General features: G+C 33.7%; 47 protein-coding genes (1 of these 47 running past the window's edge). 18 read left to right on the top strand and 29 right to left on the bottom strand.

Annotated features, from left to right (window positions below):
• The 15 genes from O4O04_RS08095 to O4O04_RS08025 form a co-directional block, all read right to left on the bottom strand.
• Positions 1 to 2,360 carry the 5' portion of an ATP-dependent DNA helicase gene (locus tag O4O04_RS08095; RefSeq protein ID WP_272535320.1) on the bottom strand. It extends 1,237 nt beyond the left edge of the window, so only the first 2,360 of its 3,597 coding nucleotides appear in the window; the start codon lies at positions 2,358 to 2,360; its stop codon lies beyond the left edge, outside the window.
• The gene (locus tag O4O04_RS08090; RefSeq protein ID WP_272535319.1) at positions 2,360 to 2,818 is read right to left on the bottom strand and encodes a hypothetical protein; all 459 of its coding nucleotides are present in this window, start codon (positions 2,816 to 2,818) and stop codon (positions 2,360 to 2,362) included. The genes O4O04_RS08095 and O4O04_RS08090 overlap by 1 nt, the downstream gene beginning before the upstream one ends.
• 789 nt (positions 2,819 to 3,607) lie before the next feature.
• Positions 3,608 to 4,456 (bottom strand): viperin family antiviral radical SAM protein, encoded by an 849-nt coding sequence (locus tag O4O04_RS08085; RefSeq protein WP_272535317.1) that lies wholly within the window; start codon positions 4,454 to 4,456, stop codon positions 3,608 to 3,610.
• 91 nt (positions 4,457 to 4,547) lie between these two features.
• Positions 4,548 to 5,360, bottom strand: a complete 813-nt coding sequence (locus O4O04_RS08080; RefSeq protein WP_272535316.1) for a hypothetical protein — start codon at positions 5,358 to 5,360, stop codon at positions 4,548 to 4,550.
• 85 nt (positions 5,361 to 5,445) lie between these two features.
• The gene (locus tag O4O04_RS08075; protein WP_272535315.1) at positions 5,446 to 6,435 is read right to left on the bottom strand and encodes a hypothetical protein; all 990 of its coding nucleotides are present in this window, start codon (positions 6,433 to 6,435) and stop codon (positions 5,446 to 5,448) included.
• 4 nt (positions 6,436 to 6,439) lie between these two features.
• A complete protein-coding gene (locus O4O04_RS08070; protein WP_272535314.1) occupies positions 6,440 to 8,515 on the bottom strand; it encodes a UvrD-helicase domain-containing protein in 2,076 nt (691 codons plus the stop codon).
• A 2-nt stretch (positions 8,516 to 8,517) separates the two neighbouring features.
• Positions 8,518 to 8,961, bottom strand: coding sequence for a hypothetical protein (locus O4O04_RS08065; RefSeq protein ID WP_272535313.1), 444 nt, complete (start codon positions 8,959 to 8,961; stop codon positions 8,518 to 8,520).
• Positions 8,954 to 9,445 (bottom strand): hypothetical protein, encoded by a 492-nt coding sequence (locus O4O04_RS08060; protein WP_272535311.1) that lies wholly within the window; start codon positions 9,443 to 9,445, stop codon positions 8,954 to 8,956. Before O4O04_RS08060 ends, O4O04_RS08065 begins: the two co-directional genes overlap by 8 nt.
• Positions 9,424 to 10,191 (bottom strand): TIGR04255 family protein, encoded by a 768-nt coding sequence (locus tag O4O04_RS08055; protein ID WP_272535310.1) that lies wholly within the window; start codon positions 10,189 to 10,191, stop codon positions 9,424 to 9,426. Before O4O04_RS08055 ends, O4O04_RS08060 begins: the two co-directional genes overlap by 22 nt.
• Positions 10,188 to 13,058, bottom strand: coding sequence for a site-specific DNA-methyltransferase (locus O4O04_RS08050; RefSeq protein WP_272535308.1), 2,871 nt, complete (start codon positions 13,056 to 13,058; stop codon positions 10,188 to 10,190). The genes O4O04_RS08055 and O4O04_RS08050 overlap by 4 nt, the downstream gene beginning before the upstream one ends.
• 15 nt (positions 13,059 to 13,073) lie before the next feature.
• Positions 13,074 to 16,145, bottom strand: coding sequence for a BPTD_3080 family restriction endonuclease (locus O4O04_RS08045; protein WP_272535307.1), 3,072 nt, complete (start codon positions 16,143 to 16,145; stop codon positions 13,074 to 13,076).
• Between the two features lie 353 nt (positions 16,146 to 16,498).
• Positions 16,499 to 16,858 (bottom strand): hypothetical protein, encoded by a 360-nt coding sequence (locus tag O4O04_RS08040; protein WP_272535305.1) that lies wholly within the window; start codon positions 16,856 to 16,858, stop codon positions 16,499 to 16,501.
• A 373-nt stretch (positions 16,859 to 17,231) separates the two neighbouring features.
• On the bottom strand, positions 17,232 to 18,203 hold the full coding sequence (locus O4O04_RS08035) for a hypothetical protein (RefSeq protein WP_272535304.1): 972 nt from the start codon (positions 18,201 to 18,203) through the stop codon (positions 17,232 to 17,234).
• A 324-nt stretch (positions 18,204 to 18,527) separates the two neighbouring features.
• Positions 18,528 to 19,409: a hypothetical protein gene (locus O4O04_RS08030; RefSeq protein WP_272535303.1), complete on the bottom strand. Its 882-nt coding sequence runs from the start codon at positions 19,407 to 19,409 to the stop codon at positions 18,528 to 18,530.
• A 106-nt stretch (positions 19,410 to 19,515) separates the two neighbouring features.
• Positions 19,516 to 21,393: a DNA/RNA helicase domain-containing protein gene (locus O4O04_RS08025; RefSeq protein WP_272535302.1), complete on the bottom strand. Its 1,878-nt coding sequence runs from the start codon at positions 21,391 to 21,393 to the stop codon at positions 19,516 to 19,518.
• 173 nt (positions 21,394 to 21,566) lie between these two features.
• Here O4O04_RS08025 and O4O04_RS08020 point away from each other — a divergent pair, with 173 nt between their 5' ends.
• Complete coding sequence (locus O4O04_RS08020; RefSeq protein ID WP_272535301.1) at positions 21,567 to 23,540, top strand: tetratricopeptide repeat protein; 1,974 nt, start codon at positions 21,567 to 21,569, stop codon at positions 23,538 to 23,540.
• 89 nt (positions 23,541 to 23,629) lie between these two features.
• On the opposite strand, the gene O4O04_RS08015 is transcribed toward O4O04_RS08020, so the two are convergent.
• Positions 23,630 to 25,192, bottom strand: a complete 1,563-nt coding sequence (locus O4O04_RS08015; protein WP_272535300.1) for a hypothetical protein — start codon at positions 25,190 to 25,192, stop codon at positions 23,630 to 23,632.
• Positions 25,193 to 25,659: 467 nt separating this feature from the next.
• Here O4O04_RS08015 and O4O04_RS08010 point away from each other — a divergent pair, with 467 nt between their 5' ends.
• The 5 genes from O4O04_RS08010 to O4O04_RS07990 all read left to right on the top strand — a co-directional run bounded on the left by O4O04_RS08010 (position 25,660) and on the right by O4O04_RS07990 (position 29,392).
• Entirely contained in the window at positions 25,660 to 26,157 is a 498-nt protein-coding gene (locus O4O04_RS08010) for a hypothetical protein (protein WP_272535298.1), read from the top strand.
• 6 nt (positions 26,158 to 26,163) lie between these two features.
• Positions 26,164 to 27,012, top strand: coding sequence for a hypothetical protein (locus O4O04_RS08005; protein WP_272535296.1), 849 nt, complete (start codon positions 26,164 to 26,166; stop codon positions 27,010 to 27,012).
• Positions 27,013 to 27,146: 134 nt separating this feature from the next.
• Positions 27,147 to 27,851: a ParA family protein gene (locus tag O4O04_RS08000; protein ID WP_272535294.1), complete on the top strand. Its 705-nt coding sequence runs from the start codon at positions 27,147 to 27,149 to the stop codon at positions 27,849 to 27,851.
• Positions 27,848 to 28,369 carry a DUF3102 domain-containing protein gene (locus O4O04_RS07995; RefSeq protein WP_272535293.1) on the top strand — a complete coding sequence of 174 codons (522 nt, stop codon included), beginning with the start codon at positions 27,848 to 27,850 and terminating at the stop codon, positions 28,367 to 28,369. Before O4O04_RS08000 ends, O4O04_RS07995 begins: the two co-directional genes overlap by 4 nt.
• 435 nt (positions 28,370 to 28,804) lie before the next feature.
• A complete protein-coding gene (locus O4O04_RS07990; RefSeq protein ID WP_272535292.1) occupies positions 28,805 to 29,392 on the top strand; it encodes a helix-turn-helix domain-containing protein in 588 nt (195 codons plus the stop codon).
• Positions 29,393 to 29,421: 29 nt separating this feature from the next.
• Here the strand turns inward: O4O04_RS07990 and O4O04_RS07985 are convergent, their stop codons facing one another.
• From O4O04_RS07985 to O4O04_RS07975, 3 genes are all read right to left on the bottom strand, one after another.
• A complete protein-coding gene (locus O4O04_RS07985) occupies positions 29,422 to 32,964 on the bottom strand; it encodes a vWA domain-containing protein (RefSeq protein ID WP_272535291.1) in 3,543 nt (1,180 codons plus the stop codon).
• Entirely contained in the window at positions 32,954 to 34,201 is a 1,248-nt protein-coding gene (locus O4O04_RS07980) for an AAA family ATPase (RefSeq protein WP_272535290.1), read from the bottom strand. The genes O4O04_RS07985 and O4O04_RS07980 overlap by 11 nt, the downstream gene beginning before the upstream one ends.
• Before the next feature lie 209 nt (positions 34,202 to 34,410).
• Entirely contained in the window at positions 34,411 to 35,103 is a 693-nt protein-coding gene (locus tag O4O04_RS07975; RefSeq protein WP_272535289.1) for a hypothetical protein, read from the bottom strand.
• 120 nt (positions 35,104 to 35,223) lie between these two features.
• On the opposite strand from O4O04_RS07975, the gene O4O04_RS07970 reads away from it, so the two are divergent.
• The 3 genes from O4O04_RS07970 (at position 35,224) to O4O04_RS07960 (ending at position 39,118) form a co-directional block, all read left to right on the top strand.
• Positions 35,224 to 37,485, top strand: coding sequence for an AAA family ATPase (locus O4O04_RS07970; protein ID WP_272535288.1), 2,262 nt, complete (start codon positions 35,224 to 35,226; stop codon positions 37,483 to 37,485).
• A gap of 201 nt (positions 37,486 to 37,686) precedes the next feature.
• Positions 37,687 to 38,385: a uracil-DNA glycosylase family protein gene (locus tag O4O04_RS07965; protein ID WP_272535287.1), complete on the top strand. Its 699-nt coding sequence runs from the start codon at positions 37,687 to 37,689 to the stop codon at positions 38,383 to 38,385.
• A gap of 4 nt (positions 38,386 to 38,389) precedes the next feature.
• On the top strand, positions 38,390 to 39,118 hold the full coding sequence (locus O4O04_RS07960; protein WP_272535286.1) for a hypothetical protein: 729 nt from the start codon (positions 38,390 to 38,392) through the stop codon (positions 39,116 to 39,118).
• Positions 39,119 to 39,564: 446 nt separating this feature from the next.
• Here the strand turns inward: O4O04_RS07960 and O4O04_RS07955 are convergent, their stop codons facing one another.
• Positions 39,565 to 40,002 (bottom strand): hypothetical protein, encoded by a 438-nt coding sequence (locus O4O04_RS07955; protein WP_272535285.1) that lies wholly within the window; start codon positions 40,000 to 40,002, stop codon positions 39,565 to 39,567.
• Positions 40,003 to 40,100: 98 nt separating this feature from the next.
• Here O4O04_RS07955 and O4O04_RS07950 point away from each other — a divergent pair, with 98 nt between their 5' ends.
• On the top strand, positions 40,101 to 40,544 hold the full coding sequence (locus O4O04_RS07950) for an SF0329 family protein (RefSeq protein WP_272535284.1): 444 nt from the start codon (positions 40,101 to 40,103) through the stop codon (positions 40,542 to 40,544).
• A gap of 196 nt (positions 40,545 to 40,740) precedes the next feature.
• Here O4O04_RS07950 and O4O04_RS07945 read toward each other — a convergent pair whose 3' ends face one another.
• Entirely contained in the window at positions 40,741 to 43,467 is a 2,727-nt protein-coding gene (locus tag O4O04_RS07945) for a hypothetical protein (RefSeq protein WP_272535283.1), read from the bottom strand.
• Between the two features lie 93 nt (positions 43,468 to 43,560).
• Here O4O04_RS07945 and O4O04_RS07940 point away from each other — a divergent pair, with 93 nt between their 5' ends.
• The 3 genes from O4O04_RS07940 to O4O04_RS07930 all read left to right on the top strand — a co-directional run bounded on the left by O4O04_RS07940 (position 43,561) and on the right by O4O04_RS07930 (position 47,232).
• Positions 43,561 to 45,525, top strand: coding sequence for a DUF2779 domain-containing protein (locus O4O04_RS07940; RefSeq protein WP_272535282.1), 1,965 nt, complete (start codon positions 43,561 to 43,563; stop codon positions 45,523 to 45,525).
• A 115-nt stretch (positions 45,526 to 45,640) separates the two neighbouring features.
• Positions 45,641 to 46,693 carry a WYL domain-containing protein gene (locus tag O4O04_RS07935; RefSeq protein ID WP_272535281.1) on the top strand — a complete coding sequence of 351 codons (1,053 nt, stop codon included), beginning with the start codon at positions 45,641 to 45,643 and terminating at the stop codon, positions 46,691 to 46,693.
• A gap of 74 nt (positions 46,694 to 46,767) precedes the next feature.
• Positions 46,768 to 47,232, top strand: coding sequence for a 5' nucleotidase, NT5C type (locus O4O04_RS07930; RefSeq protein ID WP_272535280.1), 465 nt, complete (start codon positions 46,768 to 46,770; stop codon positions 47,230 to 47,232).
• Positions 47,233 to 47,266: 34 nt separating this feature from the next.
• Here O4O04_RS07930 and O4O04_RS07925 read toward each other — a convergent pair whose 3' ends face one another.
• Positions 47,267 to 47,785: a hypothetical protein gene (locus O4O04_RS07925; RefSeq protein WP_272535279.1), complete on the bottom strand. Its 519-nt coding sequence runs from the start codon at positions 47,783 to 47,785 to the stop codon at positions 47,267 to 47,269.
• Positions 47,786 to 47,972: 187 nt separating this feature from the next.
• On the opposite strand from O4O04_RS07925, the gene O4O04_RS07920 reads away from it, so the two are divergent.
• From O4O04_RS07920 to O4O04_RS07905, 4 genes are all read left to right on the top strand, one after another.
• Positions 47,973 to 48,692, top strand: coding sequence for a hypothetical protein (locus O4O04_RS07920; RefSeq protein WP_272535278.1), 720 nt, complete (start codon positions 47,973 to 47,975; stop codon positions 48,690 to 48,692).
• A complete protein-coding gene (locus O4O04_RS07915) occupies positions 48,685 to 49,200 on the top strand; it encodes a hypothetical protein (protein ID WP_272535277.1) in 516 nt (171 codons plus the stop codon). The genes O4O04_RS07920 and O4O04_RS07915 overlap by 8 nt, the downstream gene beginning before the upstream one ends.
• Positions 49,201 to 49,466: 266 nt before the next feature.
• Positions 49,467 to 49,727 carry a ribbon-helix-helix protein, CopG family gene (locus tag O4O04_RS07910; RefSeq protein ID WP_272535276.1) on the top strand — a complete coding sequence of 87 codons (261 nt, stop codon included), beginning with the start codon at positions 49,467 to 49,469 and terminating at the stop codon, positions 49,725 to 49,727.
• Entirely contained in the window at positions 49,705 to 50,121 is a 417-nt protein-coding gene (locus tag O4O04_RS07905) for a type II toxin-antitoxin system VapC family toxin (RefSeq protein ID WP_272535275.1), read from the top strand. The genes O4O04_RS07910 and O4O04_RS07905 overlap by 23 nt, the downstream gene beginning before the upstream one ends.
• 197 nt (positions 50,122 to 50,318) lie before the next feature.
• Here O4O04_RS07905 and O4O04_RS07900 read toward each other — a convergent pair whose 3' ends face one another.
• The 7 genes from O4O04_RS07900 to O4O04_RS07870 form a co-directional block, all read right to left on the bottom strand.
• A complete protein-coding gene (locus O4O04_RS07900) occupies positions 50,319 to 51,026 on the bottom strand; it encodes a helix-turn-helix domain-containing protein (protein WP_272535274.1) in 708 nt (235 codons plus the stop codon).
• Between the two features lie 417 nt (positions 51,027 to 51,443).
• Entirely contained in the window at positions 51,444 to 52,037 is a 594-nt protein-coding gene (locus O4O04_RS07895) for a S41 family peptidase (protein ID WP_272535273.1), read from the bottom strand.
• A complete protein-coding gene (locus O4O04_RS07890) occupies positions 52,009 to 52,266 on the bottom strand; it encodes a hypothetical protein (RefSeq protein ID WP_272535272.1) in 258 nt (85 codons plus the stop codon). Before O4O04_RS07890 ends, O4O04_RS07895 begins: the two co-directional genes overlap by 29 nt.
• A complete protein-coding gene (locus O4O04_RS20455) occupies positions 52,259 to 52,690 on the bottom strand; it encodes a hypothetical protein (protein ID WP_442915952.1) in 432 nt (143 codons plus the stop codon). The genes O4O04_RS07890 and O4O04_RS20455 overlap by 8 nt, the downstream gene beginning before the upstream one ends.
• Before the next feature lie 881 nt (positions 52,691 to 53,571).
• Positions 53,572 to 53,868, bottom strand: coding sequence for a hypothetical protein (locus tag O4O04_RS07880; protein ID WP_272535270.1), 297 nt, complete (start codon positions 53,866 to 53,868; stop codon positions 53,572 to 53,574).
• 1,101 nt (positions 53,869 to 54,969) lie between these two features.
• Positions 54,970 to 55,497, bottom strand: coding sequence for a hypothetical protein (locus O4O04_RS07875; RefSeq protein ID WP_272535269.1), 528 nt, complete (start codon positions 55,495 to 55,497; stop codon positions 54,970 to 54,972).
• Positions 55,498 to 55,501: 4 nt separating this feature from the next.
• Positions 55,502 to 55,768: a hypothetical protein gene (locus O4O04_RS07870; RefSeq protein ID WP_272535268.1), complete on the bottom strand. Its 267-nt coding sequence runs from the start codon at positions 55,766 to 55,768 to the stop codon at positions 55,502 to 55,504.
• Between the two features lie 1,003 nt (positions 55,769 to 56,771).
• Here O4O04_RS07870 and O4O04_RS07865 point away from each other — a divergent pair.
• On the top strand, positions 56,772 to 57,521 hold the full coding sequence (locus O4O04_RS07865; protein ID WP_272535267.1) for a YcxB family protein: 750 nt from the start codon (positions 56,772 to 56,774) through the stop codon (positions 57,519 to 57,521).
• Positions 57,522 to 57,671 lie beyond the last annotated feature (150 nt).

The raw sequence follows: 57,671 nt of genomic DNA, 5'->3' as shown, positions 1-57,671 counted from the left end.
TTAATATATGATACATTTTCTTGCTTTTCTTGAATGTATATCTCCGCAAGGTTTAGTATTCCAGTTCCTTTATCAGAAACTAGATTTTCCATTTGCCGTAAATTCACCTCTAAGTTTCCTAATGAATCAGGATTTTCATTCAGTAAATATCCGATTACGTCTGAAAATACTTTGCCCTTCCCGATAGGAGGTAATTGATTTGGATCCCCAACTAATATTAGTCTTTGAACATGATTCCAGTCAATAGATCGAAACAAACACGCCATCATACCTAAATCTATCATAGAGCTCTCGTCTATAATAATAGTAGAATATTCTTTTACTTCTATTCCACCTGATTTCTTAAAAGTAAAGTTAGGATTTAACCAACCTTTTGATGCGAGAAAAGAATGAATCGTACTTGCATTTTTAGTAGTTTTCTCTCGAATTCGTTGTGTAGCTTTACCTGTTGGAGCTAATAATAAAAATGCGGTTCCTTCTCCGTGCGCCTTTTCAACAGCTTTCAGAATACTAGCTATGATAGTTGTTTTACCTGTTCCTGCGGCTCCAGAAACTACACACAAAGGCTTATTAAATAATTGAATGCAAATATCTGCTTGCTGCGTTATAGCAGTTTTATATTCCTTATCATCCTTTTTTGCAATCGGACTATCTGAATTATAAAGCAGCTGTTCGAAATACGCCTTTAAAATCGGAGTCTTTAAGGAAATACTTGGTCGGAGACTTAAATCTTTTATTACTTTTTCAATTAATCTTTCTTCTTCCCAAGTTTCCTTTAAATATATAAATTTACCTGTTTCAAATTCTCTAATGGTTAACGCTAAATTTAAAAAATCAAAATCTGCTTGGAAATATTTTTTTGTAAAAATGGTCGTCTTCCATTCTGGCAGATATTCAATGCGTTTATTGACTGAATTTATAAGCAAAGTATCGGATAAAAAGGAATGCTCTGTAGTTCTCTTTAAAGCATCTACGCATAGAACTCTAAATCGCTCAGGAGAATTCCCTTCGAAAATAGCTTCTATTCCTAAATCTGGAGAAGGAAGGATTCCATGATCTATTTTATAAAAACTAATTACATCGTCGTAATCATCTCCGATATATTGTTCTGCGAGTAAATATGGATTTTCGGTAATTTCACTAAGTGAAGAAGTGATCCCATTTTTTTGTCGATCTTCGCTCAGAATATTAGTAATCTGAGTTTTGCTTAAGTCGAATCGAATAAGAATTCCTAAAAGTAAAGTCTTTTCCGACTGTTCCTTTAAAATCCACTCTCTTTGAATATTCGTTTTTCTCTTAGCATCAATTGTAATTTTTCCAAGAGAGGAAGATTTCCCTTCCAAGAATAATCCAATTGCTGATAAAGCTCCTCTCTGATCTTCCTCGCTAGAAATTGATTTAAAATATTCGATCCCTTCGGAAAAACCCAAATAATCCATTACCTTTAGTGTTCCAGGGAAAGCTCCTCTCGCCTTCCAAAGTTCAGCCGTTAGTGAATACAACCATTTTAGTCTTTCTTGCCAGTTTTCGGAAATATCTTTTATTTCGATTAAGAATTTTACTACTTCAGTAAATTTTTCAACAATAGAAAGAGCATCATCATCTGATAGAATTCCAGTCGCATACTTAAATCCACCAGTTACGTCTGGAAATATAGCAAGTCGTTCCATTATCGCAGGGTTATCTTTGTAAATATGAAAAGGCAATCTCATACCTTCTTCTGGATAATTAGAAGTTAATGGTAGCTGCCAGACAAAACCACCTGCGTATTTCTTTTTGTTCTCCTCAGAAACATTATCATAATAGTGAATTTTGCCTTTAGTTTTTAGTCTTCCAATTCCTATTAGTGCATAACGATTTGATTCCTCATCGCTAAAAGGATTACTATAATTTGAATAGTAGAATAACAGAGATTTACTCTCTTCGATCTGATCAAAATATTGTTTCGCATTATTTAGTCTTGACTCATAATCAAATTTTTGAGCACTGCCTGCATCTCTAACGACATCGTCACTATACATTCCTCTATAAGGCCATATGCAAACTGTCGAAGGAGGTAAATCCATGTAAATATCCCGGGTACCATCTTTAAACCAAACAGGAGGTTTTGCGATAGCTTTAACTGACTCAGTTCCGAATGCATTAATACTATAAGCACAAGGAGGGATTCTATCCAATTTGGAACAATGTTTTCCTTTTACATCAGCCCTATTTTCCCATTCAATATCCCTTTCTTGAGAAATTAAATCACCTGGATAAGAGTATCTTCCACAACAATATGTATTTGCTTTTGGATCTTTGCAAACATGTCCATTCCATCCATCCGTATGCCAAGCCATTCTAACAGTTATATGATTCATCACATCATTTCCTTAATTACTTTCATGCTTATAGTATCAATATTTATTAATTTTTGAATTGTCATTGTTGTAGTAATATTTTGCCAATCTTTAGGATTTGTTATAAAATCCGAATAATATTTGGTAAATTTCTTTTCTACTCTCACAAAGTGATTAAACCAAATGCCTAATTCAGGAACGGGTTTCTTTATATAATTATAACCTTCAGTTACCTTTACTAAAGCATAGGGAAAATGATGAGACATTATGAGAATAAAATCTCCTGGCTCGATATCTGTTATTGCCCAGTAGGTATTTTCATTAATGCTTAAAATAGTATCCTGTGGTTTTATTTTAGTTAGATCCCCCGGATCTGTAACAAAACCTAGTCCAACAAATCCAGCAGATATACTCTCTGAAGCATATCGACTGGATTGCTTAGAATCATCAGGATGTAATTGCATTCGATAGTAGTTCATTGGGGCCCCTCTTTATTGTATTTTTTAGGTATAAATAGTATTAACGGGATCGAATTTTTCATTTTGACTTGATTTGTGGCCTTAAGGTATTATATATTGAGCTTATGTTTGTTAATTCCAAATCTATTAATTCAATACCCTGAAAAAGTTTCCAATCCTCCCTTTTTCCTCATATATCTTTTTCAGAAAGCTATCATGAACTGTATACTCCTCACCATAATCCAGCCCGTATACATAAAAGACAGGATCAAAAATCTCTACCTCCATTTATTGGTCCAAAGCTAAGGTTAGAAAATTCCTCATAAGTTAATTACCATACTTCTCTCTAAACTCTGTAAGAGTCAAATATTTTAAACTTGAATGAAGTCACTAATCTTTAAAATCCTTTTTGAATTTTAAAAGTTCGTTTCTAAGTTTATTCGGTCTGTCTAAAATATTTTCCTACAACATTCTTAATCGCCTGAATTTCAAGTGCCATATTGGCTTCTATCTTCTTTAATTCTGAATTCTCTAGTTCCAACTCTTTCAGCTACTTGATGTCACTTAATTCAAGTTTAATGTATTTATTTCTCCAGAATACAATTTAATTCGTTAGAATAAGAAAGTTTTTTCCAGAAATCACTGTAAGGTTATTATTTTTCATGTTCGTGCGATTTTCTAATATAGGAATTATTAATTTAACCCATTTTTTTCATTCATAATATATACTTTTTTGATTAGATGCTTAAATGATCTGAATGTTAAGTTAACAATAGAATCTGCCTAGTGGCTTCTAGGCAGATTCGCATATTAGATTGTATAAATACCCTCTCTCAGGATGAACTTATCTTGCGAAAAGTTGATTTGTCGGAGAGCTTTCTCAATCCCAACTGCGTGTATAGGATCGCTCTGTTGGTAATGCCCATTGGTGTTGCAGTAAAAACGTCCATCGGGGTTGACCATTAGGTAGGAATCGGTCATTGCGGAATTATCCTCCGGCACGACTCGAACTCCATCATATTTCAGTTCAAAATGTCTGTTATAGAAATCTGAGAATTGGTTCTCAGAGATTTCAAAATCAGGAAAGGTTTTGTCATTTTCCCCTTCAATACGTAGGACCTGAAATATTTTCCAACGATCAATATTCAATGACCGAACAAAGCCTCTCATATCCTCATCCCAGTTATATCTAGTGATGACAGAATTCAGCTTTTTATAGATGGGTTTAGCTGAACTCTGGTTATAATTCTCTATCCAGGAGAAAACTTGCTTTGTGTGTTTAGCACTATTTCCGTTTCCTCTTCCCATCTGCCTTAAACTGTCTGGATTAGCACTATCGCAACTGATTCCAATGATATCTAAATAGGGAGCATTTTCATCTACCCATTCTTCAGTTATCCTAGAACCATTCGTGATAATGGATGTTCTTAAGCCCAATACCCGAGCTTGCCGCAACAAAGATGCAAATTCCCGATGGAGGAGCGGTTCACCCCCAGCGAAATTGATCTTTCCAAATCCACCCCGGTGGATCTCCTGCACGACGGCCATGGAATCCTCCCGGCTTAACCAACGTGCATTCTCAAAATGGGCATAGCAAAAGCCACATTTGAAATTACAGTTCTTAATTAGGTGAAAGTTCACCGTTAAATCTGATCTCATAAATTATCTCCATTCGCTCACATGCTCTTAAGTGAGCACATAACGTGAGAATAGAAGAAATTTACATCAGATAGATTTTTAGACCTACTTATTAACTGAATGGATCCCTTTTTTTAGTCCTTTCCATATTTTTTTTTACTAATATAATATCAAATAGTTTAGTAATGGTTAGATCTCCTTCATAGAGTTGGTATTTGTGTTGAAGTTTATTTTCTAAAAATGGATCTAATTGTTTTGCTTTGTGATACCAAAACCCAAAGTCGAATGGATTTGGATTTTTTGCCTTCATAACTATTTCGAAATTTTCTTTTGAAAGTTCAGAAAATGAATCCTCAATTAAATGTGCTTCATTATTCAATATTGTTTCCAATTCAAAAATGGAAGCTTTGGGATATTTATCAAAAAGCAGGTACTCATCAAATAAAAAACTATTTGACACTATCAAGAATTTGAAAGTAAATCCGGTATCATTCCATTTTGTCTGATCGAATAAATCTTTTCGTCCTTTTGGTGTCTTAAGATACTCCTCTAAATTATTCAATTGGAAGCCAGCTTTCTGCAAGGACTTATAATAATAGCTTAACGCATTTCCTGTTCTCTTCAAGTAAACGGAACTCTTAACTTCTATAATTAGAATCTCATTCCCTTTTTTAACCAGCACATCCACTTGCATTTGAGGGAAATTGAAATTTTTTTCTCCGTTTACATTCAGGTTAAGATCATTTTTTTTTTCAAATAATGAATCTGGAAATAACTTAAATACTTGGGCTTCTATATTCTTTGCGTATCGATTCTGTGTTTTATCATTAACATTAAATATTGAAGCAATTTCATGATCATAAAATGTGATTAAACTTATAGGGTTTTCCATAACACTGGGAATGAAAAAATAAAAGTCACTCATAGGATATATTATCTTACAAGAATTCTCTTCACTATATTCCAAAGATTTTGCTACATACTTAGTCTTTAAGTGTTCGGGTAGATCCTCAAGCAGATCCCTTGGGATAAATGTAAAATGTCCTATTCTCTCTTATGAGGTCTTCTTTAATTGTATCGTCATCCGATAATAGAAACCTATCGAATAAGTTGTTTACAAAGCAAAATTGATCCAATTCTCCATCTATAAACCTTGGAATGGGATTTTTCTTGTAGTAATTCTTGAACACTACAACCATCTTTAGTTTCGATTGATAGGTTGTTGAATTATACATAGTCGGATTTAAATAGGCATCTGGCGATTCATTAAATAACCAAGATTCAATTAAATAACCAGTGCTTCTGGGAAAATTAATTTCATCTTGAATATTAATAAACATTTTATAAAGCTCATTCAAAGTTTCATATTTATCAGAATATGTAAAATTCAAATCTTCTAGTGATTCATAACTAACATTTAATTTTTTAATATTAAAATATTTTTCGCTCAATAGGTATCTCAACCTTTCAAAAATCTCTTCATGCATAATCGGGTAGAGCATATTTTCATTATAAGCATCCATTGAAACAGAACATAATTTAAACATCTCATTAAATGATAAATTCCCAAATAAATCTATTAAATGCAGTGCATTGGAATATAGTAAAATTTCAGGAAATAAGCTTGCTTTATAATTTTTATCCCTTACAAAAACTCGAAACTTCCTTAGACGCTCAAAATTCTGTTTTTTTTTCGATTCTGCTTGATCAAGAAATTCCTTATCCCAATTTTCTGAATGAAAAATATAGTTGGCTAGAATAATTTCGAGATAGATCGAATTAATGACATCATTGGATATTTTCGATAATAAACTACTCTTGAAAAAATTGATTATTTTCTGGTTTTCTGGTTTATCCTCAAAAAAATTAGAATCCTCCGCCATAATCTTTGCCAAGTAAAAGAGAACCAATTTGGGAGATTGGTTATAGAATTTCATAAAATCATCTTTATTTATGGGATCTTTTTCAAGGATTTCTTCTAGACTTTTCTTTTTTCCCATTCCCCTACCTAAAATCACTAAGAAATTCTGATCCGGGTTTGGTTCCTGTTATACGAAGAATATCGCGGGCACGAGTAGAAGCGACATACAATAAATGTCTTTCTGTCTCATAGATTTCCTCAAGTTCTGCTTCTTCACTAGCCTCTTTGATTCGAGAAGATTGTGGAATAACATGAGAATCGCATGCAATTATAAGAACTACTCTAAATTCCAAACCTTTAGCTTCGTTCATTGTGCAGGTTGCGATTTCATGTGGATTTTTCTTAGTTGAATCAATAGAGGTAAACGGAATCTTGATTGCCTGAGAGAGTGATAGTGCTCTGGGGTATTCGTTCTCAGATCGTATAATGATTAGTATTTCCTGGGAGGATATGCCAGAATCTAATATTTCTTGTAGCCATTTTGCATTAGCTGAAGTTTCTTCTTCCGGTGTCGGATACAATTTCGTTTCAGGCGCAGGTCCTTGAAAAAGTGAAATGGTATCTGTCCTTTTTTCCACATTGCCATCAAAATCTCGAATCTCTTTCTCTAGTAATTTATCAGCTGCTAAACGTATCTGCTGGGAAGTCCGATAATTCACTCTAAGTGTAAAGGATCGCCCTCTAATATCCATTCCAAATGAGTTCCAAGAAAATGGGATCTGGAATATTCTCTGTCCTAAATCACCAGTAAAGAAAAATTTACTAGAGTCTTTAGATAAAGATGATATAAATTTCATCATGGAAGGAGTAATATCTTGAGCTTCATCTAAGACTACTGTATTAAATACGGAGTGGTCTTCTCCTTCCATCTGTAAGGCGAGATTATAATACATCTGTGAATGGGTAAGTTGATTCTTGGATTTTATCTGGGTCCGAACTTGGATTGCATAGTCCCAGACTTCTTGTCTTTGTTTATCACTTAGTCTTGCCCTTCGTCCAATTCGTTTGAATTCTTTGTATGTATTCCAATCCTCAATATTCCATGCGTCTATAACTTGGAGGAATTCGCCTAGAATTATACTCTTAGGTATAGCGAATGTTTGTTTTATGAGAATGGATTGAGCTAAATTACGTAGTTCATTAGGTTCAATTATATTCGGTTCACTAAAACGCGATTTATAAAGGCGTATTGCTAACTTTTCTAGAGTAGAAACTTCCACTCTTTCTGCGATTTGTGGAGAACTAATAATAAGTCGGTGAAAATTTTGTCGTAGATTATCTACGAGCAGTTCAGAGAAACTAGTCAGGAGTATTCTATCTTCTGGATAATACTTTGCTAGATAATAGGCTCTATGCAGAGCAACAATAGATTTACCTGTTCCTGCAGATCCAGAGATACGAACCGGTCCATTGTAATTTTTCTCCACCAAATTTCTTTGTAATGGATGGAGGTAGATTGTCCATTTTGCCCAGGAAGCTTGTAGTGCTTCTTCTAGATCTGATTGTCCTGTAATAAGATGAAACCTTCTCTTTGAATCGGGGTGTTGGAAAGGATTCTTACCTTCTCCCTCTTTGGAGTCCTTTAATGGTTCTGACAATTGAGTCGGTTTTTTGCCAGACAAAATATTCAGAAGTGCTTCCCCGGCTTCTGCTGGTAGAACTTCCAAGATATCAAAAATAGAATCTTCGTCTGCTTCTTGAATGCGAGTTACCCAGCCCTCTGGAACTCCACAGTTTAATATTTTTTCTTCAGAAAACTTGCGAAAGGGTTTTCTCTTAGATGTTATAGACTGAACTGTTTCTGTTGATGATGGATGAATAGGAAATTCTATCTCAGGAACTACTACAATTTGAACAGCCCCTGTAGATGGATGGACTTCGATTTTTCTTTTCTCTGCCCAAGCGTATGCCTTATCGTGGTGGTCGATATAGCAAACGAGGATGGCATCTTCTTTTTTATGCAAGACGCATCTTAGATCGCTATTGATACGAATTGACCAGAAATTAGGATCTTTGGATTTATCAATGCGGTGGAACTTAAGACTTGGGTGGGCAGGATCTGTCTGAAGATCGAAAACAGAAGTTTTCGCTTGCTTCTGCTCAGCATTGGATAATCTTTTTAAACTAGCAGTGAAACTTTCGGCGATATAAAAATTCATAGTTATGCCGAATAAAGTATGCGCTCCGCATTGCTCGCAAGTTTTTGGGCGATTTGCTTATGTATAGCCTTTTGAAGCGTTAAGTCTGAATCAATTGGCCATTGAATTATATTGGCATGTGCCGGTGGAGTATCATCTGCATCTAATTCTAAATCAAACATCCGAATACTCCTAACACTGATTCTAGCAAAACCATGCAATTGAGAGTTACTTAAAATTTCTTTATTTCGCTGTTTCCAATATTCTATATCTTCGGATTGATCCCGAAAGACAGAGACTTCCAAATGCTGCGTGTGGTGATTGGGTCGTGGGAGAAAAGCTTGGGCTTTAACAAACCTAGAGTTATAGGAATTACTATCTTTGAAAAAACGAATTACTCTTTCGTGATCGGATACTTTTTTAGATAGTCCTGAATCAGAAAAAACATCTTCTTCAACATCATTCATAGGTTTTGATAATATTTCTCAACTGAATTGGAAATGATGTCTTATTCCAAATGATGGATCCATATGTCTTTTCGCTGTCGCCATATACAGAATATGCGATTTCTCCAGAAGGCATAATGGTAGCAATCAGATTGGTTCCATCGGAAAAATCCCAGTCCATGCCGATGCTTCCATCCGGATCGGGATATAAACTCGGCATCATAAGATCATGAGGATAGTAAGACAAAAAGATTTTGGCGAACTCTAAAGATGATCGATTCACCGGGATTCCACCCTCATCATCCCAATTGAAAACTGAGGCTTGCTTCGCGACATTTGCAAGGCTTTCTAATAGAACTTTTTTTGTATAATTGATCTGCGAGTTTTCAAAATTTGGAAAAAGCTTATTCATAGCAGGCAATTCTATATTCACAGAATGAGTCAACGCAGAGAACCTTTCCAAATAATCTAGTGGTTGTGGACTTACTGAAACATCTGCAAACATTTTTCTGTAACTGCTCCAAAGAAAGATTTATTTTTTAACTCTCTCAATTCATTGAGGATTGCTTCGACCCTATCCCAATCTGAATCCGCTGAATTCAGATTCAATTGAGCTATTTCTGTATCTAGCATAATACTTGCTTCTTTATTGGGAACCAAATTTTCTAAAAAAAGAACACGAAGTATTCCCTGGTGTTTCTCTAGATTCTGCCAGACAGATTGATTGGAATTCACGTAGGACTTGAATCCTTCGGGAATTGACTTCGAATCATTGCCTACTGTAAAATATTCATCCCATTCTAAATATTCTGCTTCTATTGGAATATGAATTCGATTGATGTAACGAAGACGAATCTCTTGTAGCTCGAATCCGGGAACTAACTTTTGGTATCTCTCCCATTCCTTTTTCATGAGGGGAATCTCATTTTCAAAGGTGGTATAAGGGGGAAGCATATTGAATGAGAATCCATTTCGTCTGTATTGAATAAGACGAGTTCTGTCTTTATTCCAAAATTGGTGTGCGAAAAGAGTTATGGGTTGCGTATTGGTTATCTGTGGTTCGGCATTCGGAGTGAATTGAACATTTGTCTCTTGAATCGTCTTACCATGGTAATGAGGGAATTCCTCTTTCAAGGATTCTGTGATGGTATCTTTGTGAGACTCAAGACTCCAATCATCCGGAATCTTCCCATTCCAATCTACTACAGCCTCCACTATCGGAGGATGATTTAGCTTAGGATACTTCTTCATACCTTAAACACTTTCATCACTTCGTCACCTAGGTGGTTGATTACTTTGACTGCGATTCTCTTACTCTTGGGTTTGGCAAAGGGTCGTGATATATCACTGTTCAATGATTCCCAAGCTTCCGGATCAATCTCTGCCTTGAGAGATGTCTTGAGTGATTTGTAAGGATCTCCCGATCCCAGAAAGTAAGCATGTCTTACGAAAAAACTTTCTTCATTGTAATCGGTATCTACGAACCAACAAGCAATGCCCTCGGGTCCATCACTGCGAACCTGTCCCGTATTGGGATCGAATACATCGACTCCGAGGATCTTCACTCGGATATCCGAACCTTCTGTGATGATTTCAATATCCGGTTCCCCGAATACAACAAAGAGATTGCCTTTTCCATTGTTTCGAAGGTCTTCTGCCATGTGGAGGTCTGCGTTCATCCGAGCTTTGAGAACGGGAACCCTTCCCAATTTGTCGAATTCTGTTGTCTGGGCTTCAAAGTTGAAGGCACAGGCTATGAGGACTTGGAAGCCTGCATCACTGGCTTCCCGAGCCGCTTCCACAAGATCGGGTCTTGTAACAGTTCCGTATTCGGGACCCACAAAGATTCCGGCACGGATCTCCTTGCCTTCGGTGGAAGTGTATTTTCCCTCCGCACAGACCAAGTCTCCCGGCCAAGGGACGAGGCTCTCGAAGGCAATCTTGTCTTCCTTGTGTGCATGTTGTACTCCCGCCGAACGCAGATTATCCAAGATAACTTTTAGAAAGTCATCCTGCTCTCGGCTCTTGGAAGTATCCCCCTCTTCTTCTGCCATCCGATGAGGTGTTAGGCTCTCTACAGTAAAGGGACCGGCAACACGGACAACGGACTTGTTCTCATAGGGCTTGTCGTAAAGGTATTCGGTATCTGCCTTGGAGGCAATGGATGCGTCCATTTCTTTCTGTCTTTCGATTCTTGCCTTCCAGTATTCGGCGAGTGGCTTCTCCACTGCCTTCGGCCAATCTTCCGGTTTCTCTCGGGGGACTTCCCAGTCAAAGAATTCATAAACCAGTGCCTTATCACCGGAGGGAAGAGTGATGGACTCGCCTTCTTTAGCATCGAAACGAATCTCTTTGCCTTCTCTGCCTCCCGTGGGGGATTTGTAAGCCTTTTTGTGACCACGTAGAGCTGTATTGATTCCTTGGAGTGACTTGGATACTTTCGGTTCCCATTTATCCCAGATCACATCAATCTCCGTATTGTTTGCGATCGACTTGAGTGTGATATGCGGAACTCTTTCATAGACGAAGCCATGCTTGATATTGCCATAAGTTGGAGCCGTGGATACCGCATTTCTCGTGACCTCGGCTTCCTTCTCTTTTCCTTCGGGAGAATCAGCTAGGTAATAGTAAGGATACCTCGCTCCCATAATCCTTGCCCGAGTCAGTGCCAGTGCAACCCGTGATGTATCGATGGTGATCCAACGCCTACCCCATTGTTCGGCAACAGTAGGCGTAGTTCCAGACCCACATGTAGGATCTAGAACCAGATCCCCCGGATCAGTGGACATTAGGATACAGCGTTCGATAACTTTAGTATTTGTCTGAACAACATATATCTTATTTTCAGTAAATGATCCTGTTATTGTATCGGTCCAAATTTCATTAATTCTATTAATTGAAAAATCTGACAATCTTCTATTATATGCAAGACCTTTTCCCGAAATCGAGACTCTTTCACTTTTAATCAGTTTTTTCATTCCCAACTCATGAGTTTTCCATATTAAATTATTCTTTAAGGAAAAATTTTTACCGAAATACTGCACATCAAAAGAGTTACTACCTTGAGAAGTAATATTATCTAATCTATAAATCTCTGAATTTAAAGGAATTAAAGCTTGATTAATTTTTTCTTCATCTGTAATTTTCCTTACTTTTCCATCTTCTAATCGCAACATTTTATAAACTGAAATATTGTCATTTGCAATGTCTTTTTCAAAATAGAGTTGGTTATATTTTAATGATTTAATGCTTTTTCCATACCATAAAATAAAATCTGATGTTTTAGATAAAAAATTAGTTTTAAAACCACTTGTAGTTTTGAAATTGATAATCCTAACAAAATTCTCTTCCCCAAATACCTCATCCATAATGGCACGGACTCGGTGGGCGTTTTCATCACCTATTTGAACAAAGATGGAACCTGAGTCTGTAAGGAGATCCCTTGCTACAATCAATCGGTCACGTAAGTAAGTAAGATAGCTGTGGATTCCCTCTTTCCAGGTGTCTCGGAATGCCTTCACTTGTTCCGGCTCTCGGGTGATATGGTTCGCCTTGCCGTCTTTTACATCGCGGCTGGTAGTGGACCACTGAAAATTGCTATTGAACTTGATTCCGTAAGGTGGGTCGAAGTAGATGCATTGGACTTTTCCTCGGAGGGATTCTCTCTCGGCTAAGCTTGCCATAACTTGGAGGGAGTCTCCTAAGATCATACGATTCGTCCAGTTCTGGTCGTGTTGGTAGAATTCTGTCTTGTCGGCATCCTTGGGTATTCCATTGAAGTCACCAAAGAGATCGGGTTGTGCATCCTTGGATTTCTTGGTATCTTCCGACTTCTGAAGTAGGTCTTGGATGAGGATTCGAGGGTGGATCTTTTCTTGGATATAGAGAGGTGGAACTTGGACAACCAAGTCAGGATCTTCTGCCGGGTCTTTTCCCTTCCATATGAGTTGGGGGTCTAGATCCGGATTTCTTCTTTGATAGGCAATTGTAATGGGTGTTTTCAAATTCTCATGGATGAAGGATCTATGTTCTACAGTAGGAATGTTCTTGCGTTTTTCCTCTTCGTGTGTGATGGTTTCTACTGATTTTTGTTTGGTGGTTTTCTTCTTCGCTGCCATTATAAGTCCTTGTATCTATTTCTTGGTCTTGGATTTGAGTGCCGATTGGATCTTTTCTTGGAACTTGGGATCCATCTCATGGACGGCATCTAACTCGAGAAAGTCCCATCGTCCCATGTTCCCTAATCGGTTTACACCGGGAACCCAGTAGGTTTCCATGGTTCCCTTCTTCTCGCGGGCATCTTCGCCTTTGAATCCCTTCACTTCCACTACGAGCTTGAGCGGATCTTGCATACCTGAGCCTTGGTCAATAAGAACGATGAAGTCAGGTCGGTATTTCTTACTGACTGTTCCCATTCGATAAGGAACTTCGAATCCAAGCCCATGATTCTTCACATAACAGAGAACTTCTGGAGTCGCTTCCAAAACACGCGTGAACTCTGCTTCCCAAGTACTATCATAGATTACATAATTGATCTGCGATTTCCTGGGATCGGTTCGATACCTGTTCTGACTGGTTGTGATAAAACGAACATGAGTGGTCGAACTTTTAGGATTATATGGATCTAGCACTACCTTTATGGGTTGCTTGTCTAGGTTTTTCTTGGTGATAGCTCGAGATATTTTCTCAGCCGCCATATCTGCCAACTCTAGATACATCAATTGCCCAGGACTTGTTCCATTCTTACATTCCAGATAACCATCAATCCAATCTCGCACTATATCCTTGATCTGATTGAATAGATGGAATTTAGGATCTTCATTCCCATCTTTATAATACTTTTGAATGAGATGAAGAGTAATGTTGTAAATAACAGTGGAAGGTCTAGTATCCAAATGGGCATCTTCTAGACGAAGATTAGCTGTCTCGCCAATGATACCTGAATTCTGTGTGATGGTAGCACCGACTAACTCAGGGCTAAGTATCATCTTGGATTCGGTATCAAACTCTGCCTCAATTTCTTCTCTTGGAAGATCCGTACGGTATCCTTCTACCTTAGGAAATTGGATCTCGAGTTTATCTCTTTCTGGACGAACTGCACATACGGTAACTGGATCTACTGGTTTCTTAGGCTTAGAGATTACTGGCTTCGCTGTAAAATCAAATGGTATTCCGAATATGTCAGCATATTCTGGTTCCATCAATCCTTCTTCATTTAACATGTAGGATTGTCTTCTAAGAGCACGACCTACGACTTGTTCGCAGAGAAGCTGAGTTCCAAATGCACGAATTCCCAGAATATGCGTTACATTATTGGCATCCCATCCTTCGGTAAGCATAGAAACTGAAACCACACAGCGAACCTGACCACCTAAGGTGTTAGGCTTACCTACTGTGTTCATTACTTCCCGAAGAAGCTCTTCATCTTTTAGATTCTCTCCTGCCTGTGCATTGCCCGATCTTTCTACGAGTTCTCTTCGGAATCTCTCAATCTCATCCGATGCATACTCCCGAAAATTCTTATCTATGGATTCTCCACTTTCTAAAGCTTCACTATCTATAAGAATTGTATTAGGACGAGGGAATGGATTCCCGCTATCATCAAAGTTTCGAAATAATTTCAACTTGCCGTTTTGAAAATTCTCCAAACCCGACGTAGTTTTATATCTAAATCCAGAAACATAGTCATAAACTAACTTTGATATAGAAGTATTCTGACAAACTACAATAAAACAAGGTGGAACCTGGGTATTCTCTTCTACCCATAGCTTAAATACCTGTTCATAGTGTCCGTATAGAGATTCTATCGCAGTCTGAAGACGAGTTGGCAATTGGTTCGGATCCAAATCTTCCGCCTTGGCACGACCTTTCTTTGGCATATCTTTACGGATATTCTCCCAAAGATTGCGATAAATGGGCATATCATTTTCAGGTATATTGTCATCTATAGGAACCCGAGGAAGCTTTACAATTCCACATTCGATGGCATCCATCAATGAGAAATCACTGACAGTCCAAGGAAATAATGTTCCTTCTACATACCCAGAACCTCTAAGGAAAAATGGTGTAGCAGACAAATCATAGACTGCAGTCACCTTAATCTTGCGATTTAATGCTTCCAATCCAGATATCCAGAGCCTTGCCGCCTCATTATTTTTCTTCGCTTCGTCTCGAAGGTCTGCCTTTGCCTCCGTATCCAAGTCATCCATATCCTCATCGCTCTCGGGCTTTTCTCGGTAGCAATGGTGGGCTTCATCATTCAATACAATTACAGATTTCATTCCCATGAGTTCAGGAAGCACGCGTTGCAGCATCTGTCCTTCGGTCTCAAGTGTTTCCATTGATTCATGTGGTCCTTGAAGGAAAGATCTACCTGCCTTGGAAATATCCATTGTCTCTCTTCGTTTGAAAGCATGGTAGTTGGTGATTACAATTCTTGCCTTCTTGATCTCGTCCAACATATCCGTGGGAACTATATCTCGTGTTAGAAAGTAGCTGCTTGGATCATGGGGTTGGAGAACCCGCAAACGATCCTTAATAGTTAATCCAGGACTCACAACGAGAAAACCTCTCGTATATCTCTTGCTATTCGGCATTCGAACAGAATTCACAGTCTGCCAAGCAATCATCATTGCCATAACTGTTGTCTTTCCAGAACCTGTAGCTAGTTTCAAAGCAATCCGAAATAAATCTGGATTGGCATTTTCATTTGCCGCTGATAGATGGCGAAGAATTCGTATACTAGCATTATTCTTCAAGCTCGGTGCGACCTCATGAAGCCAAATTGCCACTTCCATTGCTTCGACCTGACAAAAGAAAGGTCGAATATTATCCCATTCTTCCTTTCTCCAATGTTCTAATAATCTAGCTGTCTCAGGAGTTACTCCCCATTGGGACTTGGACAACTGTCTCCAGGCATCAACTTGATTTCGAACTTCTCCAATGATGTCGGCAATATCGTATTTTTGTTTCTCTTCGGATAACTCATCCTTGTCAGTGAAACCTAAATCAACTTGTTGTCCTTGGGATTTCTTTTTGTTCGTATTCCGCTTGGGCTTGGGTATAGGTGTGACAAATTTTACAATTCTTCTCCGATTCTCAAGGCTCCCCGTAGGCTGACCTGCATCATCCAATTCCCAGTGCTTGTCGGGAATTCGGTAAGGTGAATTGATTATTGGTTTTTCAAAAAAATCGTGTTCTGCCATAGTCTCGTTAAAGAATCCTGTAAATTAAGTCTAAATCCCATAATCCTCTTTGATTTAAAAGTTGTTTATGGTTAAAAAAATAAAACATAAAGAAAGTTGTAAAAACACTATTCAGGGTGAGCATTTTGAGCAAGCGTATTTTAATCTAACAATTCGATCTGATAGCTCATTCCATTGATGACCGCATTTACATTTCCAGTTGAGCTTAATTTTAATATGATATTCTTTGCTAGTGCATTTTATACCTCGGATAGCAATAGCTTCATTTATTTCGCAATTTCACTAATATCAGAAGTTTTCGTTTTTCCTCATTTACTAATTGTTTGCATAACGTTACTGATCTTAAAAATTAATTAACTCTTCTTAACGCGCTTTTTCTGTTTTCTCATTTTTTCGCAAATTGGACATAGAGGATTTAATTTTAGTTTACTAAAGCTTCTATCGAAATTATGTCCTTTCGAGCAAATCCAAGTAGTATTTACTTTTGCATATTCATATTTGTCTCGATCAAAAAGAGCAAATCCTAAAGACTTAGCATGATTAATTACATCATCTAATTTAATTTTTTTAGAATCATTGGCTCTTTTTCGACCACATTTCGGGCAACCTCTACCACTACTAATATTATTATAATCGGATTCCCATTGATGTTTACAAACAAGGCATTCCAGATCTAGGGGGGTTGTAGTATTTTTAAAATCTTTTGATTTCAACTTAATACTTCTATCCTTTAACTTTTTCCGAACTTCCTTAATTGAAAGTCTTCTATTAGGCGCACACTTTGGGCACCATCGTTTACTGACTAGATAATCAGCGCATGTGTCGAACTGATGTTTCTGAGAACAAATTACTTTTAATTTACTTTCACCTGAGATATATTTTTTCGTTACTAGTTTTCCACCTTTATCCTCTACAATTTTTTTAATTCTTTCGTATTTTTCAAATTGTCTAGCTGCAAATAATTCTATCTCTTCAATCTTTATGTCTTTATATTCCTCATATCCATATTCTTGAAGTATTTGATTTAATTTTTTTTATTAGCCTCTATTCCATCTTCTGGTTTTAATTGAGGAATAAATATTAATTTTATATTATTTTTTTACAACCTTTTTCCTTTATTTTATCATTAATGAAAATTTGATTATTATTTTGACTAATTTTATTAAAATTATGATTTGAATCATAATGTTGATGTCCTTGATGTTCGAAGGCTAGTTTCAATTTCTCATTGTAACCATCCAATTCTAAAGGTAGATTTTTCTCCCCTAGTAGCCAACTAGGACGAATTTTATCAAAGTTGCATTCAAAATATTTCTCTAAATACAAACGAGTAAATTTCTCCCCATAGCTTTCTTTACACTTTGGGCACCAGTGACCCTTCTTACTCATTACATCATGAGCACTCATACTAAATTTATGCTGGTAAGAACATATCCATTCAAGTTTAACAAATTGATTCTCGTATTCCGTAGAAAGTAACTCGCCACCTCTTAGTTTTGCTTTATTTATTAGGTCATTTATGTTTATTTTTCGACAGATTGGGCACCAACTACCTTGCTGCACGGAGGATGGAGAAGCTTTGAAAGGATGACTATTTTCGCAAATCCAATTTAATTTAGTAGTATTGTTTATGTATTCTGTCGACACACATCTTGCACCTCTTTCCTCAGCAATTTTTATCATTTTATCAATGCCTACTTTTAAACAATGTGGACACCAGCTTCCGTCATTTTTTATTTTTGTTGCTTTAGCTTTCCATGTATGATCATTTTCACATTTAAATTCATGTATTTCATTACTACCTAAATACTTTTCTGTTAGTAAAATCCCATTTTTAGATTTTACAACTCTCAATAAATCTTCATAAAATTTAATATTTTTACAAATTTGACACCACGCTCCTTTTTTAATTGAAGCATACTTAGCCTTCCATGTATGTTTATTTGAACATTCCCATAAATATAAATCTTTATTAGTTTTATATCTCTTAGATAGACATCTACCGTTATTTTTCTTTGCTAAATCATTTAAATTTTTTATTCCTAATTTAATACTCACTAAATAAAACTTCTCCTATTCTCATGAACATGCCTTAGTTGATACAATCTTAACATCCATATCTTTCAGGATTAATGGAATATTTTAGAATTATGAATTAATTTTCAATTACAAAATTATTAGATTTAAGAAAAAACATGAAACGGTTTAATTTCAAGGAGAATATTACACAAAGCTTTCTCTTCAAATTATAAAAAGTTTTACTTACTGAACCGTTCCAAAATTTTCTTTTTCGAGCATTACGTGAAATTAAATACGTTATAAACTCAAAACAATAAAAATAAACTAAATCCAAAAGAAAGACTAAACATGATCCTTTAAATTCTAACGACTAAGAAAATAATTTAATGCGCTTGGATGGTGAGCATGAATAATATTCAACTTGCTTTGGTTCTCCAACTGTATTGATTTCCTATAATCATCGTGATTTTTAATTTTTTCTTCCAAATCATTAGCTAACTGTCTAAATATTTTTAAATTAGTCAAAAATTTTGATAAACTTTCCATTGAATATATAGATGCTGCTTCATCTTTTCCTATAGGATCTTTTCCATGCATTGCCGTATTCCTAAGATTTCTAATAATTTCGCCAGGTGAAAATTTCTTCGTTTCAATCTTTACCTTTTCTAGTGGGAAGATTTTTTTTGAGAAATCGCTATTACAAAAATTCAATAAATCTGAAATATCAAATGTCTGAAATTCGCTAAGGTAATCCCTATTGCTTATTGTTTTTTCAAATCTATTAATTTTCTCATCATAGCGTGAATAATCTGATGATTTGGTATTTTTTGAATCCCGTTTGTTTTTAAAATATTTTATCAAATCCAGATTTGAAAGTTTTTCAATTACCAGTAGCTGTCTTAAATTTAATTCAAAATTCAAGATATCATCTTGTAGATTTTTCAGAACTTTATCGTGATTGTAATCTGCAAAATGGACTATGCCTTTTAGTATTTTTCCATCAAATACAAAAAGTACATTATGCTTGTTTGTTTCAAATTTTGGAAAGACACTCTCTTCAAAAATCCTACCATAAATGGGTAATTTCATTGAATCTGGAATAGCTATTCTTTTAAATTTATTATCTACTAACTTATGATAGGATTTATTATCGTAATCTGGCATATTATCGATTTGTAATTTTTCACAAATATCAAAACAAGCTTCCTCTACTTTCTTATCGTAGTAGAGGATTTTGGTTTGCATTATGTCCCCGAAAGTCATATTAAAGTGTTTCATTTAATCTATTCCTTGTTATTAAATTAAAATTGATTTACAAGATAAACTTATAAATCAATTTTTCCTTCCCCATCTATTTCCCTATCATCAATCTAGTTCTAAAATACTCAGCTAAATTCTCATCTTCACAATACACATAACAACCTTTCATTCCTCGGGTCATTAAAGTTCGGTATGTATTCTTTATGATTTTGTCCAAGACAGCCTTGCCCTCTTCTGGATTTTCTTTTAGCAACTTTTTTGAACCTTTTACGGATTGATCCATTTTCGATCTGGCTAATGGGTTGGTGACAATTCTTCCATCAAGATAGGTTAAATCAGTTCCTATAATCACTCCAATGTAGTCTAACTCGAGACCTTGGCATGTGTGAATGCATCCAATTTGATGAATTGATTCTGGTTGAATAATCCACAAGCTTCCATCAGAAGCTAAGTTCCATTGTTTTGCGAAATTGAATTTCGGGATTATAATATCCATTGCTTGGGGATCTTTTTTACTTATCCAGTCCCAGCAGTATCCAGCTACAACACGAGCCGAATTTCGAATTTCATTTTTCTCCTGAATTGTTGTAAATAATTTATTAGGATCTGAAAATACTTTAAAATCATAAGAATTATCTGAAAGGTCAACGTTAGCTGTTTCTCGAATTTGTAAAGTATGGTCTAACCATGCTAAGTAACCATCGGAACCGCTACAACGAAATTGAGAATTCAGTTTTTCATATTCAACTTTCACTCCATACATTGAGGCACAACGCTCGATCTCTTCTTTAGATCCATAGTCAGCCAACGCAACTCTTTGATCTTCATCTAGAAAAAAGATCGAAGTTTGAGAAGAATGAATTATTTCTTTGATTTGGTTTTCGCCTTGGTTGCGATACAATCCGCTAAATTGATTCAATCTATGAGCTTCATCTACAATTAAAGTATCGTATTCTCTTTCTTTAGTCGCAATGAAGCTTCCCGATCCAGAAAATAGAAGGCTAGTTGCAGAAATAGTTTTACCACCTGATCTCAGTTTATTGGAATAAACTGCTCTAGGAGCTGCATTTTTGGAAACATAGCGGACATTTTGACTTTTTGAAGTTAATCGAGCAAGAAGGTTAATTGCGACAACAGATTTTCCAGTACCTGGACCACCTTCGATCACAAATACCCTTCTGGTATTCTGTTTTTTTTGAAGTGCCATTTGTTTCGCTTTTTCAAAGACAATTTTTTGTTCATCTATCATTATAAATTCCGGATTTCCTTCTAGTAAAGATAGAACGGACTCTGCTAATTGCTTTGATGGTCTTATTGGAGATTTTTCTATTATCTCGATTGTTTTACCTTCATCTCCTTTTTCAATTTTTGATTCCAAAAATTCTCTAAGCTTTCTTCCATCCTGCTGCAGAAACACGGGTGCTTTTTCTAAATATTCATTATAGATAGGATTCAATATCGCTTCGTCATTTTGAAAATAATTATGTAGGTAAGCACATGGGTTTAATTGGATATTCTGAGTATAAACATTTTCATTAAAGCTTTCCAGAAGTGTAGAATAACTCCATGCCTGGTAAGAGGGATGGCTAGTTAGTCTAAGCCCTCCTCCTAAATACGTTTTTACCAATCCATCCAGTTCTGACTTCTCAGCAGATTCCCATTGTTTCAATTCGACTATTGCTACAGTTGAATTTTGAGATTTATTGTATCCCGATAATAGAACGTCTACTCGCTTCGATGTTGATGGGATATGATATTCAATAGCAACGCCTGTAGAGTCTGGCAATCGACATTCTCGAAAACCGATAACTCGACTAAATGCTTCCAATGAATTTTTCCATGATCTAAGTTCAGAACCAGATACTCCCCACCCTACCCGAGCTATATAACTATCACGAATTATGCCATCGATTTGGTTGGAATCAATATCCTTTAAAAATCCATTTATGTTAGATTTGTATATTAGCATTTTATTCCCAATAGGACTTTATTAAATATTAATCGCTTATCGTATAGGAATTTATTGGAAATTATTTGAAAGATCTAGTGACTTTTTCCATACTTGATTTTGATTCCATCAATTGTAAAGTTTTTCTATTTGCCTATATCATTTTACATTAAATAATGTGATCTAGACTACCGATGGAAATCATTTACAATCTCGACGATCTTCTTTTTACTCTTTTTCCAGACATAAAAAGAGATGATGAAAAGTCCATACTCCAAGAACTCTCTCGTTATTATGCAATAGGCTCTTATCAACCAGAAATCATACTAGATAGGGACAGAGTTAAAATCAAAATTGAAATAGATAAGTTAGATTCTTCCACCAAAGAATATAATCGAGCAATTGGCCTTTGTGAAGCAGGCAAATTTCAAGATGCCAAAATACTCCTAGCATCCTTAATTGAGAAAAATCCAACAAGTTCTGATCTTTACCGTATGCTTGGTCAAATCCACTCAGAAGAAGGGGATCAAGAAAAAGGGATCAATTATCTTATCGAAGCACTCAAATGGGACAATAAAAATAAATATGCTCTAACTATGATGGGGAATATTTTCTTTATTTATAAATCTGATCCAGATACGGCACTTATTTATTTTAATCAGGTATTAAAAATCGATCCTAACGACTTCCTGGCACTAAATAATATTGGAAGTCAACTAGGCAAGCTTGGAAGATTTAGTGAAGCAAAGACTTATTTTGAGAGAGCCTTACGGTCAAATCCAGAATTTCCTAATACCTATCAAGGGTTAGGTTTAATATCCGATAATTCCGGAAATCTCTTTGAAGCATTTAATTACTATCTTAAAAGCCTAAAATTTAATCCCAAAAAAGATGCCCTCTTCGAGAAAACCTTAGGAAACATCATCGAACTCAGCACTCGAATCATTGAATCAAAAACATCTAGTTCACTTATCAATGACTTTAAATCCAATCTCGAAATTCGAGGGAAAACTCCTATTGAAATTAAGGCTTCCCAAGAAGTCCCTTACTACGCCAAAATAGAATATGCAGAAATATATGATAGAGACAGGCATATTATAAAATACAAACCAACAAAAATTGGAATTGATCATCTCGTTATGCATGAGTTGGCTCACCTAATGTTTGCCTTAGATGCGAAAGAAAATAATAAATACCAGCTAATTGCTTCAAATGAAAAAAATAAATCTGCTTTTTATGAATTTTCCAATTCCTCTATTTTAAAATTACGTAAACGCGGAGTAGTTGAAACTGATATTTCGAATTTCTTAACTGCTGTTCAAGAAGGAATAATTTCTCAAGCTTTCAACACACCGATTGATTTATTTATAGAAGATTATCTATACAGAAAAATTGAAAATTTAAGACCTTATCAATTCCTTTCTTTATATAATCTTGTCCAAGAATCTATTAAGGCTGTAACAGATCCCAATATATTAGAAATAGCATCCGAGCTCGTCGTCTCGAAAAGTAAAATTTATAACCTAGTGAATGCCTTCCAATTTAGAGACCTCTACAATATAGATATGGAAGAGCTATTTAATGCAAACCCGAAAGAAAGAAAAATAGCAGATAGCTTTTATAAAGAATTTCTTAGTCACAAAGAATCTAAAAAACCGGGCATTGAATACAAATTAATTGATAGTTGGTCAAATCGACTAGACCTCGACCGATTCTTTTATCTCGTCATCGAAGAAGATTACCTAAAACAAAAAAAACTTGAAGAATCATTTCAAGAGACTGCTCCGTTAGAGGGAGTCAAATCGCAAGAAGTATCAGAATCGGATCTAGAGATGGCAAAGTTTCTTCGGAACCAGGAGATTGAAGGCGTCAACAAATCTATAATTTTTTATATGATAGGTGCTCTTGAGTATTTTAAGAATATGTCCATTGACAGAATTAAAGTAATCGCAATGGAAATAGCTAGAATAGGAATGAACGGAATCAGTCCAGATAGAGATGGCTACATTGTTACTAGTATACCAGAAAAAACATTTTCGGGTAATCACCTATTAGCATACTACTATGTGAGTTGGAAATTAGCAATTCCAGAAATGGTGGATAAGTTACAATTGCCTTTTCGAGAAGAATTTGATTTGGCAGAGAAGATGTATAAGTCTGGAAAATAGAATATTTTTTTATAATATTGCATACTTTAAAGGAACCTATCCCTTACATCGTCAATCAGTCCTAATTTTATTTCAATTATATCATTCGCTCAAATGGATATTGAAATACGAAAATCATCTCCCTTCTGTGTAATTTCCAATGATGGATCATCACAGTCCTTGTGAGCGGAAAGATTCATGCGATCTACATCTTGCTTAAATGTTCTTTTTATATATGCAAGCCAATCATATAAAACATCGTAAGCATGGTCTGGGGGTTGCTGATTGCCAATACCGTTGAATTCCTCTAATCTCCAATAGTCAATTTTATCGGAACATTTATTCGGCACTAGAATTAGATCAGAATTATCCAATTCAACGTCATTCAATTGCGCGATGTCGTCTTCCCTAAATATGTTTGTGAAGCCTGCCATATAGGATTCACCATTCTCAAATTTGATAATATAAATATAATATATTTCCAAAGATATTTCATCTAAGTAAGAAAAGGAACAATTTTGAAATTCTTTGCCTGCTACCAATAACTCGAAATTATTTTTTATAGGATGGATACTTGCGCCAATCAATGATTTATCGAATAGATTGCCTTGGTTCCAATCTTGCCAAGGAAAAGGAGGAGTCATAAAATATTCTGGATCTTTTGCAATGGACTCTTCGTTTAGTCTGTTCAAATCATTAATCATTCTGATCTCATGTTTAAGTAAAGATTGAATATTTTTTATTCTCCAATTTTTATTGTGTCGAATACATTCCTCCCAAATTCTTAGAATGCTACCAATCCATTTGCTCATGTTGACTTTTGGTCCAAATCGATCTAAAATATTATTGTATTCTTTGCTAATTGCATAATCGTTATTTTCCAATTTTATTAGATCCAATAAAAATGAGATTTCTACGTAGGATAAATATTCATTCTTAAAGCAATTATTCAAAAAATTGAAAACTTTATTGGTTAGAGAAGGCAGATGAGGAACTATTTTTTGAACGTAGGGATCTTCGACAAAATGAATTATTTTGTCGAATTCATTGTAAAAATTTTCCTTTTGAAAAATATACAATTGCAATTTCCTAATTATTTTCCAATTTTTTTTCACGATTCCAACTAATTCGGCAATAATTTCTGGCTTATGAACTAATACAACTTCGAGGGATTCGCGCATCAATGGATGTTGATCATTCCACAATTCTTTTTGAATCAAGCGATAAGCAAGAATGGGATTCGTTTGGCAGAGTTGAAAATACGGCTGGGAATGAATAGAAAGCTTTAATGCTTTCCAAGTATACAAAGATGTAACAGGCCAGTCTTGGAATAATTTTCTCTTATCCTTTGGAAAATATCGAAGCCATTTATCTATTTCCATTTGCATTTTATGCCTTTTCCTTCGCCAAGTTCGACGGGAATTGGTTATAGTTTTCTCATATATTTTATCCATTGCGAGAACCGCTTCAAGAGTGAGTTGCTTAAAATTAAATTCTGGAGCGGACAATCGCTCCGTTCTGGACCCATCAATTTCCATATAATAGTATCCCAAATAAGGCCAAACTTCTAGGGCATATGTTTCTGAGTAAAATCTGAATATCAATTCTGGAATATCTTTCGACTCATTAAAATAAACGAATATTGCTTTGTCATCGCGAGGATTCTCTTTCATTCTACTCGAGAGTATGAAGTTTATCGAGTGAAGTTTTCGGAGAAAAATATTCCTAAAATATTAAAATCCGCCCTCTTTTCTTTTTCCTGACTTCTGACAATCCATTATGACTACAGCTTAATTTAACTTTGTTTCTAAATGCTCGGCATAAATATTTTAAAAGCATTTCGGTTTTTTTAGAATCCTACATTGTTAAATAGTGATGACAAATTAATATTTTGAAACAACCTAATAATTACTTCATAGAGATTAAAATGATTAAATTCTCTGAATCCAAAACCCATTGGTATAATTAATTTTATTAAATTTGATTAAAATATTGTAGCTTATTTTTTCCTCGTTTTGCAAATTATCGTGATATGACGTTTAATGTTTTCCATAAAAAAAAGGCAGTCCAAAACTTAAGAACTGACTTTAGAAATGCTCATTACTGCATCAATATTTGGCATGATAAATGAGGGAAAGCAATGGGTAATCGTGATGCATTGCGTTTGCCGGTGGTTAGTCATGGAGCAGAATATCTTGCTATGGGATATTTGATGAGAAGAAATATACTTACTTATAAAGCTCCTCCGAATAATGAGGGCTATGATTTAATAGCAATTCATCCTGACCCTAAGAGATCTGGAAAACAAATCCGCATTCAGGTGAAAAGCAGATACCAGACAGACTGTGACCGAGCATTTCCGGTGAAAGATAAATCATTTAACGCATTTGATTATCTAATTATTGTTTTTCTGAATATCGGATATTTCTATAAAAAGAGACCGTCGATCGAAGGAATGAAAGAACCTGAATTCTATACGTTATCTAATGAGTTTGTGAGAATTAATCATAATATTGTTGATTCCGGCTGGCAGAAAGTTAAAACAAAAAATCTCAATATGGAGGAATATAAAAATGAAAAAGGATTTGAGCTAATCGCAGAAGAATTGAATATAGATTATCCATCTAGAGAGAAATGACTTAAAATGAAAATTTTAAAAGGTCAGTATAACAGTTCAATTACCCGCGTTCGACCAGTTTTTCAAAAATTGTTATATCAATCTGACAAATTTTGGTTACGTAACTTACTGAAATTATTTCCAAAAGCAAATCCTATCTCAACTAGCTATATTGATAATTCAATCAACATACTCAATCTTCAGTTGAGGAAGTATAAGGATAGAATCTTAAAAGAATATAATATTAATTTTATAGGTTTAGAACAGTGTTTCGAATTTAAACTTCCACCTTCAAAAGATTTTCTAAAATGGTTAATTGAAAATCCTGACAAATTAAAAGTTCCAAAAAAGGAAAAAAATAGCGAAAATACAAAATTAAAAAGAAAGGCTCTGATAGTAGGAAACATGGAAGTAAGAGTCGAGGCTTTAAAGGAACTAGAAAAGTTAGGATCTGAAAGATCTTCAAAAAAATGGTGGGCATTCGAAGGTTTCACCGAAGTTGACTGCCTTATTGAAACAGATCAATTCATTCTTGCAATAGAGGGCAAAAGAACTGAGGTAGGCCCGTCTGAAGGTGTAAATTGGTATTCCGAGAGGAATCAAATAATCAGAAATATTGAATCTGTTAAGCAATATGCACGTAATAAAGAATACGCAGTTCTATTGATTGATGATAAAAAAGAATTTCAAATGACGAATGAGATTATCGAAAAGAGCATTCCTCACTTAAATGTAGCTGAGCGAACTGAGTTGCTATCACATTATCTTGGTTCAGCATCATGGCAGGAAGTATGTGAAGTAACAAATATTGATTATAGCTCATTGCCTGATACTACATTTGATGCAGTCAGAAATATGAAAGGTGTTTCTATTTAAAAAGTCACAATCCGCCCTCCCCTTCCCCAGTTTATCATCTGAATTGTTCTTCAATTTTATTATGTCACATAAAAATCTAAGTAAATCGGAAAAATGCTTTTCCAATTTCTATTGAATTAGTCATGATGATGTATATGCCAAAAGTAATTTCTATTGCCTCGCTAAAAGGTGGCGTTGGGAAAACAACATTAACTGTCTTCCTTGCTCAAGCACTTCCTAAAAAAATACTTTGCATTGATTTAGATCATAATAATAACCTCACGGACTATTTCTTAAGAGAAACGGATGTAGAAGAAATTGAAAGCAAGTCTATTGCGAAAGCCTTCACTGGTTCTAGCTTAATCCAAGATTGCATTCTTAAATCACCCTTGGGTATAGATGTAATTCCAACTACTCCTAGATTATCAAAGACGATGCTTTCACTCAGCTGGGATGGCGGATTGCAACAAAGGTTTAGAAAATCAGTTCACGAATTGGGATATGATTATATATTAATTGATACACCTCCAGCTTTATGCATGGAAATGAATCTTGGAATTTTTGCGGCAGACCTTGTGCTTTCTCCAGTTGGATATTCAAGATGGAACTTTCAAGGCTTCGACGAAATCAAAGCAGTATATGATCTTGCAAATCAATCTTTGGACAATAAAATCAAAATTTTAGCGATTAGAACAATGGTATCCGAAAAGAAATCTCAGGCAATGGAAGACCTCGGAGTAAAGTTTGCAAAAACTTTCATTCCGAAATCAGAATCCATAGCAACTTGTGTAGATATGGCTAAGCCATTGTCAGAGAAAAATAAAAGTATATTTATGGAATTGGCGAAAGAGATAAAATGAAATCTAGAATAGGAAGCATAACTGGACCACGTCCAGGATCCTCAAACAACAAAGAAGTAATAAAAGTTGAAGTTGATAGAACAATTCAAGAAATTGTAGAACTTCATAATTCTACAATTGGAAACCTTAATAATGCAATCCAGAACTCAATCCTCATTGGAGAGAAACTCTCTGCCAAAAAAAGAGAATTGGGTCATGGCAATTGGCTTCCATGGGTTGAATCAAATCTTCCTTTCCAAGAAAGAATGGCTCGCAATTACATCAGAATGTATGAGAATAGAGATTTTCTAAATCGGCAACCGGTTGCCGATTTGAAATCGGCGATAAAACTCCTTTCTGATGAAAACCAATCGCAGGCTAAGCCTGAAGATTCACCAAGATTACTTTACAATCGATGGAAAATGGGCGGACAGGTTTCCAAGAAGGAAAAAGCTTTAATAAAAGAATTACTCCAACAAACATACCAAGCAACAGAATCCAAACTGAGTAAAATTAAAAAGGAATTATCTAAATTATAATTGGAAAGCATTTTGAATACTTATCATTTACAATTACAAATCATTGATCAGGCTTCGGATTAAAAGTATTAAACTTATAAATTTTTATAAAAAATTCTTGTACTTAATTTAGTTTGGTTTAGTATGGTTACAGGTTCCCAGAACCGAACTTCAGATTACCCAAAAGGTCAGAGCTGCTAACTCTGGCCTTTACTTCCTCCCATTTTTTAGAGACATAATTTACTTGACTAAAATACATCCATAAAGTTATGGTACGTACGTTCGTGACGAGACATAATCTCTGAATCCTTTAGCAGAGGAAAGAACATGGTAAATCTGAGGAATAATCCTCAAAAATAAATATCCTACAATAGAGTAGGGGACCTATACGTTCGGACGGAAAAATTTGAGTAACTCCGCTCCCTGTGCGAACTATATCTGGAGTATGAGGAATGTATGAGAACTGGAACTTGGATTTCAGCTTCGATCGAAGCCTTACCAATTAATTCATCTGCCAAGATTATCCTTGCAGAGATAGAAAATTTACACAAATCAAATTCATGCAGGGCAGGGAATAAACATTTTGCAAAGATACTTGGCATTTCTACTGAGTCAGTATCTCGCATCATTTCCAAACTTAGAGAGCTAGGTTATGTTACTCAAAAATCTTTTGATGGAAGAATTCGTACACTAGAACCTACGTATAACGAATTGGAAATTAAACCTAAAGAATACAAGTCAGCATCACATAAAAAGAATAATCAGACTTTTCAGAAAGCTCAAAGCAGAGATGATGCAGATATCAAACCAGTCTTTGCTCAGAAGACTAGTCCTCTTGTACATAAAGAACAAACAAAAAAAATATTAAATAATATGAGCATTTTCAAAAATGATAAAAAGTTAAATCCTAACAATTGGAAAACTTTTGTAGACTGGGCTGTTACTAAATTCTCAGGCTCAACTAGGGAACTCTTACTCTCATTAGATTCTCCAAATGCCAATTTGCCACCTACAATTAGAATCGCTTGGGAAGCTTGGTCATGAAAAAAAGGCTTAATGATTAAAAATACAGTTTAATAAACTGCTTTTGCGAGAGTTCGAACAAGTTCTGGTATTTTGGGGATAAGATCAGTTGGTTTTGAAAAATGCTCTGCATAGGTTGCTACTTTTGCAAAATCGTCGAAATAACTATTTTTTTCAGAGTCCACATTCAGATAAACCAATCGAATTTTATCATTTAGGACTTCCTGCATAGCAAGTATAGTATCAGATAAAGCAGAGGCTCCATCATAATTTACACCTGAAGGTTGGCCGTCAGATAGAAAGAAAAAGTATTTCAATTCATGCTTACTTTTTTTTAGATATTCCTTTACAAAGCGTATGAAATCGCCATCTCTATTGGAGCCACCAGAATGAAAAGAAGATACGCAAAGTCTATTTTTTGCCTTATATACATTAGTTGATGTTAGGCTGTCGAATCCCATATAACTGATTTTTTCTGCGAAAACTTCTAATGCTTTTCCAAACAGCATAGCGAAAACTTTCTCTACGTCCAAGATTGTTAGTCCCATGTTCGAATCAGCGATTCCTCCTGTGGAGCCACTCATATCCATTCCAATTACTACTTCTAAACTTGTTTTTTTTGCTGTTGATAGATCAGCTTCAAGAAATTCAAAGAATCCAACTTTTTCTCTACCAGAAAGGATTTCAATTAGTTCTTCCATATCAATTTCACCTTCATAGGCATTCAATTCTTGTTCCAAAATTTCATTTGGACGTATGTATCTAGCTAGCTGTTTTTCAATTTCTATCTCAACATCCTTAAAGTGCGACAAAGCTGTAAGAAAAGTTTTATCTTCATTTTTGATCGGTACTTCCTTAATTTCTACGAGTCGAGTTTTAGAATTGGTATGCGGAGATAATGATCGGATCGTTTTTTTTCCTGCACCTTTCCTTTTGACTTTTTTCGTAAGTTTTTCTTTAATTTTATCGAATAATCCTTCCTTCTTATCTTCAGCTAACTGCTCGTCAGCCTTTGTTCTCGTAGACACATCAGCAGTTCCTTCTTCTTCGTAAGAGATTTCTTCAACCTCGAAAATTTCTTCATCGTTGATAGGTTGAAGAAAATCTCTAGATTTGAGTGCGGTAATATTTTCCTGAATACTTTCTCTATATTTCTGTGGGTTATTATTATAATCTTCATAAAGAGCTTGTAAATCTTCTTTGCTAAGTGGAGATTGCGGATGATTTGGACTAGCGGGTCCCTTGGGCGGAGATGTCCCTCCTGCACCATGGGTACCTTTTTCAATTGGCTCTTGCTCATCTAGATCATGTAGAAATTCTAACTGCCAATAGCTAAGGACTTCATAAATTTCTATAGAGATTGGAACTGCTGATAATGGATTTTCATGCTTCATATTTTTTAATCTTTCAATCCAGTTCTCAGACATATCTTCAATACTGCGGAACCGGCCTTTAGATAAGGGTAGATTAAAAATATTCTGTAATCGTATCTCAGCTTCTGGACATTCTTCTACAATTTTATCCCAGATACCGGAAGCCATTTCAGAAATATAGGAAAGAAGTAGAAAAGCTATCGAACGATCTTCGTTCTGCCAATTTGCAATAGAAAATACAATATTCATAAATGGAATTACATCTTCTGAAATGGAAATTAATTTAGATTCTAGTAAATATTTTTCGATCCGAAAGTCTTCAGTAATATTATGGATTGTTTTAAACAATGTAGGCTTTTCTAATTTATAGGTGTATCGATTTAAATCAAAATTAAAAGATCCAAAAATGATATGAGAAGCTTCATGGAGACCTAAACCTACAAACAAAGTTAAGTTTCTATTTTCCTCTAAAGGATATTTTGGATCCTTGAAGTGATTTAATTTCTCAGGAAGATAGATGGAATTTCCGTAGGTATAGGCTCCACGCACTCCAGCACAGATTTCAATTCCACCCACTAAGAAAGTTGTCTGGCTTCTGATAAATGGCAATGCATCTTCAAAGCGAACTGCACAATGATAATCATAAATTGCAGCTTCAGCAACGAAAGCTGGATTTCTTTTGAAAGCGTCCATCACATCGGAATGGTAATCAGGAATTGAATTTACATCTAATTTCTCGAACTCTTCCAAAAATAAATCATCTAGGTCACATGAGAAAGCGACTTCCATCAATTCTTTCATTTCATCATTGTAGGCTACAAATTTTTCTAAAAAGGGTGAGTAAAGTCTTAATCTGCCTTCTTCTATCAGTGGCAAAACGAAACTCATCTTTTGAGGGAACTCAATGCGTTGCGTAAGTAATTTGGGGTATAATTTGTCGATATAATTCAGAAAACTTGCATGAAAAGAATCGATAGCCCCTGTACGTTTAAATGCCTCAAAAATATAATCAAAAAAGAAAAGTCTAATAAATTCCATTTCCAATCGAAGAGATGAATTTGTTTTCTTCAGTATGTATAAGAATTCGCCTCTTCTTCTCATAAAACGCTTGTCAGGTTTTAGTGTTATCAGAAGTTTTAGGATAATTTTGCGAAGCCCACTTTCAATATTTCGAATTTTTATATCTGATATAGCTGTGAGAATGTTTCGGATGAGAAATAATAAAATCTTCGGATCAGTTTGGTAGCTAGTTTTTAAGCTAATAAATGAATATGATGTAAATAGAGAAAGTACGAAGGGGATCTTTTCCTTCGGAAGTCGAAAAACTTCATTCCAAACAAATGTCTCAAAAGGATCTCTTGGATTTCCATAAGTTTCTAGAAATGATTTAAAATCATTCAAAATTTCTTGGTTTGCATCCTCAATAACGGGAAAGCATTGCATGGTTCTTTCATAAAAATGGGTGTCAATTTTTTTATTTGTACCTGAAGGATTACGGTATCGTTTGTTTAACACTTTCATCGCAAACCCAGTTTCAGCAGGGAAGGGCGCTATAATAAATCTTTTGAATATAGATTCGATAAGAATCTTTTCGCCATTGAGGTACGCTAACTTTAAGGCTCTTATAATGGCTGGTTGTCCTAAAAAATCTTCGGATTCAAGTATTGATTCTATCGGTAAACTGCTTATGTAGAGATTTCTATGATATGAAAGCAGATTTATATATCCAGTTGCTTTTTTGTTATCATATAAACCTGAAATCTCATAAAAGTTTGTGCTATTGAAAAATTCAGAATACAAAAACATTCTGTCCAAATCATGAACGCCAACGCGGATTGCATTCTTCAGAAACTCAGATGCAGTAATTTCATCCACAGGGATTTTGAAAAATCTGCGGTAGATGGAGAGTACTTTACTCTCTGACACAGTTTTTAATACTTCAGCGAGAAGATAGGGATTGATACTTTGTGACAACAGACTTGAAATTATATCAAATTCAAAATTCAATCTTCCTTCAGGAGTATTCTTTCTTTTTCTAATATAATCTAGAAATTTATCATCACTTAAAAGTATAATTAGATCCGAGATATTAGTTTCATCTAAGTATACAGTATTTGATTGATAAAATAAGTTGGCCTTTTCCGGATAGTTTTCAAAGTTCTCCCGAAATCGGATTCGAACTTCTTTCGGAATAAGACCTTTAATCTCTTTAACTAGCAACTGAAGTTTCCCCTGAATTAGGTTTCAATAATTTATTTGAAATTATTTTCGTATTGAAGGAAGAATTATCAGCCATCAAAGCAAACGATTTAGCTAGAGATTCTACCAATTGCAGCGTAGTTGTTTTTGATAATTGTCTGTTTCTATATTGTCCATAGCATGCTTGGTCAATCACGATACGAGTGGCATAGCTTTGGCATAAGTAAGGATGAAAATTCTTTTCTCGCATAGCAACATAATGACGAATAGCGGAAGACTCAATGCGAGTAGATGTTTCATGAATAGAAAGTGATTCTAAATCTTCTCCTTCGATGAGTTTGGAAAGTCCCAATTGTTTCATCACGGGACTCTTTCCATCTTTTTTCAATTGGTAGAGGGTCTCTGTAAACCTTGACAATACTCGTGAAAATTCAACTTCTGGGTAGGCCTTGCCCTTGAGATTTTCTAAATAAGTTTTGATTTTAATTTGTTCAAAACCTCTGTAAATACTTTTATGATCATTCACCCAATATGTATATTCTGGTGTTGCGGAAGAAGGATTCCCTGTCCAAAAGTCTACCCAAGAAGCTGAAGTGTTTACTATTTTTTTAATATAAAAATTACCTCTGTCATCAATGCCACGCTCGGAAAGTTTTATTCCAAAAAGGTTCTGAATAGCGACATCATTCTGCTTTCCAGATGAAAGATAAGCTATATATGCTTTGAAATCAGGATTCCATCTATCGAAAGTAAAATGAATAAATCGATCTGCAACAGATTCTTCTAAATCCTTTGAGATCATATCTTGCGAAGGATTGTAAGAAATAACAGCCCAAAATCCTGGCTTCCCTTGCACTACAAATCCATCTTGTCTTTCAATGGACCTTCTATCATCAAAAGCTGAGTTAAGTCGCTTCTGAACATCTTCCTTCAGGAGATTGAACTCGTCCCCATAAAATATTCCAGGTTCTGCAAGTGCTCTAATTAAAGGTCCACTTGAATAAGAAGTCACACTTGCTCCATCCTTTACGCTAAGCATGGGCAAAGAAATAATATGAGATTCGGAAGTTCTAGAAGAGCAGTTCTTTGAATACAGATTCTTCTTTAAGATCTTTGCTACTTCTTGAATGACTCGAGTCTTTCCTACACCAGGTGGACCATCAATAGCCGAGTGGCAACCCAGTTGATAAGCCAATATCAATCTTTGTAATTCATCCAGACCTTCATAACAAACTTGATTTGCGATATACATTCCCATATTTAAACCATCTCTGTAAAAAATAATTACTAATAGAATTCTTCTGTTGGATTGTTAGACGGTTGTCTACTTATGAGCAGAATTAAATGTGAAAAAATTAAAGAAATACAAGAAAAATAAAATATTGCCCACAAAAATGAAAAAAATCCAACAAGATGAATTAAAAATTGTCTAATCGATAATTGAAATATATTGATAATTTGTTTTATCTATTTTAATTCCACAATATAGTTTGCAAAATCCAACTGAATCAATTTAGCTTTGTTGCTGGATTGATTATAATATTCTTTTATGTTTGGTAAGATAAAATTCGTATCAGAATAGCAGATTGCAAAGGCAGAGTAGGGAGCTTCCTGCAATACATGCATGTAATTTTTTCCTCCGTTCGGTTGGGATCGATAAGAATTAATATGATAGAATAGCAATTGGGATGGAAAAATATTTACTTCATCATACAGCTTCTGAAGCACTCTTCGCTTCTCTTCAAAATTAGTGCTATTGCCTTCCGTTCCTCCTATATCGAAAATGGAACGTGTATTAATATGCTTTCCATTTAAGAGTTGATTTACTTTGTTTCTACCATCCTTCATTGCACGAAAGGAAGCATTGTAATCAGAGACAATTTTTTCCATTGGATGGATTAAGACACCATGAACGAAAGATAGATCCAAATAAACTGCACATGCAATAATGAATTCATCTTCTCGTATTTTCAAGTTATGATTCAGCCAGATATTATTTCTATAGCTGAATAGATTTGTATTTCGATACCCGTCTTTGGAAAAATACGATTTTAAAATTTCAATTTTCGTAGTAAGATCGGAATATTTAAATAGCTTGGATTGACTTGCAAAACACTCAAGCAATTCTTCTGGACTCATCATCTTTTCATCTTGGGACATTTTATTTCTCTCCTATTTCTCTTATTATACATTTCAACCATAGGTATTTCGGAAAGAATTGTTCCGAATTCCTTTCACCAATCGTTTATTATATTTCTATCAAAGCAGAAAGAGGCAATAATGATACAGAAAGCAAACAACAATCAGAAGAAACAAGATCCTTGGAATTCTATCTATCAATCTAGTTCTGTAAAGGCGGGGTACTTTTACCTTATAAAGATACTAGAAAAGGATAGAGATATGAATTTTTGTGATGAAGAATTTCTAAGAATGTTTTCCGAACAAGACTTACAAATTTTGTATAAAGAATTAATTCGTCCTTTCTTCCAAAATTTACAAGAGCAAACGGATTCTATTGAAAATGAAAGAATGTCAAGAAATTATAGAGGGAGAACTATGAATCTCCCGGGAAATGTTTGGTTGAATTACAGATCCAGAATGCGAGAATTAAGTAATCTATTGGAGACTATCACAGAGGAAGATCCATCGTATCGCGAGATTCTTTGTGATTTTTTCATGAAGAGAATCAGAGCATACTCAAAGAATTTTACCTTAGAATCTGACCCAATATTTCAGAAGATAATTAATACTTTGGAAGCTTTACATCTCCCTCTAAAATATTCTACTTTTGTTCACTTTCTTGCAACACAATATTTGTTTAACCCTATGCTTGAATGGATGAGCCATGAGCAAGATAACTATAGAACAATGTTCTATTATAAAAACGCTACAGGTATCACGCGATCTGAGTTAACAGAGATATTTTCGAGCAATTCGCCTTTTTGCCAATATGAAATTTTTGAACCAATCAATGGTCATAGATACAGCAAAAGTATTGAATTGCATGATAATTTTTTAAATTTTATCAATAATGATAAAGAGAAATACTATTGTATAGAGTACATTAAGTTAGAAGAAACTCCATCGCAAAGATTGGAAAGTTTTGCTTTGCCAGAATTGGACAAATTCAATCTAAATTCCTTGCTACTTTCAGATGAGCCATGCAAAATACTTTTGTATGGAAAACCAGGCGCAGGAAAAACTGAGTTCGCAAGAAGCTTAGCTCAAGAAACGAAACGATCATTGTATAAAATTGATACAGTAAATAATGATTCTATAGGTATTCGAAAATCGAGTTTAGTGCTTGCTAATGCTATTGTTAGCAAAAATAATGCAATTCTTTTAATGGATGAGGCAGATGATCTTCTCAATGAAGAATTTTATTCTTCAAGAGGACCACGATATAACTCGATGAAGAAAATTTGGATCAATGAATTTTTGGATTCAAGCAGTTCAAAAATTATTTTCATCACGAATGAATATGACTCAATTCATGAATCCATTTTGCGAAGATTCGATTATAGCTTAAAATTTGATTCCCCTGATACTAAACAATTAACTCATTATTGGAACACAGTTATAACATTGGAAGATGTGAATTCTTTCTTTTCGACTTCGGACATTGAAACCTTCCAAGTCAAATACCCAATCTCTGTCGGAGGAATTACAACTTGCATTCAATCCACTAAGAAAATACTTAAAACTAAAAAAATTAGCAAAGTTAGATTTCTCAAAACACTACATGCAGTATGCAGTCGGCATGCTAAGTTAATAGGCTTGCCAATTCAGAAATCTTTAGTCAGCAATAGCCCCTATGATCCTTCACTCATTCACACAGATGCTAATATGGATGACCTAGAAATTATGATGAAAGATTACCTATATGGTATTGACAATGGAGGAATCAAAGACTCTTCTTTGTGCATACTTTTCCAAGGTAAGCCGGGGACAGGGAAGACGGAGTATGTCAAATACCTAGCCCGAAAATTAGGTTGTGAACTCATCCAAAAAAGAGGATCTGATCTTTTAAATATGTATGTTGGACAAACAGAAAAATTAATAGCATCCGCTTTTAATGAGGCTGAAGAAAAGAATGCAATATTTTTCTTGGATGAAGCAGATACTTTTTTCCGAAGCAGAGAACTAGCGACAAAGTCCTGGGAGATTTCTCAGACCAATGAATTCTTAACTCGAATGGAATCCTTTCAGGGAATATTTATCGCAGCGACAAATTTTTCGAATAATTTTGATGCAGCAAGCTTACGAAGGTTTGCTTGGAAATGTGAATTTAGTCCACTCAAGAACCCAGATAAAATTCGTATCTTTGATAATTATTTTCCTGATATCTTTGCAAAGGCCAGTTTCCTAGAGAAAGAGTCGATTAAAGAAATTCAAGATTTAACACCAGGAGATTTCAAGGCAATATGGATTCGATTTCGGTTTCGACCAATTGACAAATTGAACTTCAAAGAAATCATCGAAGCGTTGAAATTGGAAGTTAGATATAAGACGCAGAACCAAGAGAAAATAGTAGGATTTTGATTCCCTGATCAGTGTAAAAGTTAACAATCTTCAGGATCCTTGATTCTGGAGATTGAAATTTTTTATTTGGATATTGGAGGAAATGATTTGAAATTGAATTTTAGAAAATTCTACAATTCTAAATTTAATCATTGAATTGAATTTGAAAATCCATGAGACTTAAGTTTTGAAGAAAATAACATTGTAAAAAGGAATAAAATTTTGTACGACCGAGACCTGCCAACTAAGATACTAAAAATTGCAAAGCCTGAACTTTTAGGTTTTGATCCCAAAGGACTTTTTATTCCTATCGTTGATAGTTTTAAAGATAAACCCGAAACAGCATTTTTCCCTGGGGGTAGAGGATTTTATTATGATAAAGAAGAAGAATTTAAAAGTCAACGAGAGATAAAGATTCTAGTTCTTGGAAATGACTTCGGCAAGCAAAGTGATTATAATAACTTTATAGAAGGGAAAAAAAGAGATGCCGATACAGGGACTTGGAAAAATTTAATCAAGATATTTAATGAGAGCTATAATGTATTAGATGGAAATTTTCCATGGGATAATTGCTTCTTTTCAAATGTATATCTTGGTCTTAGGCTAAAAGGCGTTAAAAAAATAGGTGGTAGTTTAGGAAAAATAGATAAGGATTATAAAGATAAATCTTTTAAGATTCTTTCGAAGAAAATTGAAATTATCAGACCAAAACTCATAATAACACTGGGAAAGATCGTTAAAATGGAAATGGATAGATTAGACAAAATAAATTCTAATATAAAGATAGTTAATATTATACATCCATCTATGTATAATTCGAATGTGAAGCATGAGAAATATACTACAAAGGATGGTGGAACAATTACAGCTGAATATGCTCTTAAAATGAAAATAAAAGATGCTATTCTTGGGATAAAGTAACGCGATGAATGAGATGCTCAAAGAAAATGGAAAACTAATTTTAAATTCAATTTTAGATAAAGAAGGCGAAATCATGTACAGTTCCAGTGACGCACTTAAAGCAGGAAATTATTTTCTTCTCGGCTATAATCCAGGAGGAGAAGGTAAAGTTTTAATTAAAGATCATCTTGAGAAATCGATAGATCGAAAAGACAACGCTTGGTTTGATGAAGGGTGGTTAAAAGACGAAAAGAAGAGTTTTCTACAAATAAGAGTAATTTCATTATTTGAAGAATTAGGAATTGATTTGCGAGAAAAAGTTTGTTCAACTAATCTTATTTTTCTTACCAGCCATAAGGCTGAAGAAATTGATCATGGGATGGCTGGTTATTGTTGGAGGTTTCATGAGCTACTTTTGAGCATTCTAAGACCTCCAGTAATTTTCTGTTTTGGTAATGGAAATGAAATGTCGACCTATTCATTTTTAAAAGAAATGTCCTATGATTTTAAGAATGAAGATAAAATTATGCATAGGATAAGTAGTCAAAAATCTGGGGAATCGAAATACGAAATAAAATACTTTGATGGAATATTTTTATTACCAGATAATAAAAAAATAAAGTCCAAGATTATTTCATTTCCCCACTTTAGTCGTTTTAAAATTCCAAGATCTACTAACAATGAGTCGAAAATGAATGAAGGAATATTAAAAGAATTAAAGAAAATTATTAATGAATCTATGGAAATGAAATAATTGAGTAAAATATTTATTTGAAGTAAGATAGAATCGGAGAGTCTTATTATAATAATGCAAAAATAATTTTTATACACAAACTTTGAAGTATTCCTATTTTACAAGCTCGGCAAAATAGAAATAATACTTGGGACATTTACGCTATTTCTAAAATACGAGTAATGGGAATCGCTGACCACAATGACAAATAATTCTTTGATCCATTTAATAAGATTTATGCATTTTGCTCTTTTAAAGGCTACGCTTATATAGCAGTTAATAAAAATTCAAAATGGGGTTTATTTTAAATTGAATCAAATACACCAATAGAAAAGAGACATTGCATTTTAGAAGTAATCGTTTATAAAGATTTGGATGATCTAAAGAATAAATCCCCCCTTCTTTCTAGAATACCCAGACATTTGTTTAATTATTTCTTAAGCTAATATCTGTAATCTTTGATTATTTCACGGTTCAAAAATTTTCACTGGTTTCCCGGACTTATTTGCATTCCGAATCGTTGACCAAGTTCCCGATCTTTGTTTCTCCGGTCCATCAGGAAATGCCCACAATTCATCTGTAAGATTTACTATAAATTGATTCCGCTTTAGATACTCTTCGGATGAATAACTATGAATTAAAATATCTAAGCCGGGGTATTTTTTTTCGCAGAAAGCTCTTTGTTTCTGATCCGTTGGAGGATGGATCGATATTTGCTGAACTTTAACACCTTCAGGTAAATTTTCATTTTCCAAAATCAGAAGCTTATGAATATCTTCGTCAACACCCACGCAATCACCATGATGGATTTCAACATTTCCCAATCCTTTTAGACTTTCCAATAGAGCCAATCTTTGATTATCATTTAAACCCTTTCTTGAACCTGTTATGCCAATTTTTTTCATAATTATATTATATCATATTCTGAGAACAGAATTCGGAAAATATAATTCCGAAAACTCATATCTTACTTGATATAATTGTACGGAAGGTAAATTAGAAAATGAGTAGATGGAGTAAATTGCAATCGGAAATTTATAAACTGATGGATGCGAAAATGAATATTCAGATTCATTGTTCAGTTTATCAAAAAGTTAGTCAGAAAAGTAAAATAAATTTTCCACGATATTGGATTACATTAGATAAGGAAATCATTTGGGATTACCCCAAAAGTTTCATTAATAATCAAGAGTATCCGTTTCTGAGTGACAATAATTACCCGTATATCAATGAAATATCAGATATATCTAATTTAATTAGAGAGTATATCAACACACCTTTTAAAGACTTATTCTCAAAAATATTTTCAAATGACAAATGGGGCTTATCCGATATTTTGAAAGCAAGCGATCGTAGAATTGGTAATCGAAGATTGAAGAAACTACGTGAATGCAATGAAAATACGGCGGTAATAAAAATCCTCTCTCATCGTTTAAATCTAAAATAGATTTTTTAGTATATTAGTGTATCTATTTTTTTAAATAGCTTTGATTTTTTAATAAATCTCTTTCAATATTCTGGATGCATGAAATGATTTTTCATCTTTAGGATTAATTATATGAAATGCCTTGGCATAAGAAGCTGAATCATAATAAATATTAGCTCCTAATGCATTTGTTATATAAGTTGAATTAAATTCTCTTTCAATTTTTTAATATTATGGAAGAAAAATTAGGATATTCAGATATCAATCCAAACGTTCCATCTGCTCCTGCAAGTAAAATAGGAATGTTAAACTGTTTAGCAAATTCCTCTAAAGATTTACGAATATGTAGATAAAAAAGAATTTTATCTTTGCCGCCTAGTTTTGTTAAAAAGCTTAATAATGGATTGATTGCAAATACACTTAGGTATCGATCGATTTTTAGTTTGGGAATCGGAGTGTTAATATAGTATCCTAGCATTGAGCCCATTATGTCTTTTCTTTTCAAATCAACTATTCGAAAGTTGAATAGTCTTGTTTCTATAATTAATTTTGGATATTGGGCAAGGCATATTCCACCCATAGTTCCATAGTAAGAATCTAGTGGTGATTTATTCAGAACTATTCTGTATTGAAATAAAGGATTTGAATTAGTTGATTCTTTAGAATGAACGGAATCTATCCATTTATCTTTTTCTTTGATCATTTTATTCAGATTGAATAATTTCTTGATGGCAGCATCAATCGCATTTACATTCAGTTCTTTCGATTTAACAAGTGAATATGGCTTAAGAAGTTTGAAAAATTCGCTATTCTGAATGTCCGATATGTTTTCCTTTATTCCAATTTCTTGCATTGTGGATTGTGATATTTCTTCTACAATTCTGCATATAGATTCAATCTGCGGGAGTGAAATTCGATCAATAACTACATCTTCGAAAATAAATTTATTAAGAAATTCCAATTCTTTTCTATCTGAATTTGATTCAATAAGAAATTGATAAAATTCTTTAGTTTCTTGATCTTTGATACTGAAGAAATTTGGAAACAGGATTATCAGTAAAATTTTTTGCAGAGAGCCATTTTTGACTCTTGCTAACTCTAACAATTCCACTAAATTGGAATGCTTTCTTTCTAAATGTAGAATCGATTTTTGTATTTTATTAAGTTCTGACTTGTCTACCTCAAGAGAATGATTTTTTAGCTCTTGAATCGATTTTCGTATAGAAAGTAGCTTCTTTTGGAAATAAGTGAAGAACGTATTTATATTAGTAGATGCACCAAATTCAGTTAAAATATGAAAATATTCAAAGTTATCGATATTTATTTTTTGTCGGATCACTTCTTCTTGTTTTTTATTTGTATCATCCGAGTTCCTTTTTTTGAATAGAAAATCATAAAAGAAGCGCAGGCTAGGTGATTTGTGTACATCCTTATAAGCTTCCCAATGATGATTAAAGGAAGAGCTATTATTTTTATGTCCTAACCAATTTATCTCCTGGAAAGCAGAAAATCCTCGAATAATATAGGATTTGAAAAGAAAAAATAAATTTTTAGAAATTCTATCTAATTGAACACATTTTTCTAGATGCCAACTTCTATCGTTTCCATCTAAACAATCATCAATAGCCGATTGAATTAAATCTCTTACTTCTAATTTAGATTTTTTTAAAAATTCTTTTAAAACTAATCGAGGACTTACGTTCTGATTGTGGAATAAATCATCCATCTTTAGTTCTTTTAGAATAGCCTGGAGTTTAGACATATACTCGTGATTTTGGTATTTTGATTTGTCGGTGATTAATTCCTCATCAAATATTCTATCTAAGATAATTTTGTATTCTGGATCCATTCCATCATTTTCTGAAATGAATTTTGGATATTTTTCCCTGTCTTCATATTTCATTTTAAAAAATTTTCTAAAATGCCAGAAGTAAATAGATAAGCCTGTTCGATCTTTGAGACTTTGAATCAGTTCGATCGCTGCTTCATATTTTTTTGGATCTTTATGAATTACTAACCTTCTTCCAAGATAATCGAGAAAGAAAATTCCCACTCGTTTTGTCGCTAGGCTTTGTAGAATATTTATAAAAGAAGAAATTTCACGATAATAGTCAATTTTATTAAAACCTGATTTCTTTCTCTCCAAAAATCCATGCTCAAAATCGATCGAATAAATTGAAAGCTTTGGAATTCGTCTCCATTCTTTTTCCTTTTGTGAAAATTCTTTCTGAAAGGTCGCCTCAAGTTCAGGTAATTTTTTTAGTAAGGAAGTAATCTGATTTGTGCTCCACACAGCTGAAAACTTTTTCAAAATTGGAAAGATGTTTAATTTTAGAAAATGGAAAAATAGAGGATTCGAAAATTGAATTTTTAACCAAATATCTATATATGATTTACAAAATACACTATTTGATAACAAGTCAATAGGTGTATGTGCAATTGGATAAGCTATATACTTTGTTAAAACAATGTCTGATGATAAAATCTTGAAGGCGCCTTCTATCTGATCTTTTTTATATCTTTCATGTTCTTTAAGTGTTGCAATTAAGGCTATAATAGAATGAAATGCAGGGATATGTTTTACTTCCCAACTTCTCCAATCGTAGTCACGAGATAATCGAGGACTAATTACATATTTAAAGAATGAATGTGGAGAAAGTCCAATTCGGACTGAGGCAGCTAATAAATCTCGGAAATGATGCAGAAGACTTCGATCAGCTTGGAATTTCGCTAATATCTCATCCAGTCGATTCCATATCAAGCTCGGATTAAGCCAGTTAGAATTCCCACTTTCACAAAAGGATTTAAATACTTCTTGAAAACCTAGGGGTGATTCTTTAAGGTTATCAATGTCAACAAAAGCTTGAAATCCGTTTATTTGTTTCTTAGAAATTCCATTTTGGATTCCAATTTTCGCAATATCTTTAGTATCGAAGAAAGGCATAGAAGTATTATACAGAATAAATTCTTTATATTCGGAAGATTAATTTCCGAATATAATATTCATTTAAAGTAAAATATCTAGAATTACATTTCTATGAAAAAACGATACCTTACTAAATCAAGATTTCAAATTGCCAGGGATTGTCCCACTAAGTTATTTTATTCGGGCAAATTGGAATACCCTGATCAAAGCCAAGGTGATTCGTTTTTACAAAGTTTAGCAGAGGGTGGGTTTCAAGTTGGTGAATTAGCAAAGTTTTATTATGATCAGAATCTCACAAATGATATTGTGGAAATTGACTATGATACAGCATTAGATAAAACGAATGCATTATTAAAGAATAAAGATGTTATAATCTTTGAAGGTGCAGTAAAGTTTGAAAGTCTTTTTATCCGTGCTGATATTCTCGTAAAGAAAGACCATCTAATTCAAATTATTGAAGTTAAGGCGAAGTCCTTTTCTGGTTCATCCGAAGCTGATTTTTATAATTCGAAGGGCAATATTTATCCAGAGTACAAGTCTTACTTAGATGATATTGCCTTCCAGAAATATGTTCTAATGAATGCCTTTCCTGAATATGATATTTCTGCAAGTATACTTTTAGTGGATAAGAATTCAGTAGCAAGTGTAAATGGATTGAATTCTATTTTTGAAATCCAAAACAATCATGGCCGAAGCGAAGTAAAGATTGATTCACAAAAGTTAAATGAGATAGGACTTGGAAATAGGATTCTAATTGAAATTCCTGTGGACTCTACAATCGAATTGATTCACCAAGAAGATGATTTTATTCCTAATATAAATTATTTTGCATCTCAGTACAGCCAAGATAAGAAAATTCCTTCTGATATAGGAATGCATTGCCAGCATTGCGAATTCTACACATCAGAGCCTGAGATGGAATCAGGTTCAAAGAGTGGCTTTAAGGAATGTTGGAAGGAGCAGGCGAATCTTACAGAGTCTGATTTTGAGAGGAAGTTTATTTTTGATATTTGGAATTATAGAGGAAAACGAGATAAGCTCAAACAAGGAATATATTTTATCGATCAAATGAAAGAGTCTGATTTCGATGATCAGTTATCTGAAGATGGCATGTCACAAGGAAAGAGGCAATGGCATCAGGTACAAAGTATTCAATCCAATCATACCTCCGACATTTTAGAGTTAAATGATTTGAGAAGATTTATGGATTCGGTTCTTTATCCTCTTCATTTTATAGATTTTGAAACTACTTCTGTCGCTATTCCATTTTTCAAAGGTATGAGACCTTATGAAGGAATCGCCTTTCAGTTTTCTCATCATATACTGCATGAAGATGGTCAAATTGAACACAAAGGACAATTTTTACATACGGATCCAAACGAATTTCCTAACTTTCATTTTATTCGAGCACTAAAAAAAGAATTAGAAAATGATAATGGGGCTATCTTTAGATATGCAAGTCATGAAAATACTATCTTAAATAGTATCTACAACCAACTCGAACAATCTTCCATTAAAGATAAGAAGTCTCTGATGAAATTTATCCGAAGCATAGCGCAGGTTGAATCGAATTCGGGTGAAAAGGTTGCAGGCGAAAGGAATATGATTGACTTATTGAAATTAGTGATTCGCTACCACTATCATCCTTTGATGGGCGGATCCAATTCTATCAAGTCAGTACTACCTGCGATTATTCAATCTTCTGAATATATCAAAGAAAAATATTCAAAACCGATTTATGGAACTAGTAAGATTTCAAGTCTAAATTTTTCAAATCAGAAGTGGATAACTTACATAAATGATGGTGAGGTTGCCAATCCTTATAAACTTCTTCCGGCTATTTTTGATGTTGAGGAATTGGATCCTAAGTTAAAGACATTGCAAGGTAATTTATCTCTCCAAACAATATCAGATGGCGGAGCAGCACTTTCGGCCTACGGCATCATTTTAAACTACCATAAATACCCTAAGATCCAAGAAGCAATTCGTAAATCATTATTGAAGTATTGTGAATTGGATACTTTTGCTATGGTTTTGATTTGGGAAAATTGGATGAAAATTTTGGGAAAAATATAATTTTCTTTTTTTATAGCAACTGCAACCGTGAAAAACTAACTAATTTTTAAAAATTAAGTATGAAAAATATTTAACTTTGCGAGTGTGAAGTTAAATTTAATAAATACCTTAAAAAATGAAAAAAGAAAAAGAAGTAAAATCTACGGAACTTTACCAAATTAGATATGGTCTGGAAGCATTTGCATTTGCAAGAGAATGGATTTTCAAACCAAATCAAGAATCTTTATCCGCTAAGCAAGATAAGTCGATAAAGAATAAGATAATCAAAGCGGGTGAATTATATTTATTTTTGGACGAGTTACACTCTTATTCTTGGCTTAATAAAAACCACAATTTTAGTAAATCTTTTGAAAGTGAAACGAAAACTTCTGTTACCGAAAAGATTCGCAAACGATACGAACCTTATCTTTCCTTGGTTTCTCAAAAGTTTGGGCTAAATATAAGTTTCCAAGATAAGACTTTAGATGCCACTTATGAGCAAAATCTAATTCGAATTCATTCAATATGCAAAGATTATCTTGTTGGATTCGCTCATTCTTATAATGATTCTTCCCTAGAGTTGGTCATCAGGAATTGGAACACACCAGGAGACTTATTGTATTTTCTAGTCGCAATTCGTTATGCGATTCAAGGAAAATTTCCTATAGAAATCCAATATAGTAAGGCTATGTTTTTAACAGAAACAGCCAGAAAGATCTATCCATATTTAATAGTATCAACGGAGGGCCATTTGAGTCTTCTTGGTAAAGACCTAAAAGACAATAAGACAAAATCTTTTCTCGTAAGCAGGATAAAAGGTTTTAAAATTGATTTAAGGAATGCAATAGAAAATTACAATCAAGGAAATGAATTTTTCAATCTCAAGGATTATTTGCAGTCAGATCCTCAAGCTAAGTTTTCAAAAGATGAAATCACTTATGAATTCGAAATTAGTAATAGAAACTTAGATTTTTTCAAGCACACTCAACTCTTCGATGTAATAGTTATTGGAAATGCAAAACGCAACCAATGGTCTAGAATTTCTATATCATCTCATAATGAGAGAAAGATATTTGATCTACTTTTTAATTATGGAACCTTTATAAAATTGACATCGCCTCAAGATGCAGCTGATCGATTCGTTAAGGAATTGAAAGAGCTCAATCATTTCTATGATTTAGAAAGGTAATTTTCTGAAAATATTATGTTCTGGATTTAATAATTGGAGTAAGTGGTCATAATAAAAATGGTTTTTGAAAAGCAATGAAAAAGATTTTGTATTTGGATATGGATAATGTAATAGTCGATTTCCCGACCGGAATTCAAAAATTGAATGAAGCTAAACGAAAAGAATATGAAGGACGCTTTGATGAAGCTCCGGGAATATTTTCCCTTATGGAACCTAAGTCAGGAGCAATTGAAGCAATTCATAAATTGGTTAAGTATTTCGATACCTATGTGCTTTCAACTTCGCCTTGGATGAATCCAAGTGCTTGGTCTGAAAAATTGGAATGGATACAAAAATACTTTGGTAAAGATCCGAGCTCAGTTTTATACAAAAGATTAATTCTTTCCCACCATAAGAATCTTAATATGGGTGATTTTCTTGTTGATGATAGAGAGAAGAATGGCGCTAAAGATTTTAAAGGAGAATTAATTCTTTTTAATCCTGAACAATTTAATGAATGGGAAAGGATAGTCAGAATATTAATGAGTAGAATAGGCTAGGGGATTTTTTTAAAATCAAACACACTACGAAGAATCATAGTTCCTCCTCTAAGTAATTAAGTTCATCTTCAATTGTTTCAAAATCTTCATTTCGTATAAATTCGTTAAAATATTGAAAAAAATCTATGAATGCATAAGCAAAATTAGGCTTTTCCTCCTCATGAAGTTCAAGAAAAATCTTAATTCCATTTGCTACATATTGTCCGAGATTTAGATTTGCGATATCCTCATTATCAAATTCTCCATTGTAGTTGCTCAGCAGATTCCAATGATTATCCAGCATTGGGAAGTCTTCTTCTTTTTCCTTATCTGTCCATAGATCTTTATTGATTCTCAAGATGTTTGCACCAAAGTCAAAGAAAACCGTTCTATAAGTTATGCTAATTCCCAAATACTCTAAGACCTTTTCAAGATGAAATACTAAAATGCTTTTCTTATCTTTTGTTAGCCCAATCATAGCCTGCATCAAAATTTGATCCATAATTTCACTCAGTGTTTCTCTTTCCCATATTTTTCTAAAAATAGAGTTTTGCATTAATTTTTCTTTGGTCATTTTTCTGTCCTAATTTTGCTAATTTCAGTTTAAGAAAACTGATCAGTCAATGCTTATTATCTCATATATGAATACTTTTATCGGAAAAAAAACTTCCGAATCAGAAGTATATTTAAAGTAAGCTCGAACTGTTTCGAGGAGAATTAAAGATGAGAAAGGTATTAGTGGTAACTAAAAAGAGCAAAATATGATAAAAGCATTCTTAAATGGTAAGGTTCATCAATCGCTTTATGCAGAAGATTCATTGACAAGTATATTTTTCGAAAGAATGGAATATTTGGAGAAAGAAAGAATCTTAATTAAATTTTTAGAAAAAGCTAAATCGATTTTGTATGACGATCATCCTCAAATACTATTAAATGACTATATTGAGATTAAATACAATTGCAATCTGAATAATTATAAAAAGTTCAAATTATTTTTTTGGCCAAAACATAAAACTGAAGGAGAACCAGATTTAATCTTAGTTTTATTTAATGAGATTTATGATGATGGAATTCTTATCCTCATAGAGGCAAAATTTAACAGTGGGAAGTTAAGATTTGGAGAAAAAGATCAGCTTTTATCATATTATAGGTCTATAAATAATTCATTAAAAGATTTTTATGATGAAACAATTAAAAGTTTTAAAGGTATTATAGGACCGATAATTTACCTTACTGCATATAATTCTGATTATGATATGGAAGAATCTGAAATGTTAATAGGAAAAAAGTATTCAATATTTTCATTAAATTGGGAAAATGTAATCCCCGATTTATATGAATTAAATAACAATAGTATAGCAATTGATCTCATTAATTATTTACATTATTTGAATCTTAATGATTTTAATGGATTCAGAATTGACTTTCAATCTTTAGATTTTCAAAAAGTGAATTGGTTTAAGGAGGCTAATAATGAATGATATAGGACAGAATATAATTGCACTTTTCAATTCTATAAGAATAGTTCTGGCTGATGTAAAAAAAATAATTGATTTGTTTGATGTAATATTTAATAAAAATGGCATAAAATTAAAATGGGAATCAAGTTCAATAACAAATGGAGTTTCATCTAGTCTTTATTATCCAGATCAATGGGTTTTGAATGGTCTTTATCGAATCTATGAATTTAGTTCTAATGACATTGTTGGTTTCAATATTGCTTTTAGTAAAGATATCGAAGAACCCATATTTGTCGGAGGGAAAATTAAATATCAAGAAAATACTCAACCTAAAGAATGGGATTTATGGTATATTTGGTTTGATTGGGAGCCTAGAGAAAAAGTGTTAGACGGATCAGTTATAAATTTCGAATCGAAGGATATAGTTAATGATCAGATTGAGAAAATAGCGATTTTCGCAATTCCCTTAAAGGACATTAGCAATAGGTCTGAGATAGAAAAAATAGTTTTAAAATTAATTAATCTATAATATTGACGTATAGCTCCGAATTACGACTGCGCTGGACTAATGGCTCGGTGATTGACGGTTTGTCTGGAAACCACAATAACAATGTCTCTAAAGGTTTTTAATGGAATTTCGTACATAACTTAAGCCTTCAGTTATTTTTCCGGGTTCGGAACTTCATCTATAGAAATAGTCTGCAATCACCCTAGTTCTACGCAAGGATCCTAAATTTAAATAAATAGATAAAAAATCTGTTGACTGTACTACGATTTTGTGATACATATTAATTTATGATCAGTTTACGTTTACCGCCAGAATTAGAAAGAAAATTGGATTCATTTGCAAAATCTGAAGGAAAAAGTCGAACAGAAATAGTGAAAGATTCAATTTTAGAATATATGAAAGCTAGAGGATCTAAGAAATCACCTTTTGATTTAGGTTTAGATTTATTTGGAAAATATTCTTCCGATAATGATGATCTGGCTCAAAATAGAAAAAAATATCTTAAAAAATTTATTGGAATGAAAAATGAAAAACGTAGCCCTCATTGACTCAGGTCCAATCATTGCGCTATTTAATTCGAAAGATAAATTTCACAAATCAACATTAAAATTTTTCAAATCCTATACAGGTGGATTAATATCTTCATGGCCTGTAGTTACAGAAGTTATTTATCTTTTATCATTTTCCGTAGAAGCTCAATCAGATTTTCTGGAGTGGATTGAAAGAGGGAGTATACAAATTGTAGAATTAAGACTGGAAGATTTAAAATATATCAAAAATCGAATGAGGAAATATTCAGATTTACCAATGGATTTAGCAGATGCTTCTTTAATGTGTATTTCAGAAAGAGATGGAATTGATCGGATTATAAGTATTGATTCTGATTTTTCTATTTATAAAAATTTAAAAGGTAAAGTATTACAAAACCTTTTTAAAGTATAAATTTGACTCAGCATACAATTCCGAATTACTGCTTGGCCGGTATGCTGGATCTTATGATTTTCCTATGTATCGGTTTACCAGCTAAAAATGTGTCACCTATGTGAGTGATCCAATGTGTTACCCATGTGCCTTTCTATACATTCGGTACAGAATCTAATGCGACGTAATGTAAATTATGGGAAGTTGATTAAAATTATTCATAGCCATGCATCCCAGGCGATTCGGATTGTTGCTGGTAGATTTTCATTTGGCGATTCTATCGAGAGCAATAAATCTTTTGTACTTCCTGAAAACTTATTTTTTGCCCATTCCACAAATTGATTCCAGTTTTTTTCTTTTTGGTTCTCAATTTTTTTTCTGACATCATGAATTATGTTAATAGGTGGATTTTCAAAACTATTTGAAATGATTGAATTTTGAATCCTTCGTTTTGAATTATTTATACTTTTATTTATATGTTTTTTATATAACAAAGGATCTGTGAAATATGCCATTTCTCGTTTGCCCTTATGGTCAAGACTACTTTGATGTTTTTGTTTATTCTGAAATGTTCTATTTATCAAAGCTGGTTTGATTTCTATATTTGGAGCTGATTCCAACGTAGAGCTTGATTCAATTTTAAATTTTGAAGAATCTTGCACATTGGAAAGAATTTCAAAAGATGGTTCCAGAATTCGAATTCTTCCATCAAAGTGGACTTGCTTCACGAATCCAAGTTTACGGAGTTTTGAAATGATTCTGGAGACCGTTTCGGTAGAGACTCCCAAGATATCTGCAAAATGTGCGTTCCCCGCTCTACAAACTTTTGCTTTGTGTAAATTGTCGATCTCTGCAAGAATGATTTTCGCAGAACTACTGATAGGTAATGATCCAATAGATGATGAGATCCATGTTCCTGTGCGCATACTTTTATCCTAAAATCTTGAAGACATACCTCGGGCAAGGCTCAAGATTAAATTTTTAATGCCCAAATGGCATGGATATCTTAATGGGATATCCTCTGTTTCATGCGGCAGTTGTCGAGATTGCCGATCGGAATTATGTCTCATTCCAATAGATATTACCATATGAACAGGTTTAGAGTATTGTCAATTCAAAAAATGATTTAATTTCTCAGTGAAAATACGCGAAAAGAACGATGCTATTTTCACTTTGTTTAGGTAGGTTACTGGAAAACTTTTTAGTTTTTAGGAAGGTTCCTTGGGGAGTCTCGACTCTCCCCGAAGGATAAAAACAGAGGATCTTTAGGATCTCAAGATCATAGTAATTAGCCATTTAATAAGTACAAGCTTTTTTTGAAGAAAATTAATTTAAATTGAATATTATTGCACTTCTAAAAATGCATTGAATGCATTGATTGACCTGTTTAGAAAATAATTTGTATTTTTTGAATTTTGATTTAGCTTAGCATCATCTTTCTTGGATGAACTGTTGATTTTCATCAGCTCTTTGATTTTCTCAACTTCGAATTTGGAGGTATACTTTGAATCAAATTTATACCCAGGTAAATGCTTCCACTTATCCTCCTCTCTTAATCGTTGGGGAAAACTTTCATCTTTCTCTGAAGATACTAATATATCAGGTACTATTCCATTTACTTGAGTAGAGATACCTGATGGGAGGTAAAATCTAGATATTGTAATTTTTAAAAGAAAAGAACTGTTCTCAGATAGTGGCATTAATTTTTGCACTGAACCATTCCCAAAGGTCCTTTCGCCTAATACAATTGCCCGTTTATGGTATTGCAAACTTCCAGCAAATAATTCTGCTCCAGATGCAGTATTGGAATTTACTAATATTGCTATAGGTAAATTTGTAATGGTAGATTTATTCGCCAGTACAAATTCTGGCGATCTGTTTCGTATCTTTGTGCCTATTATATTGCCTTCATCCAGGAATAGAAAGATCAAGGTCATGAATTAAAGTACTGATGATCTCCCAGTCTGAATCAATTCCTACTTTGAAAACTTCTTCAGGTGATACTTGGAGTAAAATTTTCTGATCAAGATCGAAAACTATTACGGGCTTCTTGACGATCTTTTGGATACTTTGAAGATCAACATTCCTTATCTCAGGGAAAATCCGATCCTGATCTTTTTCAGCATTTCGAATTCGAATGGGTAAATATACAGGAAAGTTATTCATTAATATCTCTTTTACTTTGATATAAAATAGATTTAGCGAAGTGCAATTGTTCTAATGGAAACTCGTATGTCTTTCCTGATGTAAGCATAGCAATAACTGATTTTCCATCTTCAGCGATTCTCTGAACTTCGGCTAACATCCCTCCGACATTCACCTTCCTTTTTGCATATACTCGCATTACAAGACCTGGCTTCGGTAGTTGAGGACCCGATCCAAATTGTCTTCTTTGATCCTTGGCCTTATTCTCAAATTCTTTATGACGTTTGGTGATTTCTTCGATCTTCTTCTTGTCTTCTTCTGAATGATTAAGATGAGTTACTTTTTTTCTCTGGGTTTTAGCCTGCTCTCTTTTCTTCTCGATAGGAGTTTGAACATCTTGGGGACGAACCCATTTCGTTTGTCTTCTACCTCGAGAGTCAATGATCTGCTTCTTGACCAATCCCGGACTGGGAGGAGATCCACCACCAGTGGGTGTAGACTGTTTATTGTTTCCGAAACCGAAAAATCCCTTGGAGATATCTTGATTCTTGTCCATTTCATCGTTCTGATTTTTGCTTGCATTTATTACCCATTGATATAACTTATCCTTTGAAGCTTCATTTGTTTGGAGTCCGGACTGGTAAAGTCTGGATGTACCACTCAATGAGGCTTCTTTAATTACTGATAACTTTGAAATGAATTGGTCATAATGTTTGTCATGCTCATTTTTATTCTTTTTTAGAACTAACCGTAAGAAATACCGTTCCCCTTCAGCTTCGAATTTTACTCCTCTGTATTCATAGTGTTCGGAAAAAGGTCTGTCCTTCCCCTCTTCCACTTTGCTAATTTCTAGAAATATTGATTTTTCAATTAGTTCAACTAGTGAAGGAATTATACTATAGACCATTGAATCGGAATGGCGTAATATTTTGTTCCTTCCGATCTTGCCCAAAATAACAGGTCTTCCATCTAGAAGTTTTATTTTATTTTTTAAGGATAGATTTCTTAAAATATCAAAAACTTTTCGTGCTTTAAGTTTTAATTCGTCATTATTTTTGCCTGTAAGCAATGATACATTCACTGGCTCCATATTTAAAAGCATTTGAAGTCTTAAAGAATCACTTAGTTCTGATTCCGATCGAGAATTGTCACTCCCAACTAACTGGTGATCATCTGGTTCATGAACTGGTATTCTTCCTGTATGACGGTAAGGCTCAATGAATCCCCGATCATTCATCCATCGGCTTCCGTCTTTCCTTCGCCAATTTCCTTTCAGAACTGCAATAGAGGATTGGACCTTTTCAGTGATAGTTTGATCCATAAATTTTAGAATTCTTGAGCTGGAACCCAGAAGCCTGAAATATCTTGAACTCCAGTCATTGAGTCTATGGAATCAAAGCAAAGGACAGAGTAGAATTGTTCAGTACCGGAGCCTTGTATAGTTCGAAGTCTTTCATCAGGATCCTGAGAATTGGATTTCCCTTGAATTGTCCAGGCGCCGGAGGCTCGAACTCGAGTAATGTAGTAAATTCTTTCAGGAATGTTTAACGGTAAATTGCCAGGTCTTGTGAATTGATTCTGATATCGTACTCGTTGAATATCCTGCAAGCTAATTGATTTCATAAACCCAATTTAGCATGGAAACTCAATATCGGAAAAAAAATATAAGGGGATTTTTTCCGATATCATATTAGTATATAATTTTTCCCTAATATAGTAAAACCCCTCGAAAATAGGTTTTAACCTAGTTTTTCCGATTTTTCCGGGAAAAACCCCTAGCCGATAATTTTAAATTTTTTCTAATCCGATATCAAAGACCTGGGTTACTCTGTAGACAATGGCATATGGAAAACCCGGTCGTCCTCGATAGGGCTTCGAGATATCAAGAGCAACTTTTTTTCATTATGCTCAGGAAGGTCATGAGAGGCTAAAATTTCTAGTAGATTTATGGGTCACGAAAGAACGGATAACTAAAGACAACCCACTAAAGAGAGGAAATTGGGTTATCGCATGTTTACCAAAGAGTTGGAGTATGAAATATATCGTCGAATTGTTTCCGGTCATATCCAGAGAAATATACCGTAAAATTTACAAATTAGTTGAAAAACATAAAGAAAATATCATTTTTACTTTAAACAATCAGGATTATCAGTGAATTTTCTTCAAGATAAAAGGCAATTCGCCTTTAATCATAAAGAGTTTCATGTAACGAGAAAAAAAGTCATCAAATCCGACGGAAGAATTGTATCCCCATAAAGGTGAGATTGCAAAACTATGGAATACATTGGATACAAAATCGGCTCATGAAGTATTATTATCTCAAGAAAAAACTTCAGCAAGTTATTCTATTCTCAAAAGGTTTACAAATAAAAAACTAGATTCAACCCATAAGTGCAATTTTGAATTGATTTTTCAGTGCTTTAATGTGGAGTTTTAAAGCCTATTTGTTCTGAACTCCATTCCTTCTTCCCTTTCTTTCCAGAATTCCTCTTTATCTCCCTTGAAATTATGGATTTATTTTTTCCTATACTATCCGTTATATCTTGAAGCGTAAATTTTTGTAGTCCTATATATATTTATTTTATCGTATAGGGTTCATTGACTGTATTCCATTGTAATTCAATTAGTGTCGCAACTTCAAGAAATCTTTTTGTTGCACTTATGGGTTGAATTCACTTATATAGTTTATCAAGATATTTTACTTTTTAAATCCTCGAATATAAATTAGATTTTATGAGATTCACGAAACTTATAAACTACTATGTAGACCAGAAATGAAACTAAATTAATGACCAGAAAACCGATTACTTGCAATTGAAAAAGAAATTTATATGTTAGGTCTAAGTAGTTATTTATTTCTATTTTCCAAGCTTCGCTCCCATTCAATTTAATAAATATTCGCAAACAATTTTTTTGATCAACACATTCAGCTGCAAATGTACTAAGTGAACTAAGTTCGATTTCATCTCTTTCATATTGAATTTTAATCAGGTTCCCATTTAAAAATTTAAAAGAGTTATTACCTTCGAAATAAAAAGTATTCTTTTTAAAGTCATTGAGTTCAGAATCGAGTTTTTCAGCAATGGCTTCTTTTGTTGAGCCATTTTTAATAATATTTTCAATAGAATATAAGTAATATTCTTTGAAAATTATTTTTTGCTTTTCAAGTTCATAAATCCAAATATATCCCATGAAAACTAGGTTTATCACAATTATGATGAGTAGCAGAAATTTATTTTGTATTCTTCCCATTTATTTAGTTTCCCATGGTTAGATGATCCATTATTTCATCCATTCTCTTTTTTGCAGTCTCTCTTGAGATACCTTTAACATTAATAGATCCATCGGGATTTGATATTGTGTCTTCGCTATATAGCTTCTTGTATATATCTATTACAGCTTGATCCATTTTCGCTCGATCAGTATTTTCAAGAATAGCCTCTTTTCCCCAATCTGGATGTCTTCTATAAATTTCAGCCCATATTTGGTGTGGAATCTCCGTGCCTATCTTCCCCGACCACACTTTCCGAAGGAAAGTTTGCTGGACAAGTCGGAAGTGGATTCAGTTTCCGACAAAGAACTATCAGATCGAGTTCATTTCTTTGCCGATGATCTTGCAGGGATGATATATAAATAATCTATTGGGCTTGGGGAATTCCTAGCTGAATAAACTCATGACAAAATCAATCACAAAACAAGCCCCTTTATTGCAGATATTTTGTCATTTATTTAAGCTAAGGAAAAAAAGTCATTCAGAACCACCCTTACTCTTGGTAATGCGACATTCTGAACCAATCTAACTAATAGAAGATAGCTTTCCACATCCCCTGAATTTTGACAAAGAAAACAGATTAATTACTTCACTGGAAAGCATTACTTTTTCCAATTTCTAAAACCTTTTAGAATCAATTTTAAGCGATTTTTTACTCGATTCTTTACCCTGACGTATCAACTCAATCAAAAGTCTCTAGAAATTGATTCTCAAAGGAATTTTCAACATTCTGGAGTTGAGTCCTCGATTATATTTCTCAGAATTTTTAGAAATTTAAGGTTTCTTATAAACTTTTAATTTAATTCTTATTGTTTATTTAATATATACATTTGCTTCCAGAGAGCAAACGTTGAACGACTGCCATTTGCTCCTAATTGACAAATGTTCAACATCAAACTAATTTATCTTTGCTACCTACCCTTATTTTATGCTCACTAGTCCCTAAATTAGGGCTTAGATCGGCAATCTGAGCCATTCTGGATATTTGCTAGTAAACATTTGGGAGGTTCCCACTTGAAAACGCAAAAACTGATCAAAAACTATGCAAAATTCAGGGTTTCTCTGGCTTGGTGCTACGAAGTTTTAAGTCAATTCAATTGACACTTTTATTTTGGTTCTTTTAATATGGCACGGGAGTTGATTTAGCTTTGGTTGTTTGATATGTGAATTTCATCTTATCCAATCTCGAATGAGTGCGACTATGTGGAGTTATTCGAAACTGAAAGATTTCATTTATTTCAAGGAATAAAATTAAATGATAAAAATAATAAAATTAACTATAGCATTTTCAATTTTGATTATTACTTTAAATGTTTTTAAAAATAGTGCAGTTGAAGATCTAGAATCCAACTATTTTACTTTCACAATACTAATAATAATTATATTTTCTACGACTATTTACCTTTATAAATATTTGGATAAAGAAAGAATTAGATTTAAGAAGCAATACCGCATTCTTTTAAAAAAAAACTTAATAGATAAAGGATTGAATGAGAATATTTTGTGTAAATTCAAAATTTCCATTGATTATAACGATATTAAATTTTTTCAAAAATATTTAGTTCAGAATCTACCTAAATTCATAAATATAATTACATTTATATTATATATTTCGTTGTTTATATTAATTTTTAACTTTTTAGTTAGTAGTTTAATGGATATCTCATATGTTTGGGATAATTTAAATTATGGATTATTTTCTTTTATAATTCTAGTATATTTTGTAATAAATGAATTATTTTCTAAAAATTCAAATCAAGAGAAATATTCAAGTTTTATAGGTATAGGTGAATTTGATTTTAATATATCCAATATTGGAATTGAAAGATCAAACTTATATTTTAAGTCTTTTTATAAGTGGGAATGTATAGAATCTTGTGTTATAAGTGAAGAATATTTATTTTTTATGTTTTCTAAATATGAAGGATTAATAATTCCATTGAATCAAATATCGGCTCAAAAGCAAGATGAATTGAATTCTATTATTAAGATCAGCTTCGAATAACTCCGCGTTACTGGAAACGTCTTCGCTCCTTTGTCTTTAAGGAAGCGGAGCTTCAGACCCATTCGGGTGTCACTACGATTGCCCTGCTCTCTTCGTTCACAGCAATCTCGTGCCAACGCCAACGTCTCCTTTGGAGACTCGGCTATCCCG

Origin of the sequence: Leptospira sp. GIMC2001, from assembly GCF_028462125.1 — a bacterium.
Classification (GTDB): domain Bacteria; phylum Spirochaetota; class Leptospiria; order Leptospirales; family Leptospiraceae.
The sequence above is the reverse complement of the archived record's forward strand: the minus strand, read 5'-3'. Positions and strand labels throughout refer to the sequence as shown.

Excerpts from the sequence above, each read along its gene's own strand:
- O4O04_RS08090 (WP_272535319.1), bottom strand. The coding sequence starts at position 2,818 with ATGAACTACTATCGAATGCAATTACATCCTGATGATTCTAAGCAATCC.
- O4O04_RS08085 (WP_272535317.1), bottom strand. The coding sequence starts at position 4,456 with ATGAGATCAGATTTAACGGTGAACTTTCACCTAATTAAGAACTGTAAT.
- O4O04_RS08080 (WP_272535316.1), bottom strand. The coding sequence starts at position 5,360 with ATGAGTGACTTTTATTTTTTCATTCCCAGTGTTATGGAAAACCCTATA.
- O4O04_RS08075 (WP_272535315.1), bottom strand. The coding sequence starts at position 6,435 with ATGGGAAAAAAGAAAAGTCTAGAAGAAATCCTTGAAAAAGATCCCATA.
- O4O04_RS08070 (WP_272535314.1), bottom strand. The coding sequence starts at position 8,515 with ATGAATTTTTATATCGCCGAAAGTTTCACTGCTAGTTTAAAAAGATTA.
- O4O04_RS08065 (WP_272535313.1), bottom strand. The coding sequence starts at position 8,961 with ATGAATGATGTTGAAGAAGATGTTTTTTCTGATTCAGGACTATCTAAA.
- O4O04_RS08060 (WP_272535311.1), bottom strand. The coding sequence starts at position 9,445 with ATGTTTGCAGATGTTTCAGTAAGTCCACAACCACTAGATTATTTGGAA.
- O4O04_RS08055 (WP_272535310.1), bottom strand. The coding sequence starts at position 10,191 with ATGAAGAAGTATCCTAAGCTAAATCATCCTCCGATAGTGGAGGCTGTA.
- O4O04_RS08050 (WP_272535308.1), bottom strand. The coding sequence starts at position 13,058 with ATGGCAGCGAAGAAGAAAACCACCAAACAAAAATCAGTAGAAACCATC.
- O4O04_RS08045 (WP_272535307.1), bottom strand. The coding sequence starts at position 16,145 with ATGGCAGAACACGATTTTTTTGAAAAACCAATAATCAATTCACCTTAC.
- O4O04_RS08030 (WP_272535303.1), bottom strand. The coding sequence starts at position 19,409 with ATGCAAACCAAAATCCTCTACTACGATAAGAAAGTAGAGGAAGCTTGT.
- O4O04_RS08025 (WP_272535302.1), bottom strand. The coding sequence starts at position 21,393 with ATGCTAATATACAAATCTAACATAAATGGATTTTTAAAGGATATTGAT.
- O4O04_RS08020 (WP_272535301.1), top strand. The coding sequence starts at position 21,567 with ATGGAAATCATTTACAATCTCGACGATCTTCTTTTTACTCTTTTTCCA.
- O4O04_RS08015 (WP_272535300.1), bottom strand. The coding sequence starts at position 25,192 with ATGAAAGAGAATCCTCGCGATGACAAAGCAATATTCGTTTATTTTAAT.
- O4O04_RS08010 (WP_272535298.1), top strand. The coding sequence starts at position 25,660 with ATGGGTAATCGTGATGCATTGCGTTTGCCGGTGGTTAGTCATGGAGCA.
- O4O04_RS08005 (WP_272535296.1), top strand. The coding sequence starts at position 26,164 with ATGAAAATTTTAAAAGGTCAGTATAACAGTTCAATTACCCGCGTTCGA.
- O4O04_RS08000 (WP_272535294.1), top strand. The coding sequence starts at position 27,147 with ATGCCAAAAGTAATTTCTATTGCCTCGCTAAAAGGTGGCGTTGGGAAA.
- O4O04_RS07995 (WP_272535293.1), top strand. The coding sequence starts at position 27,848 with ATGAAATCTAGAATAGGAAGCATAACTGGACCACGTCCAGGATCCTCA.
- O4O04_RS07990 (WP_272535292.1), top strand. The coding sequence starts at position 28,805 with ATGAGAACTGGAACTTGGATTTCAGCTTCGATCGAAGCCTTACCAATT.
- O4O04_RS07980 (WP_272535290.1), bottom strand. The coding sequence starts at position 34,201 with ATGGGAATGTATATCGCAAATCAAGTTTGTTATGAAGGTCTGGATGAA.
- O4O04_RS07975 (WP_272535289.1), bottom strand. The coding sequence starts at position 35,103 with ATGTCCCAAGATGAAAAGATGATGAGTCCAGAAGAATTGCTTGAGTGT.
- O4O04_RS07970 (WP_272535288.1), top strand. The coding sequence starts at position 35,224 with ATGATACAGAAAGCAAACAACAATCAGAAGAAACAAGATCCTTGGAAT.
- O4O04_RS07960 (WP_272535286.1), top strand. The coding sequence starts at position 38,390 with ATGAATGAGATGCTCAAAGAAAATGGAAAACTAATTTTAAATTCAATT.
- O4O04_RS07955 (WP_272535285.1), bottom strand. The coding sequence starts at position 40,002 with ATGAAAAAAATTGGCATAACAGGTTCAAGAAAGGGTTTAAATGATAAT.
- O4O04_RS07950 (WP_272535284.1), top strand. The coding sequence starts at position 40,101 with ATGAGTAGATGGAGTAAATTGCAATCGGAAATTTATAAACTGATGGAT.
- O4O04_RS07945 (WP_272535283.1), bottom strand. The coding sequence starts at position 43,467 with ATGCCTTTCTTCGATACTAAAGATATTGCGAAAATTGGAATCCAAAAT.
- O4O04_RS07940 (WP_272535282.1), top strand. The coding sequence starts at position 43,561 with ATGAAAAAACGATACCTTACTAAATCAAGATTTCAAATTGCCAGGGAT.
- O4O04_RS07935 (WP_272535281.1), top strand. The coding sequence starts at position 45,641 with ATGAAAAAAGAAAAAGAAGTAAAATCTACGGAACTTTACCAAATTAGA.
- O4O04_RS07930 (WP_272535280.1), top strand. The coding sequence starts at position 46,768 with ATGAAAAAGATTTTGTATTTGGATATGGATAATGTAATAGTCGATTTC.
- O4O04_RS07925 (WP_272535279.1), bottom strand. The coding sequence starts at position 47,785 with ATGACCAAAGAAAAATTAATGCAAAACTCTATTTTTAGAAAAATATGG.
- O4O04_RS07920 (WP_272535278.1), top strand. The coding sequence starts at position 47,973 with ATGATAAAAGCATTCTTAAATGGTAAGGTTCATCAATCGCTTTATGCA.
- O4O04_RS07915 (WP_272535277.1), top strand. The coding sequence starts at position 48,685 with ATGAATGATATAGGACAGAATATAATTGCACTTTTCAATTCTATAAGA.
- O4O04_RS07910 (WP_272535276.1), top strand. The coding sequence starts at position 49,467 with ATGATCAGTTTACGTTTACCGCCAGAATTAGAAAGAAAATTGGATTCA.
- O4O04_RS07905 (WP_272535275.1), top strand. The coding sequence starts at position 49,705 with ATGAAAAACGTAGCCCTCATTGACTCAGGTCCAATCATTGCGCTATTT.
- O4O04_RS07900 (WP_272535274.1), bottom strand. The coding sequence starts at position 51,026 with ATGCGCACAGGAACATGGATCTCATCATCTATTGGATCATTACCTATC.
- O4O04_RS07895 (WP_272535273.1), bottom strand. The coding sequence starts at position 52,037 with ATGACCTTGATCTTTCTATTCCTGGATGAAGGCAATATAATAGGCACA.
- O4O04_RS07890 (WP_272535272.1), bottom strand. The coding sequence starts at position 52,266 with ATGAATAACTTTCCTGTATATTTACCCATTCGAATTCGAAATGCTGAA.
- O4O04_RS07880 (WP_272535270.1), bottom strand. The coding sequence starts at position 53,868 with ATGAAATCAATTAGCTTGCAGGATATTCAACGAGTACGATATCAGAAT.
- O4O04_RS07875 (WP_272535269.1), bottom strand. The coding sequence starts at position 55,497 with ATGGGAAGAATACAAAATAAATTTCTGCTACTCATCATAATTGTGATA.
- O4O04_RS07865 (WP_272535267.1), top strand. The coding sequence starts at position 56,772 with ATGATAAAAATAATAAAATTAACTATAGCATTTTCAATTTTGATTATT.